41 protein-coding genes (2 of these 41 cut by a window edge) are annotated in these 57671 nt (G+C 62.9%); 18 read left to right on the top strand and 23 right to left on the bottom strand.

The features are described from left to right. From clpA to recN, 3 genes are all read right to left on the bottom strand, one after another. Positions 1-1512, bottom strand: the 5' portion of a protein-coding gene (gene clpA / locus ACV4UY_RS02750) for an ATP-dependent Clp protease ATP-binding subunit ClpA (RefSeq protein ID WP_491606130.1). Its footprint begins 777 nt before the window's first position; only the first 1512 of its 2289 coding nucleotides appear in the window; it begins with the start codon at positions 1510-1512; the stop codon falls past the left edge of the window. Positions 1513-1539: 27 nt separating this feature from the next. Then, positions 1540-1854: an ATP-dependent Clp protease adapter ClpS gene (clpS, locus tag ACV4UY_RS02745; protein ID WP_420904841.1), complete on the bottom strand. Its 315-nt coding sequence runs from the start codon at positions 1852-1854 to the stop codon at positions 1540-1542. A 202-nt stretch (positions 1855-2056) separates the two neighbouring features. Further along, positions 2057-3745, bottom strand: coding sequence for a DNA repair protein RecN (gene recN / locus ACV4UY_RS02740; protein ID WP_491606129.1), 1689 nt, complete (start codon positions 3743-3745; stop codon positions 2057-2059). 221 nt (positions 3746-3966) lie between these two features. Between recN and ACV4UY_RS02735 the strand changes: the two genes are divergently transcribed. The 10 genes from ACV4UY_RS02735 to ACV4UY_RS02690 all read left to right on the top strand — a co-directional run bounded on the left by ACV4UY_RS02735 (position 3967) and on the right by ACV4UY_RS02690 (position 16851). Further along, a complete protein-coding gene (locus ACV4UY_RS02735; protein ID WP_491606128.1) occupies positions 3967-4689 on the top strand; it encodes an ABC transporter ATP-binding protein in 723 nt (240 codons plus the stop codon). A 123-nt stretch (positions 4690-4812) separates the two neighbouring features. Further along, positions 4813-5601 (top strand): TOBE domain-containing protein, encoded by a 789-nt coding sequence (locus ACV4UY_RS02730; protein ID WP_491606127.1) that lies wholly within the window; start codon positions 4813-4815, stop codon positions 5599-5601. Between the two features lie 17 nt (positions 5602-5618). Beyond that, entirely contained in the window at positions 5619-6359 is a 741-nt protein-coding gene (gene modA, locus ACV4UY_RS02725) for a molybdate ABC transporter substrate-binding protein (RefSeq protein WP_491606126.1), read from the top strand. 13 nt (positions 6360-6372) lie between these two features. Further along, positions 6373-7053 carry a molybdate ABC transporter permease subunit gene (gene modB, locus ACV4UY_RS02720; protein WP_491606125.1) on the top strand — a complete coding sequence of 227 codons (681 nt, stop codon included), beginning with the start codon at positions 6373-6375 and terminating at the stop codon, positions 7051-7053. Further along, entirely contained in the window at positions 7050-8132 is a 1083-nt protein-coding gene (gene modC, locus ACV4UY_RS02715) for a molybdenum ABC transporter ATP-binding protein (protein WP_491606124.1), read from the top strand. Before modB ends, modC begins: the two co-directional genes overlap by 4 nt. Positions 8133-8597: 465 nt before the next feature. Next, positions 8598-10649, top strand: a complete 2052-nt coding sequence (locus tag ACV4UY_RS02710; protein WP_491606123.1) for a secretin GspD/PilQ domain-containing protein — start codon at positions 8598-8600, stop codon at positions 10647-10649. Positions 10650-10687: 38 nt separating this feature from the next. Then, positions 10688-13063: a PEGA domain-containing protein gene (locus ACV4UY_RS02705; RefSeq protein WP_491606122.1), complete on the top strand. Its 2376-nt coding sequence runs from the start codon at positions 10688-10690 to the stop codon at positions 13061-13063. Between the two features lie 3 nt (positions 13064-13066). After that, positions 13067-15028, top strand: coding sequence for a GspE/PulE family protein (locus ACV4UY_RS02700; protein ID WP_491606121.1), 1962 nt, complete (start codon positions 13067-13069; stop codon positions 15026-15028). Positions 15029-15033: 5 nt separating this feature from the next. Further along, positions 15034-16257, top strand: coding sequence for a type II secretion system F family protein (locus ACV4UY_RS02695; protein ID WP_491606120.1), 1224 nt, complete (start codon positions 15034-15036; stop codon positions 16255-16257). Between the two features lie 6 nt (positions 16258-16263). Beyond that, positions 16264-16851, top strand: a complete 588-nt coding sequence (locus ACV4UY_RS02690) for a hypothetical protein (RefSeq protein ID WP_491606119.1) — start codon at positions 16264-16266, stop codon at positions 16849-16851. A gap of 34 nt (positions 16852-16885) precedes the next feature. Here ACV4UY_RS02690 and ACV4UY_RS02685 read toward each other — a convergent pair whose 3' ends face one another. Further along, positions 16886-17395 (bottom strand): CCDC90 family protein, encoded by a 510-nt coding sequence (locus ACV4UY_RS02685; RefSeq protein ID WP_491606118.1) that lies wholly within the window; start codon positions 17393-17395, stop codon positions 16886-16888. Between the two features lie 199 nt (positions 17396-17594). Between ACV4UY_RS02685 and ACV4UY_RS02680 the strand changes: the two genes are divergently transcribed. The 7 genes from ACV4UY_RS02680 (at position 17595) to ACV4UY_RS02650 (ending at position 22289) form a co-directional block, all read left to right on the top strand. Next, complete coding sequence (locus tag ACV4UY_RS02680) at positions 17595-17999, top strand: type II secretion system protein (RefSeq protein WP_491606117.1); 405 nt, start codon at positions 17595-17597, stop codon at positions 17997-17999. A 163-nt stretch (positions 18000-18162) separates the two neighbouring features. Beyond that, positions 18163-18597 carry a prepilin-type N-terminal cleavage/methylation domain-containing protein gene (locus ACV4UY_RS02675; RefSeq protein ID WP_491606116.1) on the top strand — a complete coding sequence of 145 codons (435 nt, stop codon included), beginning with the start codon at positions 18163-18165 and terminating at the stop codon, positions 18595-18597. Positions 18598-18738: 141 nt separating this feature from the next. Beyond that, positions 18739-19206: a prepilin-type N-terminal cleavage/methylation domain-containing protein gene (locus ACV4UY_RS02670; RefSeq protein ID WP_491606115.1), complete on the top strand. Its 468-nt coding sequence runs from the start codon at positions 18739-18741 to the stop codon at positions 19204-19206. A gap of 26 nt (positions 19207-19232) precedes the next feature. Beyond that, the gene (locus ACV4UY_RS02665; RefSeq protein WP_491606114.1) at positions 19233-19679 is read left to right on the top strand and encodes a type II secretion system protein; all 447 of its coding nucleotides are present in this window, start codon (positions 19233-19235) and stop codon (positions 19677-19679) included. Positions 19680-19770: 91 nt separating this feature from the next. After that, positions 19771-20322, top strand: coding sequence for a prepilin-type N-terminal cleavage/methylation domain-containing protein (locus ACV4UY_RS02660; RefSeq protein ID WP_491606113.1), 552 nt, complete (start codon positions 19771-19773; stop codon positions 20320-20322). 2 nt (positions 20323-20324) lie between these two features. Beyond that, a complete protein-coding gene (locus ACV4UY_RS02655; RefSeq protein ID WP_491606112.1) occupies positions 20325-21659 on the top strand; it encodes a hypothetical protein in 1335 nt (444 codons plus the stop codon). Positions 21660-22001: 342 nt separating this feature from the next. After that, a complete protein-coding gene (locus ACV4UY_RS02650) occupies positions 22002-22289 on the top strand; it encodes a cysteine-rich small domain-containing protein (protein ID WP_491606111.1) in 288 nt (95 codons plus the stop codon). Here the strand turns inward: ACV4UY_RS02650 and ACV4UY_RS02645 are convergent. The 19 genes from ACV4UY_RS02645 to ilvD form a co-directional block, all read right to left on the bottom strand. Beyond that, entirely contained in the window at positions 22258-25377 is a 3120-nt protein-coding gene (locus ACV4UY_RS02645) for an efflux RND transporter permease subunit (RefSeq protein WP_491606110.1), read from the bottom strand. The two genes, ACV4UY_RS02650 and ACV4UY_RS02645, sit on opposite strands and share 32 nt — an antisense overlap. Before the next feature lie 106 nt (positions 25378-25483). Beyond that, positions 25484-26689, bottom strand: a complete 1206-nt coding sequence (locus ACV4UY_RS02640) for an efflux RND transporter periplasmic adaptor subunit (RefSeq protein ID WP_491606109.1) — start codon at positions 26687-26689, stop codon at positions 25484-25486. A gap of 29 nt (positions 26690-26718) precedes the next feature. Beyond that, the gene (locus ACV4UY_RS02635) at positions 26719-27984 is read right to left on the bottom strand and encodes a TolC family protein (RefSeq protein ID WP_491606108.1); all 1266 of its coding nucleotides are present in this window, start codon (positions 27982-27984) and stop codon (positions 26719-26721) included. Further along, positions 27981-29861 carry a GAF domain-containing protein gene (locus tag ACV4UY_RS02630; protein WP_491606107.1) on the bottom strand — a complete coding sequence of 627 codons (1881 nt, stop codon included), beginning with the start codon at positions 29859-29861 and terminating at the stop codon, positions 27981-27983. The genes ACV4UY_RS02635 and ACV4UY_RS02630 overlap by 4 nt, the downstream gene beginning before the upstream one ends. A gap of 3 nt (positions 29862-29864) precedes the next feature. Next, positions 29865-33884 carry a response regulator gene (locus tag ACV4UY_RS02625; protein ID WP_491606106.1) on the bottom strand — a complete coding sequence of 1340 codons (4020 nt, stop codon included), beginning with the start codon at positions 33882-33884 and terminating at the stop codon, positions 29865-29867. Between the two features lie 5 nt (positions 33885-33889). Beyond that, the gene (locus tag ACV4UY_RS02620) at positions 33890-36040 is read right to left on the bottom strand and encodes a PAS domain-containing protein (RefSeq protein ID WP_491606144.1); all 2151 of its coding nucleotides are present in this window, start codon (positions 36038-36040) and stop codon (positions 33890-33892) included. 2 nt (positions 36041-36042) lie between these two features. After that, on the bottom strand, positions 36043-37098 hold the full coding sequence (locus ACV4UY_RS02615) for an HD domain-containing phosphohydrolase (protein ID WP_491606105.1): 1056 nt from the start codon (positions 37096-37098) through the stop codon (positions 36043-36045). 21 nt (positions 37099-37119) lie between these two features. After that, positions 37120-42828, bottom strand: a complete 5709-nt coding sequence (locus ACV4UY_RS02610) for a PAS domain S-box protein (protein WP_491606104.1) — start codon at positions 42826-42828, stop codon at positions 37120-37122. A 50-nt stretch (positions 42829-42878) separates the two neighbouring features. Beyond that, positions 42879-44066, bottom strand: a complete 1188-nt coding sequence (locus ACV4UY_RS02605) for a BaiN/RdsA family NAD(P)/FAD-dependent oxidoreductase (protein ID WP_491606103.1) — start codon at positions 44064-44066, stop codon at positions 42879-42881. Then, positions 44063-44467, bottom strand: coding sequence for a hypothetical protein (locus ACV4UY_RS02600; RefSeq protein WP_491606102.1), 405 nt, complete (start codon positions 44465-44467; stop codon positions 44063-44065). The genes ACV4UY_RS02605 and ACV4UY_RS02600 overlap by 4 nt, the downstream gene beginning before the upstream one ends. After that, positions 44464-44979: a chemotaxis protein CheW gene (locus ACV4UY_RS02595; protein ID WP_491606101.1), complete on the bottom strand. Its 516-nt coding sequence runs from the start codon at positions 44977-44979 to the stop codon at positions 44464-44466. The genes ACV4UY_RS02600 and ACV4UY_RS02595 overlap by 4 nt, the downstream gene beginning before the upstream one ends. A 138-nt stretch (positions 44980-45117) precedes the next feature. Beyond that, on the bottom strand, positions 45118-46794 hold the full coding sequence (locus ACV4UY_RS02590; protein WP_491606100.1) for a GGDEF domain-containing response regulator: 1677 nt from the start codon (positions 46792-46794) through the stop codon (positions 45118-45120). A gap of 43 nt (positions 46795-46837) precedes the next feature. After that, the gene (locus ACV4UY_RS02585) at positions 46838-47206 is read right to left on the bottom strand and encodes a response regulator (RefSeq protein ID WP_491606099.1); all 369 of its coding nucleotides are present in this window, start codon (positions 47204-47206) and stop codon (positions 46838-46840) included. A 15-nt stretch (positions 47207-47221) separates the two neighbouring features. After that, positions 47222-49507: a hybrid sensor histidine kinase/response regulator gene (locus ACV4UY_RS02580; protein ID WP_491606098.1), complete on the bottom strand. Its 2286-nt coding sequence runs from the start codon at positions 49505-49507 to the stop codon at positions 47222-47224. After that, positions 49497-51071 carry a CheR family methyltransferase gene (locus tag ACV4UY_RS02575; RefSeq protein ID WP_491606097.1) on the bottom strand — a complete coding sequence of 525 codons (1575 nt, stop codon included), beginning with the start codon at positions 51069-51071 and terminating at the stop codon, positions 49497-49499. The genes ACV4UY_RS02580 and ACV4UY_RS02575 overlap by 11 nt, the downstream gene beginning before the upstream one ends. Continuing rightward, positions 51068-52117, bottom strand: coding sequence for a chemotaxis-specific protein-glutamate methyltransferase CheB (gene cheB, locus ACV4UY_RS02570; protein ID WP_491606096.1), 1050 nt, complete (start codon positions 52115-52117; stop codon positions 51068-51070). Before cheB ends, ACV4UY_RS02575 begins: the two co-directional genes overlap by 4 nt. A gap of 33 nt (positions 52118-52150) precedes the next feature. Then, positions 52151-54067, bottom strand: coding sequence for a methyl-accepting chemotaxis protein (locus ACV4UY_RS02565; RefSeq protein WP_491606095.1), 1917 nt, complete (start codon positions 54065-54067; stop codon positions 52151-52153). 90 nt (positions 54068-54157) lie between these two features. Continuing rightward, positions 54158-55108: an Rpn family recombination-promoting nuclease/putative transposase gene (locus ACV4UY_RS02560; protein WP_491606094.1), complete on the bottom strand. Its 951-nt coding sequence runs from the start codon at positions 55106-55108 to the stop codon at positions 54158-54160. Beyond that, a complete protein-coding gene (gene ilvD / locus ACV4UY_RS02555) occupies positions 55105-56955 on the bottom strand; it encodes a dihydroxy-acid dehydratase (RefSeq protein WP_491606093.1) in 1851 nt (616 codons plus the stop codon). Before ilvD ends, ACV4UY_RS02560 begins: the two co-directional genes overlap by 4 nt. A gap of 150 nt (positions 56956-57105) precedes the next feature. On the opposite strand from ilvD, the gene ACV4UY_RS02550 reads away from it, so the two are divergent. After that, a protein-coding gene (locus ACV4UY_RS02550) for an L-threonylcarbamoyladenylate synthase (RefSeq protein ID WP_491606092.1) crosses the window boundary here: on the top strand, positions 57106-57671 show its 5' portion. It continues 55 nt past the right edge of the window; 566 of the gene's 621 nt are visible here — the first part of the coding sequence; its start codon is at positions 57106-57108; its stop codon lies beyond the right edge, outside the window.

Below are 57671 nucleotides of genomic sequence, written 5' to 3'. Positions count from 1 at the left end.
GCCGGTGGGACCGGCCAGAAGGAAAGCGCCGATCGGCTTCAAGGGGTTGCCCAATCCGGCGCGGGAGAGCTTGATGGCCTGACTCACCTGGGTGACCGCCTTGTCCTGACCGAACAGACTCAACAGAATGTTGGTCTCCAGGTTCTTCAACAACTCCCGGTCGTCGTGGGAGACGGTGCGGGGTGGGATGCGGGCGATACGGGCGACCACATCCTCGATCTCGCGCACGCCGATCACCTTCTTGCGCCTGGTGGCGGGGGTGATGCGTGCGGCGGCGCCCGCTTCGTCGAGCACGTCGATGGCCGAATCCGGATGTTTGCGATCGTGGATGTGGCGGTGGGACAACTCCGCAGCCACCCGGATTGCCGGCGCGGAGTAGCGGATGCCGTGGTGGGATTCGTAGCGGGTTTTGAGCCCTTTAAGGATCAGAATCGTCTCTTCCAGGGAGGGTTCGGCCAGATCGATCTTCTGGAACCGACGCGCCAGGGCCTTGTCCTTCTCGAAGACCCCCCGGAACTCCTCGTGGGTGGTGGAGCCGATGCAGCGCAGTTCACCATTGGCCAGCAAGGGTTTCAGCAGATTGGAGGCGTCCATGGTGCTGCCACTGGTGGCGCCGGCTCCGATCACCGTGTGGATCTCGTCGATGAACAGGATCGCGCCCTGGGTTTCGCTCAGTCGTTTCAACACCGCCTTCAAACGCGCCTCGAAGTCGCCGCGGAATTTGGTGCCGGCCACCAGCGATCCCATGTCCAGCGAAAAGATCACGCTGTCGGCGAGCAGTTCCGGGGCGTCGCCCCGCGCGATGCGCAACGCCAGTCCCTCGGCCAGATGGGTCTTGCCCACCCCGGCGTCGCCGACATACAGGGGATTGTTCTTGCGACGCCGGCTCAGGATCTGGAAGGTCCGGGTCAACTCCGCCTCGCGACCGATCAGGGGGTCGATCTTTCCGTCCCGGGCCAGCTGGGTCAAATTGGTGGCATAAAGCGCCAACGGGTCATCCTTGGCCGGGCCCGGATCGGCTGGTTTTTCCTGGGTGCGCGCCTCCTCGGCGTCCTCCTCCTCGCCGTCGTCCGCCCCCTTGCCCTCCATGCCGTGGGCGATGGCCGCCTGCACGTCGAGCCGGCTGATGTTCTGCCGGTTGAGAAAATGGACCGCGTGGGACTGCTGCTCGCTGAAGATGGCCACCAGCACATAGGCGCCGGTCACCATGTCGCGTCCCGAGGATTGCACCTGATAGACCGCGCGCTGGATTACCCGTTGAAAACCGACCGTCGGGGTGATCTCCAGGGTGTCGGCGTCGTCCGGGATGGTGGGAACATGCACTTGCAGGTGGCTCTCCAGGTCGTGGGAGAGTTGACGCAGATTGCAACCAACCTGCAAGAGGATTTCGGTCACCTCGGGATTTTCCGTCAGGGCGAGCAGCAGATGCTCCACCGTGGCGTATTGATGCCGACGCTGCTTGGCGGCGCGAATGGCGCGATTCAAGGAGAGTTCCAGATGCTTGCTGATCATGAAGGATCCCATATGATCAAACGTGGGTTAATTTTTTTCCATCCGGCATTTCAGGGGGTGCTGGTGCATGCGGGCATGTCGGTTGACCTGCATGACCTTGGTTTCGGCGATGTCGCGGGTGAACAGACCGCATACACCGAAACCCTTGTGATGCACGTTGAGCATCACCTCCGTGGCCTCGTCGAGGTTCTTGTCGAAAAAGCGCATCAGGGTATCCACCACGAACTCCATGGGGGTGAAGTCATCGTTGAGGAGGATCACCTTGAAGAGCGGCGGCTCCTCCAGCCCTTGATTGTCGCGCGTGTGCAGCAGGGTATCGGCGTTGAATTCGGACTCACTCATGAGTCTCATGCTCCGGGTGTCGATCAGATGCTCACAATCCACTGGGAAGAACCAGACTCCCCGGTTCTGAAGATCGGTTTAATCATTCCGCAGTTTAGCGGAATCATCTCCGCGCGGCCAACGAAAAAAGGGGAACCTCCCGCCCGAACCAAGAAATAGGTGCGAGCGATCCGCCCAACCCGGTCATGGAGCGGGTCGCGCCTCACCCGTGGCCCGCTCCGCGCAGCAGGGTCAGGGCATTTTCGCGTGCTGCCGGGGTGATCTCCTCGCCGGCCAACATGCGCGCCACCTCCTCGACCCGTGCCGCATCGTCCAGAGGACGCACCTCGACCCGCGCTCGTCCCTGCCGGGTGCTCTTGATCACCTTGAAGTGACGCGCGCCCCAGGCCGCCACCTGCGGGGAGTGGGTCACCGCCAGGGTCTGGCGTCGGGTGGCGACCTCGGCCAGCTTGGCGCCGATCGCCGCCGCAGTGCGACCGCCAACCCCCACATCCACCTCGTCGAAGATCAGGGTGGGAATGGTCACCGCCTCGGCCAGCGTGGTCTTGAGCGCCAGCATGATGCGGGCGATCTCGCCGCCCGAGGCCACCTGTCGCAACGGTTTCAACGGCTCGCCGGGATTGGCGCTGATCTGGAACTCCGCATCCTCGGCACCGGTGGCGCGGGGCTCGCCGCCGGCGGGACGCAATTCGACGGCGAATCGGGCCTGCATTCCCAAGGGGCGCAGATGGCCCTCGGTCTCTTTTGTCAATTTTTGCGCGGCTTTCGCGCGGGATGCGCTCAAAGCGCGCGCCGCCTGGTCATACGCGCGTCGGGTCTCCTCGAGGGCGGCGACCAGCCGTTGTTCGTCGTGGTCGAGCCGGTCCAGGCCATCGAGTTCGGCGCGCAGGGTCTCGACCAACTCCGGCAACTCGTCCGGCGTGCGGCGATGCTTGCGCGCCAGATTGCGCAGCAGGGAGAGCCGCTCCTCGATTTCGATCAACTCGCTCGGATCGCTCTCCAGGGCATCGGCGTAGTGGCGGATCCGATCCGCCAGATCCTCCAGTTCGTACTGCAAGGAACGCAAGGGTTCGGACAGGGCCTCCAGAGCCGGATCCAGACGGGCGCCTCCCTCGATTTCGCCCGCGGCATACGAAATCAGTCGCGCCGCGCCCTCTCCCTCGCCCTGGGCATCGCCGGTCAGAAGTTCCAGCGCCGCCGAGGTCGCCTCCCCCAGCTTGACCACATGGGCCAGTCGGGAACGACGCTGCTCGAGCCGGGTCCATTCGCCCTCGCCGGGGGCCGCCGACTCCAGTTCGTCGAGTTGATGCCCCAGATATGCCCGGCGTTGTTCGGCATCACGGGCGCGCCGCCGCACCTCCTCCAGGGTGTCCCGACGCGCGCGCCAGGCGTGCGCCAGTTCGCCGACCCGAGCCAACTCGGTGTCGTGACGGGCGAAACCATCCAGAATGGTCAGATGGGTCGCGGCGTGGAGCAGGGATTGATGGTCATGCTGACCGTGGATGTCCACGAGTCCGTCGCCCAGTTGCGCCAGAACCGCCACCGGCACCGGAATTTCGTTGATGAACGCCTTGCCGCGACCGTTGGCCGACAAGGTGCGGCGCAAAAACAGCTCTCCTCCGTCCTCGTCCCCGACGAGCGCCTGCTCGCGGAGCCAGTCGCGGGCCGGATGGGCTTGCGGCAGGACAAAATGGGCCGTGACCATGGCACGCTCGGCATCGGCGCGGATCAGGGCGTTGTCGGCGCGCGCGCCCAACGTCAGGGCCAGGGCGTCGATGACGATCGATTTGCCGGCGCCGGTCTCGCCGGTCAGAATGGTCAGACCGGAGTCGAATTCGATCTCCAGCCGTTCGATGAGCGCGATATTCTCGATGATCAGTTGCCGCAACATGGTTGAATCACTCTTGAGATGGTTTCCCACCGGGGTCACAGGTCATCTACCATACTCCACCGATTGCAGAGCGCAAGGAAGTTGTCGGGTGGAAGCGTGGTTCGAAGGCGGGCAGGGCCGGGAAACTTGGCGATCGCCTTGCCGCATGGTACGATCCTTTTGGAGAAGGATGGCGCGGAGTGTCCGCGACCCATGACGCGGGTGATCGGACGAATTCGAACATGAAAAGAGATACCCCGGGTGCCGGGAGCGTTGCCGACGCTCCCCTGGTCAGCCTGACAGGAGTCGAAAAGAGCTATGTCGAGGAGGGGGCCGGCCTGGTGCCGATCCTCACCGGTCTGAACGCCGATTTCCAACGCGGGACGCTCACCGCGCTGGTCGGGCGCAGCGGTTCGGGCAAGACCACCCTGCTCAACCTCATCGCCGGGCTGGATCGTCCGGATCGCGGACGGATCTTCATCGGCAACGAGGAGTCCACCGCCTTCGATGACGAAACCAGCACCCGGTTTCGCCGCCGGCATATCGGGTTCGTGTTTCAATTCTTCAACCTGGTCCCCTCGTTGACGGTGCTGGAGAATGTCCGCTTTCCCCTGGCGTTGAACGGGACCGATGACGCCGAGGGGACGCGGCGCGCCCTGGAACTGTTGGAGCGGGTGGGTCTGGAACGGCGCGCGGCGGCCTTTCCGGACCGGCTTTCCGGCGGGGAGCGACAACGGGCGGCCATCGCACGGGCATTGATCCACCGTCCGATGCTGGTGTGCGCCGACGAACCGACCGGCAATCTCGACCACAAGACCGCCCGCGGGATCATGACCCTGATGACCGCCATGGTGCGCGAGGAGGGAACCACGCTGATCATGGTGACCCACAGCCTCGACTTCGCCGCCCAGGCGGACCGGGTGTTGTTTCTGGAGGAGGGACGGCTGGTGGAAGATGCGCGATGAGGGGAAATCGCCTGGTGTCGGACCGGGACGTGATCGCGTGTGCATGACACCCTTTCGGGACACCCCACGCGATGTTGGGTTGACATCCGTTTATCCGGCGTTATATACATAAAGGTGATAACGATGAGCGAGAAATCGGTGGGCTCCCCTTTTTCAACGGGACGGCGGTTCGACCGGCTCCAGTTGCTCGGTCGGATCGACACCCTCGGTTCGATGCAGGCCGCGGCCAAGGCGATGGGAATCTCCTACAAATCGGCCTGGGAGGCGGTGGAGACTCTGAACAATCTCTCCGAAACGCCGCTGGTGGAACGCAGCATCGGAGGGGCCTCGGGTGGTGGAACCCGGTTGACGGATCGGGGCCGACAGGTGCTCGCCTTCATGCGTGACATGGACGGAGATTTTCAGGCCTTCATCGCGGCCATGGAGGGAGGCGGGAGGGCATTCAATCGTTTTTTTCAGGCCTATCAACGGATGCGGAGGTTTGAGATGCGAACAAGTGCGCGCAATCAATATTTGGGTCGCGTCGTCCAGGTGACGCGCGGGGCGGTGAATGCCGAGGTGGTGTTGGATATCGGTGGTGGAGACGCGCTGGTGGCGATCATCACCAACACCAGCGTGGAGAATCTGGCCTTGGAACCGGGCGTCGAAGCGCATGCCCTGGTGAAGGCCCCGTGGGTGATCGTGACCACGGATGAAAATTTCCGAAGCAGCGCGCGCAATCGTTTGTGCGGGGTGGTGACGCGCTGCGTGGAGGGGGCGGTGAACGGGGAGGTGATCATCGATCTTCCCGGTGGCAAATCGGTGGCGGCGATCATCACCAACGACAGCATCCGCCAGTTGGGGCTCCAGGTGGGCGCGCGCGCCTGCGCGTTGATCAAGGCCTCGCACATCATTCTGGCGGTCACGCCATGAACCAGGGAGTCGCACGCATGACGATCGCACGGGTTGCATGGTTGTGGGTTCTTTTGATCTCCAACGCCACGGCGGATGAGATACAGGTGGCGGTGGCGGCCAACTTCAGCGCGCCGGCGCAGAAAATCGTCGAAACCTTCACCGCCGCGACCGGTCACAAGGTGGCCCTGTCCGCGGGATCGACCGGCAAGCTGTATGCCCAGATCAAAAATGGCGCCCCATTCGACGTGCTGCTTTCCGCCGACGCCCAAACTCCGGCCAGACTCGAAACCGAAGGGGTCGGGGTCTCCGGAAGCCGGTTCGTCTATGCGACCGGGCGGTTGGTGCTTTGGTCCAGGCGGGCGGGATGGGTGGATGACCAGGGCGAGGTGCTGGGCAAGGGTGCGTTCGAGCATCTGGCGATCGCGGATCCCAAACTGGCCCCCTATGGTGCCGCGGCCATGGAGGTTCTGGAAAAACGGAGCCTGGTCGAGCGGTTGCGTCCCAAATTCGTTCAAGGCGAAAACATCGCCCAGACCCATCAGTTCGTGACCTCCGGCAGTGCCGAGTTGGGCTTCCTGGCACTCTCCCAGGTGATGCGCGAAGGAAAGATCTCCGAGGGTTCCGCCTGGATCGTGCCCGCCGGTTTGCACCGACCCATCCTTCAGGAGGCCGTATTGCTGGAAAAGGGACGGGACAATCCCGCCGCCCATGCCTGGCTGGACCATCTGCGCGCTCCAGCCACCAGGGCGATGATCGCCACCTTCGGCTACGAATGAGCGAGTTGACGCGGTGACCTGGCTCGACCCCTCCGACTGGCAGGCGCTCTGGTTGACCGCCAAGCTGGCCACGGTCACCACGCTGCTGCTGCTCGCGCTCGGCACCCCCCTGGCCTGGTGGCTGGCACGCACCCGCTCGGCGTGGAAAGGGCCGATTTCGGCCCTGGTCGCCATGCCGATCATCCTCCCCCCCACGGTGTTGGGGTTCTATCTGCTGATTTTCATGGGGCCGGACGGCTGGTTGGGCCGTCTGACCCATGCCCTTGGCTGGGGCATTCTGCCTTTCAGTTTCGGCGGACTGGTGGTCGCCTCGGTGATCTACTCCCTGCCGTTCGTGATCCAGCCGCTTCACAACGCCTTTCAGGCCATCGGATCCGGTCCGCTCGAGGCTGCCGCCACCCTGCGCGCCTCGCCGCTGGATGCCTTCCTGACCGTGGCGATCCCGCAGGCACGGCCAGGCTTCGTCACCGCCATCGTGCTCGGCTTTGCCCACACCGTCGGCGAATTCGGCGTGGTGTTGATGATCGGTGGCAACATTCCCAACGCCACCCAGGTGGTTTCGGTGCGCATCTATGCCCACGTCGAGGCCATGGAGTACGCTCATGCCCATACCCTGGCGGGTGGTTTGGTGCTCTTCTCCTTTCTGGTTCTGCTGGTTTTGAATGGGGTGCACCGTTCGGGACAACGCGGATGAACGACACGATCCAGGTGGCCTGTCGGCTGGTGCGGCGCGATTTCACCCTGGAGGTGGATCTGGCCTGGCCCGATCGGGGAGTGACCGCGCTCTTCGGCCCGTCGGGATCGGGAAAAAGCACCCTGTTGCGCATTCTCGCCGGTCTGGAGCGTCCGTCGGGTGGTCGCGTCGCGATGCGCGGAACTCCCTGGCAGGACGACGCGCAGGGACTCTTCCGTCCACCCCATCGCCGTCCGATCGGCTACGTGTTCCAGGATTCCGCCCTTTTTTCGCATCTGAATGTCCAGGATAATCTGCTTTACGGTCTGAAACGGGTTCCCGAGCCGCTCAGGCGCGTGCCTCTGGATCGGGCCATCGAACTGCTGGGCATCGACGGGTTGTTGGAACGACGGGTGACCACCCTGTCGGGCGGGGAACGGCAAAGGGTGGCCATCGCCCGTGCCCTGGCGGTCTCGCCGGAGCTGCTGCTGCTCGACGAACCCCTGGCCGCGCTCGACATGGCGCGCAAGCGGGAGATCCTGCCGTTTCTCGAGCGGCTGCACCGGGAGTTGACCATGCCGATGGTCTACGTCAGTCACGCACCGGACGAGGTGGCCCGTCTGGCCGATCATCTGGTGGTGTTGGAGGCGGGGCGGGTGGTGGCCGAGGGGCCGTTGGGCGCCACCCTGGCGCGACTCGATCCGCCGGTGCGACTCGGCGAGGAGAGCGGCGTGGTGTTGGAGACGGTGATCGGCGCCCGTGACGAACCTTGGCAGCTCTGCCGCGCCGACTTTCCGGGCGGGTCATTGTGGATTCGCGATCACGGTCTGGCGATCGGCCAGCGGGCACGGGTGCGCGTTCTGGCCCGGGATGTCAGCCTGGCCCTCGAACACCATGCCCACACCAGCATCCAGAACATCCTGCCCGGCGTGGTGAGCGTCCTGGCCGGGGATCGACACCCGGCCAACGCGCTGGCCCGCGTCCTGGTCGGCGAGACCCCGCTCGTGGCACGCATCACCCGCCGTTCGGCGGCCCATCTGGAACTCACCCCCGGCAAGCCGGTCTGGGTGCAGGTCAAGTCCGTGGCCGTGATCGAATAACGGTTCCCCACTCCTGAAAGCCCGGCGTGGGCGGGTGCGGGAGTGGGCCCCATGCACACCCCCTCCCGCACGTTCTATAAAAACGGCACATTCCGGAAGCGTTCGCATCCGCTCCACCCTTCATCTTGTTGATCGCTCAACTCCTTTCCAAACATGCCGCCTGTCCGCCCATCCCGGCGGATCGCCGGGGGAAACGGTCGTTTGTTTTTCTTTATTCGGTTGGAATCATTCTTGCATTAAACCGGATTGCGCTCTCCATCCATAACCTGGATACCTGTGCGCCTGTTGGTGATCAAGATTTCAACCCGGATGACTCGAGGCCGTGAATTTCGATTTCAAGAGGTCATATCGGTGCTTCAAGCAGCGCGCCGTGTCGTCAATATATTGGCGAGAGATCGTGATGTCCGTCGCGTCGCACCCGTTTGCCGATCGGAGAAGATGCCAGTGACCGGGTGGCGTTCGCGCATGGCTGGCTTGATCCTGGGCGGGTTGGGATGGCTGTGCGTGGCCTGCACGCCCCAGTCCACCGCGGTCGATGCCGCCGGTCAGGAACCGGGACGCGAGGAGTCGGTGAAAAAGGAGTTCCAGAGCGCCATCGACAGCATGATGGAAGAGGTGGAAGGGGTCTCGCGCAAACGTGACGGCGGGGCGGACGGGAGCGGACGGGAAGAGGTTCCCTTCACGGTGTTCAAGGAGTTGCTCGAGGAGGATCCCCCCGCGAACGCCAAACCCGCCGCCACGCCCGCCGAACCGCCCATGCCGCGACTGGATGTCAACGTGAGCGGGGTGGAGGCGCGGGAGTTCTTCATGAGCCTGGTTCAGAACTCGCCGGGCATCAACATGGTGGTTCATCCGGATGTCAAGGGGGCGATCACCCTGGAGTTGAAGCGGGTCATGGTGGACGAGGTGGTCGAAGTGGCCTGCGAGATGTACCAGTACGACTGCCATTCGTTCGCCGAGGATCGCTCCGGATCGATTCGTGGCTTCAAGATCTTTCCGTGGCGTCTGGTGACCAAGACCTATCGGGTCGATTTCCTGCCGGTGAGGCGCGGCGGACGGACGGATACCCAGGTCTCGTCGGGTACGGGCAAGGAGTCCACCAACACCCAATCGACCACCAACTCCGAGAATCGCAGGGTAACCAACCAATCCAGCGAAACCCAGAACACCGGCACCTCGGTGGAGACCGATTACCGGTCGGATTTCTGGCAGGATCTGGAAAGCACCATCCATGCGATCTTGAAGATGGATCTGGCCATCGACTCGATCAACGAGACGATCAACAACAAGGGCGAGGTCTCCCAGACGATCATGCGCAAGCGCGATTCGGTCACGGTGACAACGCCGGTGGCGGGCCAGGATGGCGCCGACAAGGGCGAAAAGAAGGGGCAGCAGACCACCTCCATGCCGATCAATGCGGGTCAGGATCTCAAAAGCGTGATCTTGAACCGTCAGGCCGGTCTGGTGACGGTACGGGCCTTCCCCAAGGAGTTGGCCGAGATCGATGCCTTTTTGAACGATCTGCGCACACGCAGTCAACGGCAGGTGATTCTGGAAGCCAAGATCCTCGAGGTGGAGCTGAACGATGGTTTCCAGTTCGGCATCGACTGGCTGGCGATCAACAAGGGGTTGGGCAGCGACCGGTTCGCGCCGTTGGCCTCGGAGCCCTACAACGCCCAGACCTTCGTCAGCAGCCAGAAGCAGCAGATGATTACCGGCACCAGCGACGATCCGAAGGTATTGGACCTGAATCCGCTTTTCACCAAGGGGTTCGTCGGCTCCCAGGCCGGTGCCGGAACGCCGTTCAGTCTGGCCTTCCGGATGCATGACTTCACCACGTTTTTGGGACTCTTGGAGAAGCAGGGCAAGGTGCAGGTGTTGTCGAGCCCGCGCATCGCCACGATCAACAACCAGAAGGCGGTGATCAAGGTGGGCGAGGATGGTTACTTCATCACCGGCATGGATACCCCGAGCGGGGCGGGTGAAACGGCCTCCTATGTGGATCCGACGCCGGTTTTCACCTCGATGTTCAACGGCATCGCCCTGGATGTGACCCCCCAGGTCGGCGAGAACGACATGGTGACCCTGCATGTGCATCCCATGGTGCGCAGCGTGCAGGACAAGGAGAAGAATTTCAAGATCAAGGATAAGTATCACTCGATCCCCATGGCCTGGAGCAGCACCCGCGAGACCGACAGCGTGATCCGGGTGGAAAGTGGCGAGTTGGCGGTGATCGGTGGGTTGTTGAAGAAGGAGCAGCGCTACGATGTGGACAAACTGCCGCTGCTTGGGGATCTGCCGGGCGTGGGAGCGTTGTTCCAGAAGGCGCGCGAGAGTTGGTACAAAAGCGAGATGGTGATTCTGATCCGTCCGCTGGTGATCGATGCGCGGCATGACTGGAAAAAAGAGCGCAACCGCGCGGTGGAGCGGATCGGTGGCATGCAGCGCGACCCGCGCAGTTGGCAGCCTTGGGAGATGAATGGGTCTTCGCAGCGGATGAGGAGTCTGGAACCGTGAGCCTGATGACGAAGATGTTTGGAAAAGCGACGAAGCCCGTGCTGGAGCCGTCCGTCACGATCGGCGAGGAGTCGGTGCGCGCCCTGGAAGCGCCCGCCGCCGCTGGAAGGGAGCGTCCGGGATCCTGGCGCTCCTGGGCCGGTTGGGGGATCGCCGCAGTGGTGGTGATCACCGCCGGACCGCTGATTCTGGATCGGATCGATGTCAAGGGGAACGCAACCCCGGTGACGATGATCGGCGATTCGCCGGTCGGGACGAGCCAGACCCAATCCGGGGCCTTGGGCACCATCCACGCGGTGAGCGAACCGGCTGGAGCCGGCGTGTTGCTGGATGGGCGCTTCGTGGGCGTGACCCCGTTGCGCTTTCAGTGGGGCGCGGGTTCGGTCACCCTGACGTTGAAAAAGAACGGTTTCCAGGATCTCAACGCACCGCTCGAGGTGGCGGTGGCCAAGGAGGTGGATTTCCGCGTCTCGCTGCAACCCGAGACCCTGCCGATGGCCGGAGTCAAGCGGGACACCCCGCCGGAGGGCGCGGAACCGGTCGCGACGAATGGACCCGTCAGGCTCGCGGGTGGCGAAGACGGGAGTTTGCGACTGGCCAACGTGATCACCCATCCGCCTGAAAACAAGGGCCACGCCAGCAGCAAACCGACGGATAAAAACCTGGCCAGGTCCGGTGCCGAGAAGCCCTCCACGGAGAAGACCGGCACGGAGAAGGCCGGCGTCGAGAAAACCAAGGAGGAGAATTCCAGACCGAACAGAAGTTCCCGCACGCGCAAGCCGGAGATTCCCACCGAGGCCGACATGGCCGGGGTGACGGCCCAGGATGTGCGCGAGATCTCCAAGGATCCGGAACTGGCGGCCTTGTTGCGCAAGCCCGATGCCTCGGCCTCGGACAATCTGAATTTTTCGTATGCGATTCAGCTGGCCGCCTTCGTGGATCGGGACAGCGCGATCCGCAACGCCGCCTTGTGGCGCAAGCGCGGCTACGATGCCTATGTGTTGGAGCTGTATGGGGTCAAGGATCCGTCCAAGATGTGGCAGAGCGTGCGGGTGGGTCGATTCACCGATCTGCCCCAGGCGCGGCAGGCGCTGGAGGCGTTGAAGCGGTACGAGAAGGATCAGGAGAAGGTCAAGGAGTTCTATGTGGCCCGCTCCGATGCCTTCACCGGTCCCGAGGTGGCGACCACCACGCGAAACGCCAAGGTGACGCCATCCGCCGTCAAGGGAACCGACTCCTCAAACGTGGACGCTTCGCAGGGTGCCGGCGACAAGAGATCCCCGGCGGTTTCCGGTGACGGCAAGAACGCAGCCGGAAACCCCGCGCCGACCTCCCTGGCGAGCACCGATGCAAAAACGCCCAACCGGGAGCACGCATCGACCTGGCCCGAGCCTGTCATGGAGACGGCCAGCGTCGTTCCGGGACCGCTTCCCGCCGTGCCGCCTGGACCGCGCAACTCCGAACCGGTCGGCACGGCGGTCGATGGCGCGCCGGTCAAGCCGTCCGAGTCGGCTCTGGTCGAAACCAAACCGGTCCAGAGCAAACCGGTCGAGACTGCCCAGCCTGAAAAGAAGCGGAGCGAAAAACCGGTTGTGGCGCAAGCCGACAAGCCGGTCGCCAAGGGAGTCAAACCGGAGTCCAGATCCGCGCCGGGAGGCATCACGGTGGCCGATCCGGGCTTGACGCCGACCGGGCAGCCCGATCCGGTCACCAAGGAGGTGGTCGCCTCGATGGCCGGCGGGAGCGAGCCGGACAAGGACCATCTGTTGAATGCCCGCAAGGAGGTGGCGCTGCATCCTCCGGAACCGGCCATGACCGGAACGGCCAGGGATGTGATGGCCGAATCGTCCCGTCCCGCCCCGGCTCGTCCGTCCGAAAAACGCAAGGGCGAGGGTGGGGCGAAAACCGATGGGGCCAGGATCGCCGCCGATCAGTCCGCCTGGGTGGAACGCACCTATCAGCAATCGGTGGTCAAGAAGGAGGCCGGTGATCGCGAGGGCGAAGAGGGGTTGTTGCAGCAGGTGATCAAGGCCGATCCCGGCCACAAGGCGGCGGTGCGACGAATGGCGCGCATCATGGTGGAGAGCAACCGGGCCGACAAGGCCCTGGATCTGTTGCGTCAGGCCGCCGGAGGACGGGGCGATACGTCGTTGGCCGACGAGGATCCCAATCTGGCCGCCTTCCTGGCCGCCCTCTATCAGCGCCGCGAAGAACATTGGCAGGCGATAGACCTGTACGAAGCGCTTTTGAAGAAGTATCCTAACAAAGGACTCTGGCAGATGGGCATGGCCATCTCGCTCGAGAAGGTGGATGAGAACGCCGAGGCGATGCGGGCCTACAAAAAATCCCTGGCCAGCGGCGATCTGAATCTCAAATTGCAGAACTTCGTGCGCAAGAGGATTGAAAAACTGTAGCAAATGGCCTTGCCTCCGCCCAACAAACCCCGCCTCGGCGATGTCCTGGTCGAATCCGGACTGATTTCCGCCGAGCAGTTGCGGCTCTCCCTGGCCCATCAGGAGAAGACCGGGGCCAAGTTGGGCGAGGCGTTGGTCCATCTCGGCTTCGTGACCGAGCAGGCGTTGCAGAATTTTCTGAACCGGCAACGCCAGAAACTGCGCATCGGCGACAAACTCGTCGAGGCCAAGATCATCAGCTCCGAACAACTCCAGGCCGCCCTGGCCGAACAAAAACGCTCCGGAAAAAAACTCGGCCAAAGCCTCGCCCAACTGGGCATCTTAAGCGAACTCCAGTTCGCCGAGTTCCTGGCCAATCAGCTGCACATCCCGTTCGTGGATCTGAAAAAATTCCCGTTCGTCACCGAAGTGGTCCAACTGCTGCCGGAGGCCACCGCGCGTCGTTTCCGCGCCGTGGTGCTCACCCGCGATGCCCAGGGAACCCGGGTGGGCATGGCCGACCCGACGGATATCTTCGTCTTCGACGAACTGACCCGTCTGCTGGGTCAATCCCCGCATCTGGCCCTGGTGAGCGAGAGTCAGCTGCTGCGCGCCCTGGATCTGCTGTATCGCGGCGAAGGAAAAATCCACGAACAGGCCGCCGCCCTGGAAGAGGAGGTCGGACGGAGCGAATTCGACCTCGAGGGGATCGTCCAGGCCGAGATGGCGATCGATGCCCCGGTGGTCAAGATTCTGCAATCGCTCTTCGAAGATGCGATGCGCATGAACGCCTCGGACATCCACATCGAACCCGATGCCGAGGTGTTGCGCATCCGCCAGCGCATCGACGGGGTGTTGCAGGAGCAGATCGTCAACGAAAAACGGATCGCCCCCGCTCTGGTCTCCAAACTCAAGCTGATGGCCGGTCTGGAAATCGCCGAAAAACGCCTTCCCCAGGATGGACGCTTCAACATCTCGGTGAAGGGCAAGAGCGTGGATGTGCGTCTCTCCACGCTGCCGATCCAGGATGGCGAATCGGTGGTGATGCGTCTTCTGGACCAATCCGCGGACAATCTCAATCTGGAGATGGTCGGCATGGAACCGAAAATGCTCGAACGGTTCCGCTATCTGCTCAGCCGGCCCCATGGCCTGATCCTGGTCACCGGACCCACCGGAAGCGGCAAGACCACCACCCTCTACGGCGCGTTGAACGCCTTGAACTCCCCTGGCAAAAAGATCATCACCGTCGAGGATCCGGTGGAGTATCGCCTGCCGCGCATCAATCAGGTGCAGGTGCGCACCCGCATCGGTCTGACCTTCGCCAAGGTGCTGCGCACCGTGCTGCGTCAGGATCCGGATATCGTGCTGGTGGGCGAAATGCGCGATCAGGAGACCGCCGAGATCGCCATTCGCGCCGCCCTGACCGGCCATCTGGTCCTCTCCACGCTGCACACCAACAGCGCGGTCGCCACCGCGATCCGTCTGGTCGAGATGGGGGTGGAGGGGTATGCCGTGGCCTCGGCCTTGAAATGCATCCTGGCGCAACGGCTGGTGCGACGCATCTGTCAGGACTGCGTTGAAAGCGTGGAAGCGGATGCCGGGGAGACGATCCTGCTGCGCGGTCTGCTCGGCGAGCGTGCCAACGGGGCGCGTATCCGTCGTGGCCGGGGATGTCCGCAATGCAACCAGAGCGGTTACCGGGGACGTATCGCGGTGGTGGAGTTGCTGGAGATGCGCGGCAATCTGGCCGAGGCGCTGCGTTCGAACGATACCACCGGCTTCATGCGTCTGGCCGAGGCTCAACCCGGTTTCCAGCCCCTGCACAAAGTGGCCCTGGAGTATGCCCTGCGCGGCATCATCACCCTGGAGGAGGTGATGCGCCTGGTCACCGATGTCGAGGACGAAGAAGATTCCTACGTTGCGGAGTCGGACGGAATGGCGGGCGTGGAGAGTACCCCGGCGGCCCGTACCGACAAGGAGCGCTGATTCTCATGCCCGAATTCCGTTTCGTGGGTCGCATCGAAGGCAAATCCGTGGATGGGGTGATCAACGCCGCCAACCACGAAGCGGTGATCGAACAACTGTTCAACCGCCGCATCGAGCCGTTGGAGATTCATGAGGTCCAAACCTCGAGCGCGTCGCTCGAGTTGGAAATCATGGTGGAGTGGCCCAGCGAGGATGACAAGATCCTTTTCGCCCGGCAGATGTACACCCTGGCCAAATCCGGCGTGTCGCTGGTGCGCTCCTTTCAGGGGTTGGTGGAGAGCACCCACAACAAAAAACTCAAGCAGGCCATGGTCAAGATCATCGAGGAGCTGCAATCCGGCAAGGAGCTTTCCGTGGCCATGAACGAGCACCCGAAAATCTTCGACAAGCTCTTCACCCGCATCATCCGCATGGGCGAGGAGACCGGACGCATGGAGGAGTCGTTTCTCCAGCTCTATCAATACATGGAGGTGGACAAAAACACCCGGCGCATGATCAAGACCGCGTTGCGCTATCCCACCTTCGTGGTCACGGCGATCGTTCTGGCCATGTTCGCGGTCAACTACTACGTGATCCCCAACTTTGCCAGCATGTTCTCCAAGATGGGCGCGGATCTGCCCTTGGCCACCCGGATCCTGCTCGCCACATCCGCCTTCGTGCAACAGTATGCGCTGTGGATTCTCGTGGGGATCGCCTCGTCGGTCTACTCGTTTCTGCTTTACATCAAGACCACGGATGGACGGCTGTGGTGGGACGGGCAGCGCCTGAAACTCCCCATCGTCGGCTCGATCATCAACCGGGCCACCCTGGCCCGTTACGCACGGGCCTTTTCGATGGGCTCCCGCGCCGGATTGCCGGTGATCCAGATCCTGGCCGCGGTCGAGGACGCGGTGGACAACGCCTTCATGGCACAAAGAATCGCCGGCATGCGCGAGGGGATCGAACGGGGCGAGAGCCTGACCCAGGCATCCTACAACAGCGGATTGTTCACGCCCCTGGTGTTGCAGATGGTGTCCGTGGGCGAGGAGACCGGCGGGGTGGGGGAGATGATGACCGAGGTGGCCGACTTCTACGAACGCGAGGTGGAATACGAGGTGAAGGGGTTGAGTTCCGCCATCGAGCCGATCCTGTTGACCGTGATCGGCGCCATGGTGCTGGTTCTGGCGTTGGGCATCTTCATGCCGATGTGGGACATGAGTTCCGCGGCCATGAACAAGGCGCGACACTAGATTTCGATGGGCCTCAGCTCCCTCTTGTTGGCGCTGCTGCTCCTGTTGGCCGGGATCGGCTCCCTGGCCGGGCTGGTGCTGGGCGCCTGGCTGTTCTTGAATCCCGACGCCAACACCACCCTGGAGCGTCCGGCGGCAGAGGCCTTGAAAACGCTCTCCAGACCGGTGCGGATCGAGCGGTTCGTCTATCGCAACCACCGCTGGTTCGGTGCCGGCATCGTGTTGGGTTCGTTCGCCACCCTGGTGGCCATGGGGGCTTACGGACGCCGCTTGGCGCTGCTCGCCGGATCCATCCAGAATTCGGGCGGGTTCCAGGCCTGGTTGTGGGAAAGTCTGTTGCTGTTCGTGGCGTTGGGGAATTTTTTCACCCTGGTCGCCGGGGTGCTGATTCTGATCCGTCCCAGCGGACTCAAGGGGTTTGAGGCTTGGGCCAACCAACCGGTGGATCTGGCCCGTTGGCGCGCCCGTTGGCGCGGGTATTTCCTGAATCTGATGCGGGCCAAACCCCGACTCATGGCCGGTGCGCTGGCCCTTGGGGGTGCGGTGTCGTTGGGGTTGTTGCTGCGGTTCTGGTGGCGCGCCGGGGCTGGTTGAGCGGCAGACGAACGCTTTCGTCGCGGCAGACCGATTATTTCGCCGGTGCCGGAACCACCATCTGCACCGCCGGAACCGGGGGAACGTACTGCACCGGCAGGGGGTAGAGACGCAGGATTCCCAGCGCGGCCAGAAACATCGCGCCGAGTTTGATCACCATGCGCAGTTCTTGTTGCTTCATCTCCTGGCGCAGCGACCCTTCCAGGTTGACGATATCCTTGCGCAACGTCGCCTCGGTGTTGACGATGCGCATTTCCAATTCCTTGATTTTGTACTCCAGTTCCTGGCGGGTGGCCAAGCCGTCGAACCGTCCCTTGATCTGTTGTTCGTTGCGATCGGCGATGGTTTCCAGCCGGTCTTCGGTCTGACGATCCCGTTTGGCGGCCAATTCGTCGATGCGGGCATCGACCTGTTGGTCCAGGCGGCTGATCACCGTGGTCAACAGGCGGACATGTCCCTTGGCCTGCTCCTCGGGAACCCCGCAGGTTTTGAGTTGCTCGATGAACTCCAGGGTATCGAAAGCGATGGCGTGGGCGTTGGACATGAACGTCTCCTTCATTCAGGTGGCCGTGTGGTCAGACTAACAGATCCCCAGTTCGATTTCCAGCATTCTGGGAGCACCCCTGAATGGAAAAATCTGCAAAATTGACACATTTCACAAAAGCCTATGCATTTTGTCACAAGAAATGCTATGCTGGTGAACGAACGTTATTTCAGTCTGTTTTCGGTATCAGGGGGTCTCCATGGGTCATGTCTCGAACCTTCAGGGAGCAGCGCGTCGGGCGAGCGGCTTCACCCTGATCGAGATGATTATCGTTCTTGTCCTGATCGGCATCCTCGCGGCCATGATCGCGCCAGAACTGGTCGATCTCAACCAGGAAGCCGAAAAGGCCTCCGCGGACGGGGTGTATGCGGCGGCGCAATCGGCCACGGGCATCAATTTCGCGGCGGTGCGCGCGGGTCGGACGGGGGCCGCGCGGATCATCGACGGGGCCACCCTGATCCAGGCCATGGAGAGCCGGCCACTGGGTTGGAACGATTCTGGCAATACCCTGAGTTTCCAGGGAAAATCCGGTATGCTCTATGCCATCGCCGTGACCGGCGGCGAGAGCGAAACCAACAAGGCCACACTCTCAAAAAACTGGTGAAAATCCCGCAATGGGTGTATCTTTGTTCACAATCGGTTTCCTGCATGAAAAGTCCAACCATTCCGCCGCGGCGGGGTGGATTTTTGAAGCAGGAGACCTCATCGGGCTTTTGGGTTGCGACCCGGGCCAAACCTCAGCAAGAAAAAACAAGGAGTACCCAACCATGAACACCCTCCAACAACACACCGAAGAACAACAACCAGAAGAGGTCCGTCCACGGCGAATCCGTCAGGCGGGCTTCACCCTGATCGAGTTGATCATGGTGATCGTCATTCTGGGCATTCTGGCGGCGGTGGCCGTGCCCAAGTTCACGGATCTCAGCACCGAGGCCGAGGCGGCGGCGGCCAATGGCGTGTTGTCGGCGATCAACTCCGCGACCGCCACCAACTTCGCGGCGGTCAAGGCCGGCAAGGCGGATGCGGTCGCCATCACCAGCGGTCCAACACTGCTCGCAACTCTTGACGGTGGACTTCCCGCCGGATGGACCCAGAACGGATTGGTCCTCTCCCACACCGGCAAGGATGGCAAAACCTACACCATCACCGTCTCTGCGGAGACCGCGACCGGACGGGCGACGGCGGCCTTGACCGTGCAATAACCTGCCGGATGGACGAGGGTGAACGGTCGGCGCACGTTTGGTTCGAAAGGAGATGCACACATGTCCGAGGACCGATCACCCTTGTCGAGGTTCAGCCCGCTCCGTGGTCCGGGCAACCGGCCTGATCGGCAAGCAACCGCCATGCCGTGGCACCCCCGTCGGGGGGTCCACGGCATGGATCGGCAGCGCGGGATCACCCTGATCGAACTGATCATCGTGATGGTCATCATGGGGATTCTGGCCATCGTCACGGGCGCGAAGTGGCAGGGCGACCTGACCTTGAGGTCCAAGGCGGACCTGTTGATGAACGACATCCGCCGCGCCCAGGCCGAGTCCATGACGAGTCTGAAGAACCTCACCTACACCATCCAGAACGTCGGATCCGACTCCTATCGGATCGAGGATAATCTGGGGGTTCTCCTGGATGGACCAGCGACGAAACTGGATCGGGTGACCATCCAACCTTTCCGCATCTCCTTCAACGGTCGGGGCGCACCCGTGGCCAACAACGCGGAGGTGACCTTCAACCAGGATGTACGTTTGAGCATGGATGGAGAGGAAGTGACCATCCGCGTCATCGGCTACACCGGTGCCGTCATTCGGTTGTGATGATCGTGGCAAAGGAGCGATCGACCATGCGCGGACCTCGAAAATCAGCCGGTTTCACTTTGTTCGAGCTGATCCTGTTCATCGTGATCACCGGAATCACCGCAACAGGGCTCATTCCGCTCTACAACAACGTGCTCTCCAACCTGCATGTCATGAATGAAGGGATGCAGGCGAGTTACCTGGGCTGGGAGATGGTTGAAACCTTGAAGTCGGTCAATGGCTACCAACCTCCAGTTGGCTTTGGCAATCTCATCGAAGCCAATTTCCCGCCGGAGTATGGGATCGATGTCGGCGGACAGTTGCGCTTCGATCGCTTCGTGCAGATCGAGGGCATGATTCCAGGACAAATGCCAACGCCTTGCACCGGTCAGGAGTACAATGGCGAAGCATTCAAATGCATCACGGTAAGTGTCAGGAAAACGGGTACGAGTGACAATTTGTTCTCGTACACCATTTACAGTTCAGATCTTTAAGATCCTGAACAGACTGGCACGATGCGGGATTCCTTCATCACCCAGGCGTGAAACTCCCGCAAGGCGTTTCACGGAAACAGGAGTTCCAGCGATGTCGAATCATGACGGCAAACTCGGCAGAAGGTGCCAACGATCAACAGGGTTCACCCTGATCGAAATGGTCATCACGATCGTGATCTTGAGCATCGTGACCGGGACGAGTCTTGTTGCCTTGACTTCTGCCTTCAATGCCATGGCGACCGCGCAAGCCATCGCTCCGCTGTCGCTTGGCGGACAGATCGTGATGGAACGCATCCTCAAGGAGTTGCGAAACACCCAATGCAACCAGGTCACCCGACTGGACAATGGCAAGGCGTTGCAATTGATCGACAACAACGGTCGCACGGTCAAGTTCCATCAGATCAATACGACCACCCCTTCCATCTACATGACCTACAACAACGACAACGTGAATTGGCTGCTGGGCGCGAATGTCCAGGCAGACAGTCTGCGTTTTGTCGTGCCTACCTGTGACGGCACGGGACAACCCGCGCCGCAAAAACCCGGCCTGGTGACCGTCTCCTTCACGGTGTTTCAACGCTTTCCGGATAATGAGACGGTCACTCTACCTTTTCGAAGTTCAGTTTATGTAAGGAGTTCCTGATCATGAACGCGCACGCGGGACAAAGGGGTGCGCTTGTTGTCATTGCCATGGTGATGTTGGCGGGCGTGGCCGCCGTGGGTGCTTCCCTGTCCAAGATGCAGGTGAGCGGCACGGAGGTCGCGGCAAAGTATACCAGTGGCAACAAGTCGTTCAACATCGCCGAATCTGCCTTGCAGATCGGTCTCAAGCAGTTCAAGGATGCGGAGTGCGACCCCGGTCAGGTGGCCGGGGCCGTGCCGGAAGGAGACGATGGTTCCACGGTGATCACGCAAACCCTGGGCGAAGGCAAGAGTTTCAAATTGATCTTCTGTCCCATGGACGGCACCTGTTTCGATGATGACATGATGCCAACGGACGAGGATGTCACCCAGGCCGAGAACGAAAAAGACGATCCGGAAGGGACCCATCACCCCTATTGGCACAAATACAAGGGCAAGTATTTTCTGAAGTACTGGTATTTAAAATCCCACATGGGCCATAAATACCGCCATCACCACTGGCTCCATGCGGACAAGCGGGAGCACTGGCGAAAGGTGCAGTGGCATCGCAAGCACTGTCACGGCCCGCTGCATCGTCATCACAACAACTGGGATTCCAGGTGCATGACGGGTGGAGAGTACAGCGCCGAAGAGGATTCGGCCAACTACTGGATGGTGACCGCCCAGGACACCTCGACGGGCGAAAAATCGCGCACCCTCACCCAGGTGGTGACCTGCGAATCGGGGCCCGAGAACACCGGCAACCTGTTCAAAGGGGATAACTACAACGACTGGGATCGCAAGTATATGATCGATTCCCAGGCCAATGGGATCGTGACCTTTGGCACCAATTCGAGCGGTTGGAATCCCAACACACAGATCGAGAAGTTGGCCAACCGAACATTGACCCTGCCGAACACCAACGGACAACCGGTGTGGTTCCATGCCACCTTCAACCTGCCGGTCTATTCGGACAGCAGGTTCAGCCTGGTTATCGGCGTGGACGAAGGGTATTATCGCACCCGTCAAATCTACTGCGGGGACAACAGCGAAGGTTCAAGCCAGGTGGAGTTGAACAACACGAACAACACCATCATTTGCCGGCACTATGTGAACAACAACTGGACATCCACCTCCACCTCCATGAAATGCAACGGCACCGTGGATTCGGATTGCAAGTTGTCCGAGGGCAAGCTGCATTTCAAGCTGGGAACGTTCGATACCGCCCAGATCTACAGGATGGTGGTGAACGGCAAGCGGTTCAAACTGGTGGATGCCTATCTGGGCGTCGAGGATGGTGGCACCGCGGCGACCGCCAAGCCGGAGATGAAGGTCGGCAAGTGGGTGGAGAACCTGTAGGCAGTCTGGTTGACCCTGGAGCGTTCGTTTGAGGGTTTCAGGGGGATGACAAGCAAAAAAACGTGGCATCCCAACGGGGGGCGAAGCACCACGGCTTCGGCCCCCGTTTCTGTTTTGAGCGCCGGGTTGGCCTGATCATCACCAACGCGCCTGACACCAAGACGGCGCGCGGCGTTTTTTTTTCGCAAAAGGCGCGAAAAAACGCTTTCGTCAAGAGCGCGCCAAAGGCAAAATCAAAGGAAAAATCCTGGAAACGCCGTTTCCAAATCTCTGCCGGGGACCTTCGGTCCCCGGACCTCTGCGACAGTTTACGGCACCATGCCAACTTTGGAATGAACCACCATGACCACGCCTTCACCCTCTTCTCCACCCCATCCCATCCCCAACAGCCACCGCTATTTCGAAAACCGTTCGTGCGAGTATTTTCCCTGCCACGACCTGCCCGAAGGCAAACATTTGAACTGCCTCTTCTGCTTCTGTCCGCTCTACACCTTCGAAAACTGTCCCGGAACCCCCATCTGGCTCGAGTCCGGCATCAAGGATTGCTCGCACTGCACCACCACCGCCACCGAAGACGCCTACGAGGTGGTCATGGATTTCATCTTCTCCCGGCCAGGCGAATACCTTTGACCAACGCGTAAATCGCCGGAATCACCACCAGCGTCAGAATGGTCGAAGAAACCATGCCGCCCACCATCGGGGCGGCAATGCGCCGCATCACCTCCGAACCGGTGCCGCTGCTCCACAAAATCGGCACCAAACCCGCCATGATCGCCACCACGGTCATCATCTTCGGTCGCACCCGCTCCACCGCACCTTCCATGATCGCGGCATAAAGATCGTCCCGCGTCACCGGAACGCCTTCCTTGATCCGCTCGGCGCGGATCGCCTCCCAGGCATGCTCCAGATAGATCAACATCACCACCCCGGTCTCCGCCGCCACTCCGGCGAGCGCGATGAACCCCACCGCCACCGCCACGCTCCAGTTGAACCCCAGCGCATCCATCAGCCAGATGCCGCCCACCAGCGAGAACGGCAACGACAGCATCACGATCAGCGTTTCGGCGATCTTGCCGAAGTTGATGTACAACAAGACAAAGATAATGAAAATGGTGAGTGGCACCACGATCCGCAACCGCTCCTTGGCCCGCTCCATGTACTCGAACTGGCCGCTCCACTGCAAGAAAGTGCCCGGCGGAAGCTGCACCGCCTCCCGCACCGCCTTTTGCGCATCGGCCACATAGCCGCCGATGTCCCGCTCGCGAATGTCGATGTAGATGTAGACCGCCGGCAGGGCGTTCTCGGTACGGATGGTGGCCGGTCCTTTCTCCAGACGTATGGCGGCCAACTGTCCCAACGGCACCGAGGCGCCGTTTTCCGCCCGCAACAACACCCTCTGGGCTATGGCGTTCGGATCGGAACGAAAATCGCGCGGATAGCGCACGTTGACCGTAAACCGTTCGCGACCCTCCACCGTGGTGGTGACCGCCTCGCCGCCCAACGCGGTGAGGATGGTTTCTTGCAAATCGCCGATGGTCAGACCATAGCGGGAGATGGCGTCCCGATCCGGATCGATGGTCAGATAATAGCCGCCGATCACCCGTTCGGCATAGGCGCTGGTGGTGCCCGGCACCTCACGCACCACCGCTTCGATCTGCTGGGCGATCGGTTCGATCTCTTCCAGGCTCTTGCCGAACACCTTGATGCCGATCGGGGTGCGGATGCCGGTGGAGAGCATGTCGATGCGCGCTTTCAACGGTTGGGTCCAGGCGTTGCTGATGCCGGGCATGCGCAACGCCTCGTCCATCTCCTGGATCAATTTGTCCAGGGTCATGCCCGATCGCCATTCGGACTCGGGTTTCAGGGTGATCACGGTTTCGAACATTTCGGTGGGGGCCGGATCCGTGGCCGTGGCCGCGCGTCCCGCCTTGCCGAGCACCGAGGCGACCTCCGGAAACCCTTTGATGATCTTGTCCTGGGTTTGGATCAGCTCTTCGGCCTTGGTCATCGACAGGCCGGGCAGGGTGGTGGGCATGTAGAGGATCGAGCCTTCGTTCAAGGCCGGCATGAACTCCGCGCCGATTCGTTTGGCCGGTTCCACGGTGGCCACCAGGGTGACCACGGCCATGAGGATAAAGGTGAGTTTGAAACGCAGCACCAGGCGGATCACCGGGCGATAGAGCCAGATCATCAGGCGGTTCAGGGGATTTTTTTGTTCCGGCATGATCTTGCCGCGCACGAACAGCAGCATCAGCACCGGCACCAGGGTCACGGAAAGGAACGCCGCTCCGGCCATGGCGAATGTCTTGGTGTAGGCGAGGGGTTTGAACAGTCTTCCTTCCTGATCTTCCAGGGTGAAGACCGGCAGGAACGACACGGTGATCACCAGCAGGCTAAAGAACAACGCCGGCCCCACCTCGACCGCGGCTTTCATCAGCACCTCGGCGCGCGGGGTGTCGGGCGGGGCGCGTTCCAGGTGTTTGTGGGCGTTTTCGATCATCACGATGGCGGCATCGACCATGGCGCCCACGGCGATGGCGATGCCGCCCAGACTCATGATGTTGGAGGTCATGCCCAACGCGTTCATGAGCAGGACGGCGATCAGCACCCCGACCGGCAGCATGAGAATGGCCACCAAGGCGCTCGGAATGTGCAACAGAAAGATCACGCACACCGCAGCCACGATCAGGCTCTCTTCGATCAGGGTGATTTTGAGGGTTTCCACGGCCCGCAAAATCAGCTCCGACCGGTCATACACCGCCTCGATGCGCACATCTTCCCCGAGGCTTCCGGCCATTTCGGCGATCTTGGCCTTGGCGTTGCGGATCACCGCCAGGGCGTTTTGTCCGAAGCGTTGCATGACGATGCCGCTCACCGCCTCGCCTTCGCCATTGAGTTCCGCCAGTCCGCGTCGTTCGTCGGGTCCGAGTTCCACGCGGGCCACGTCGCGCAGGCGTATGGGGGTGCCGCGTTCCTCTTTCAAGACGATTTTTTCGATATCCTCGATGCCGCGCAGATACCCCTTGCCGCGCACGATGTATTCGGTTTCGGCCATCTCCACCACCCGTCCGCCGACATCGCGGTTGCTCATGGCGATGGCGCGGGTGACGGTGGAGAGGGGGATCTTGAACCCTTCCAACAGTTGTGGATCCACGATCACCTGGTACTGTTGCACGTAGCCGCCGACGCTGGCCACTTCGGCCACCCCTTCGGCCTTGGCGAGATGATAGCGCAGATACCAGTCTTGCAGGGTACGGAGTTCGGCCAGGGATTTCTCCTTGGCCAGCACCACGTATTGATAGACCCAGCCGACGCCGGTGGCGTCCGGTCCCAAGGTGGGGGTGACGCCGGTGGGCAGGCGGCGTGCGGCGAAGTTGAGGTATTCGAGCACGCGACTGCGTGCCCAATAGATATCGGTGCCGTCTTCGAAGATCACATAAACGAACGAGGTCCCGAAGAACGAAAATCCGCGCACCAGTTTGGAGCGTGGCACCGAGAGCATGGCGGTGGTCAGGGGGTAGGTGACCTGATCTTCGACCACTTGCGGGGCCTGGCCGGGGTAGTCGGTATAGAGGATCACCTGCACGTCCGAGAGATCGGGGATGGCGTCGAGCGGGGTGCGGGTGAGGGCGGTGATGCCGGCGGCGGTCACGAACAGGGTGGCGAGCAGGACCAGGAGGAGGTTGCGGCCAGACCAGTGGATGAGTGCGGCGATCATGCGGGCCTCGGGGTGGTGAGGGTGGAAAGGGTTCGGTAAACCCGTTGCGGGGGACCGGGGCCGAAGGTCCCCGGTCCCCCGCAACGGGGTCACTCTTGGCGCGGCATCAGTGCGAAAAATGGCCCAACGCCGCCCTCAGATTCGCTTCGGCATCGATGAGAAAATTGGCGCGCACCACCACCTTCTCCGCCTCCATCAACCCTTCGAGAATCTCCACATACCCACCACCCTTGGCTCCGGCACGCACCGCACGCGGCTCATACAACCCCTCGCCACGCTCCACCAGCACCACCTGACGCGCCCCACTGTCCAACAACGCCGAATCCGGCACCGAAATCGATCCCTCGCCCAACATGACCTGCAATCGCAACGTGGCCTGCAACGCCGGTCGCAACTGCCCGTCCGGATTGGCCAACTCCACCCGTACCTTGGCGGTGCGCGTCTCCGGAGAGAGCATCGGTTGAATGAAGGCGATCCTGCCGGTAAAACTCTTGCCAGGCTGGGCGTTCAAAATCACCTCCACCTCCTGCCCCTCCCGCACAAACGGAAGATCCTGCTCGAACACGTCCGCCAACACCCACACCACCGACAGATCGGCAATGCGATACAACATCTCGCCAGGCATGAAACGCATCCCCTGCACGGCACTCTTCTCGATCACCACCCCGGAAACCGGCGACGGAATGGTCACGGTGCGGGTGGCAACCCGCTGCGCGACCAACTGCCGAATCCGACTCGCGGGCAAATCCCAGTTGCCAAGCCGGGCCAAGGCGCCCTCGGCCAGATCGTCGGCAGTGCGCCGGGTTTCGACATCCGCCTGCTTCAACGCCTCGCTGGCACGCAACGCCGCCAGATACTCCTGCTGGGCCTGCAACACCACCGGGGCATAGACCTCCATGAGCGGTTGACCGCTCTTGACCTTCTGACCGGTGACATCGGCATGCAACTTCTCGATCCACCCCTCATACTTCAGCGTGACCACCCGCAAGCGGCGCTCGTCCACGCTCACCGCGCCCACGGCACGAACCTCGCGACTCAAGGAACGCTTCACGGCGACCTCGGTCTTGACGCCCAGCTTCTGCACCTTGTCCAGATTGATGCGAACCGCGCCCGATCCGGCATCCCCGGCCATCTCATCCTCGTAGACCGGGATGTAGTCCATGCCCATCGAATCTTTCTTGGGGGTGGGCGAGATGTCCGGCTGGCCCATTGGATTGCGATAATAAAGGATTTTTCGCTCGGCATCGCCCGCTTCGACCAAAGATGGCGGGGCCAGCATCGCAGACAACACCACCCACCAGACCATCTTCATGAACGGCATTCGTCCGGATCCGGCCCTGTTCATAAATCTCCTCCCACCAACCGTTCGATTTCGGCCAAACGAACCTGCTGATCGAATTGCGCCTTGAGCCGTTCGATCTGGAATTTTTTCAACCGCTGCACCGCGTCCAACACCATGCTTGCCTCGGTGATGCCGGTCTCGTACCCCTTCAGGGAGGAGCGCACCGCCACCCGCGCCTGGGGCAACAACACCTCGTCGGCGGTCTTTTCCACCTGCCTGGCCTCCTCGAGGCTCAACAATGCCTCGCGCAGACCTGACTCGAGTTGCAAGCGGGCCGCGTTCCAACGCTCCCGCGCTGCTCCCGTTTTCGCCTCGGCTTCCCTCTCCCCAGCCCGACGCCAACCGGTCACCACGGGCAGATTGAGGTTCACCATGGCCTCGAAACCGTCCTTCATCCCCTCGTCCTTGCGATCCACCAGACCAAAACCCAGTTCGAGATCCGGCAGCCAGTTCTTGCCGGCCAGTCGCTTCTCACCCTGAGCACCCTCCAGACGGGCCTGACTCATCTTCAAACCCGGATTGAACTCCATTGCCCGCTCCAAAAGCGGGAGGAATCGCAACGCCTCCTCCGCAGGGATCGGACGCATTTGAGGATGCTCGACCAAAGGGGCGTCTGGAGAGCGGTTCACCAACGCATTCAACCGGGCGCGAATCCGATGACGCTCCTTCTCCATGCGCGCCAACTCCGCGCTCATCGCCCCACGTTCCGCCTCGGCGGAAGTGGCCTCGGACTGACCGCCCATCCCCTGGGCATACCGCACCCTCGCCAATTCCACCAACGCGCGCATCACCTGAATCAACTCCGAGGTGGCATCCATGGAGAGATGAACCCGGTGATAGTCGGCATAGGCGCTCTTGATGCGCATCACCACCTCGGCCACCCGCTCCTGCAACTGCCCCTCGGCCTCCCGATGACCGGCCTCGGCGATCTCCCGTTTCGTTTGACGCTTGCCCCAGCCCGGAACTTCTTGAATCAGGGTGTATTTGTAAATGGCCGTGCGGCTCGGCCAGCCGGCATCGTTCCGGGAGATGTCGTCGAAGGTGAGCTGAAATTTCGGATCCGGCCAACCGTCCGATCCATCCACCCGCGCCCTGGCGGCATCACGCTCCAGGGATGCGGCGGCCAACTCCGGATTCATGCGCCGGGCCAGCTCCAACAGTTCGCCGACCGATGCCCCCACCGGGGTCACCGCATCCGCCCAAACGGTCTCCAATGCGCCAATCAGCATCGTCACCGCGCATAATGCGATCGAAACAGCTCTCATGGCATCCAATCTTCCCCAAGGTTTCGAATCAGAATCCCCTTGCACGCCCCCCAATCCGGATGATCGGGGACCGAAAAAGTCTCCAGATGCGCCGGGACCAGCACTCCGGCGCGATTTTTCACGTCATGGGTGCCGATCGGCTCGCCTGCCCATCCCCCTGGAATGAGATCGGTCAACGAGACGGACCCGTCCCCCGGATGTTCGACACCCCAATGGAGGTGGGCCGGACGATTGGCCATCCGGATCCGTTCCTCCCCATCGACCACCACCACCGCATCGGGAATGCCGTCAATAAGCTCCAACAGCCAGGACTTGAAACGACGCGCTCCGGTCAGGGTCTCCTCGGTGCGCCGGGCGATCAACAGAATCTCCAGGTTGACCGCCAACTGCTGGGTCATCTCCAGGATTTCACGCAGATGCGCCCCGAACATGGCATCCAGGGAGGCCAGTTCCAGCACCCCGAGCAGCCGTTCGCCACGCAGGACCGGCAGGATCAGCAACGAGCGCGGCGACACCGAACCAAGCCCGGACTGGATCTTCCAGAATCCCTCCTCGGGGAGATTGAAGGCCATCGGTTGATGGTCGATCGCGCACTGCCCCAACCACCCCTCGCCGGGACGAATCGATTCGGGAGCCTGATCATCGCCAAACCGACCCACCCGCGTCAAACCGGCCTCGGCGCCTTCTCCCTCCAGAATATACAGGGTGGCCTGATGCACGGGAAAGAATTGACTCAACTGACCGAACCAGCTGCGGCTCAGGCTTTCCAGATCCCGGGCTTGCTGCAAGGTGACGGCGAATTCGGCATGTCGGCTCCTGGTGCGCGCCTCGACCACCAGTTTCTCCGCGGCTTCGTGGGTCTTGGCCATCGCCTCCCGCTTGGCACGCGACTCGCGCATGGCGCGCAACCCCATGAACAGCAAGGCAAACACCCCGAATCCGGCCAGAAAGATCACCAGCAGCCTCTCTTCCAAGGGCGTGGCGCTCTCCAGATCGCCGAGCAGCACCAACGACCAATCGCCGGCGGGATCGTTCCAACGCACCGGCGCCATCGCGCGGGCATGGCGCCTCTCGCCGATGATCATCTCCTCCCGATAGACATCGAATGGCAGGGAGTGGGGGACATTGCCTTTTTCGTAACTCTTGCCAAACTGGTTGAGTTTGGCGATCTCCTCCAACTGGCGCGGGGTGGGATCCCCGTTGAGCCGGAAAAGCCAATCCTTTTCGGTGGTCGCGAAGACCACCCCTTGCGGGGAGAGCAACAGGGAGAGGGTGCCCGGCACGGCAATCTTCTGATCCAGATAGTCTCCCAACAGCTTGATCACCACCACGCCGATGATCGTCCCTTGCCGGGTGGTGCCGGTATAAATGGCATCCGCGACATAAAGGCCACGTTCGAGCGTCTTGGAACCGACCGCGGCATAGACGTTCTCCTTGCCGGCCATGGCCTGCTGCCAATAGGGTCGGAACTTGATGTTCTTGCCCACGCTCGATTCGTGATCGCTCTCGTGGACCACGATCTTGCCCTCGTTGTTCATCACGTACACCCCGTCGGCATCGAGCATCAGCCGCGCCACCTGCATGCGCGCCAGCCCCTCGGGGTCGTTTTGCGAACGTTTGCCGGTCACCAACTCCTTGAGAACCGGTTCGTTGAGCCCCAGCAGGGAGGTCACGCCCATGGCCTGTCCCCGCATGGTCTCGAGTTCCAGACCGATCGCCTCGCGTTGCGTCTTGCCATCGAGCTGGTTGCGGTAATCCCGTTCCATCACCGACCGGAACAGATTGCCAGCCAACATGCCGCTCGCCACCGCCACGAGCAGAATCAGCAGGATGGCGATCCGTCCGTGATTCAACAACCAGTGGGAGAGGACACGCATGGCCTAGACCTCCACCTGGCAGGCGGCGAGAGACTCCTGGAGCGCGGCCAGCGCATCCTCGAATTCGTAGGCCCGCAATGCCTTGTCGATGCGACCCCAGTTCGCGCCGCAGGCGGATTGAAACAACGAGGCATCCCCGCTCCAGATCTCCTCGGCCTCGCTGCCGAAGTCGGCCAGCACTCTGGCCAGTTTCCGACCCACGATCGCGAGTCGCTCCCGATCGATCGCCGCGGCAACCGGCTGGATCGGCGACGACTCCTCGGGCAGGGCACGTCGAAGACCCGCGATCACGGTACGCAGAGGCGGCTCGATCGCCTCGAGAAGCGCTTCGATGGCCTCCCGTTCGGCGTGATTGCGAATCGCCGATTCGATCCCGCCAGACTGCTCCTGCAAGCCGCTCGCGCCGATGTTCCCCGAGGAACCCTTGAGGGTATGGGCCTCCCGTTCGGCGGTGATCCAGTCGTCGGCGTCCAGCGAGGCGCGAATCCGGGCGAGCACATCGGCCTGTCCGGCCAGATACTTGCGCAGCATGGATAGATAGAGGGGCTTCTTGCCCACCACCCGTTTGAGTCCGAGGTTGACATCCAGCCCGTCGATGTCACGCGGGAGGCCGTCCGCCCCTGCGGGCTGGAGCGGCGGAGCGACGGAGACCGGCTCGGTCGAAAGCGGAGCGGGGATCGGTTGTGGCGTCACGACGGGAGCCGCGACCACCTGGCGCGGAGGAATCCACTTGAGCAGCGCGCGCCACAAGAGGTCCGGATCGATCGGCTTGGCGACGTGATCGTTCATCCCCGCCGCCGAGCAGCGTTCCCGATCCTGTTGCATGGCGTTGGCGGTCATGGCCAGAATCGGCAGCCCGGCGAGATCGGGAATCTTGCGAATCTCCATGGTCGCGGTCACCCCATCCATCACCGGCATCTGCATATCCATCAACACGACATCGTAGCGATGCCGTTGCACCATCTCGACCGCGATCCGGCCATTGTCCGCCAACTCCACCACAAAACCGGCATCCTCCAGGATCCCCTTGGCCACCTCCTGGTTGAGATCGTTGTCCTCCACCACCAGAATCCGCGCTCCGGCAATCGTGGCCAGATCGTTGGCCGCATCGCTCGGCTCACCGGCATGCCGCTCCGCATCCTCGGGGTCGTTCCGCTCCCCGCCCAGAAGTCGCATCACGCAATCCAGCAGCATCGATGCATTGACCGGCTTGATCAACACCTCGCCGATGCCGGCCTCCTCGGCATCCTTCAACACCTCCTCGCGTCCATAGGCGGTGACCAGCGAAAGACGCGGCATGCGCCGCAAGACCAATTCCTGAATCCGTTCCGCCGTCTCGGCGCCGTTCAACACCGGCATGCGCCAATCCAGAAACACGATCTCGAACGGCGTGCCGCGTCCATCCGCCACCCGGATGGCGTCGATCGCCTGATAGCCCCCTTCCACCCCCTCGACCACGAAGCCCATCCCACCCAACAGATCCATCAACACCACGCGGGCGTTGTCGTTGTCGTCCACCACCAGCACGCGCCGTCCGCGCAGGTCCGGACGGGGCACCAGCAACCGCTCGGATTTCTGCCCCTTGCCGAGTCGGGCCGTGAACCAGAAGGTCGATCCCACCCCCACCTGGGACTCCACCCCCACTTCGCCCCCCATCAGCGCGGCCAGATTCCGGGAGATGGCCAGTCCCAGACCGGTGCCGCCGAATTTGCGCGTGGTCGAGGCATCCGCCTGACTGAAACTCTGGAACAGCCGTCCCATCTGCTCCTGGGTGAGGCCGATGCCGGTGTCGCGCACGCCAAAGCGCATCAGAACATCCCTGGAACGCTCTTCCAGCTTGCGCACCACGATGGTGATCTCGCCGCGGTCGGTGAATTTGACCGCGTTGTTGCAGTAGTTGATCAGAATCTGTCCCAGACGCAACGGATCGCCGATCAGGGCGTCCGGGACATCCTGGGCCACGTCGAAAATCAGCTCCAACCCTTTGGAACTGCTCTTCTCGCCGATCAGATTGGTGACGTTATCGAGCACCCTGGTCAGTTCGAAGGGGGTCTGCTCGATGGAGAGCTTCCCGGCCTCGATCTTGGAGAAATCGAGAATATCGTTGATGATCCCCAACAGATGCTGGCCGGACTGCCAGATTTTTTGAATCTGATCGCGCTGCCGGGTGGTCAAATCGGTTTTCAGCACCAGGTGCGACATGCCGATGATCGCGTTCATCGGCGTGCGGATCTCATGGCTCATGTTGGCCAGAAAATCGCTTTTGGTGCGTGCCGCGTCGTCGGCCAGCCGCTTGGCCTCCTGCAAGACCCGTTCGACCTCCTTCTGCTGGCTGATGTCCCGCAGGGAGAGACAGATGTTGACGCCGCGATCGTCATCGACCGCCAGACGCGAAATGCCGACCTGCACCGGGAACGGACCATCGTCCCGACGCCTGCCGGCCCGTTCGCCGTCCTCCGCGCCACGCCAGAAGGGTTGGGCCTTGGGATCCTCCTCGGGACCGAGCGGCAGGAGCGTCTCCACCCCCAGACCGTCCAACGCGCCTCGGGCATAGCCGAACATCGCCTCGGCACGGGCATTGGCCAGGATGATCCGACCCTGGCCATCGACCACCAGCAATCCATCCGGGGCCGATTCCACGATCCCCTTGAACCACCGTTCCGTGGCCGCGATCACCCGTTGCTGGGCTTCGAGCTTTTCGGCCTGGGTCAGCAGTTGCGTGGTCTGCTCCTGGGTGGCCTGCAACAGACGCTGGGTGCGCGCGGTGCGCTCCAGGATCTCCAGATTCATCGCCACGATCGGCAACAGCGCTTCGAGCAGAGCCTGTTCCCGCTCGTCGAACCCCTGGAAATTGGCCAGCTCCACCACGCCCATCAACCGATCGGCGCTCAACACCGGCAACAGCATGATCATCCTGGGTGGGGTTTCGGTCAGCGAACCGCCCACGCGGATGTAATCGACCGGCGGGTCGTGAATGATCAGAGGGGTCCGTTCCAGCGCGCACTGTCCCACCAGGCTTTCGCCGATCGCAAAGACCCGCGACAACTCCTTGCGCTCCCGGAAGGCGTGACTGGCCAACAGACGCAGATGTCTGGACTCCTCGTCGTGGATGTAGAACACCCCGTGTCCGATTCTCAAGATCGGCGCGAGCTGAGACAAGAATCGCCGCGCCAGGACCGTGAAGTTTCCGGATCCCTGCAACTCCGCCGAAATGCGTGCCTGGTGCCCCTTGATCCACTGTTCATTGGCGATCTGACGCGCCATGACGCTGTAGGCGCCCAGCGAATTGGCCAACTCCCGCACCTCGGTGGCCGCCGCCCCGAAATGAACCGATGGGGCGTGTCCGCCGGAGAGCATCGCCTGCACCAGTTCGTTCAGCCGTGCCAGGGGCAGGATGATCGAGCGCCGATAGTAGATCCCCAACACGCCGATGATCAGCACCAGGTTCGTCACCCCCAGCCCGAGACAGAGCTGCCAGACGATGCTGATCTGGTCATCGATGCGATAGAGGGTCCTGTACAGACGAGACCCGACCCGATCCCGGAACTGTTCGATGGGGGCGTGGACATTGTGGAGAACCCGCTGATAGGTGTCGTCGAACACCTGTTTCATCGCGGCATCCTTTTGACCCTGATTCATCAGGGTGAAGGCCTTGGACTCCAGATCGATCAGCTGATCCGAATGGCTTTTGGCCTGGGCGACCCAGCTGATCTCCTCGGTGGAGAGCTTCATGGCCATCAGGGCGGCCTCGGCCTTTTCGCGGGTCCGGTTATGCCGCACCTCGCGCCAATACTCCTCCTCTTCGCGGGTATCCCCGGTGGCGGTGAACACCCGGACGTGCATGGTCATCTTTTTGGAAGCCACGATCAACGCATCGGCCTGATGCAAGGCCGACTCCCGCAACAAAGCGATCCGATCGCGCTCCTTGGAGAGATCCCACAGGTAGACCAGACTGGCGGTGTTCAACAAGGCGATCACCAGGTAGATGCCGATCATCATCCGATTGGCCAGTTGAATGCGCATGCCGCTCACCCCACCGACCCGGATTCGGAGTCGCCGGACCGCGCCTGACCGGGCGCGGTGGTTTCGCTCTCCTCGAAGGTCACCACCGCGCCGATGATCCGCCCATCCCGTTCGATCGCGGTGCAGGCGTAATCGACCAGCAACGGGGTCCGGTCGCGACGTCGGCAGCGCACCTCCTGCCGGGTACGCGGGCGACCATCGCGCAGGGTCCGATCGATCGGCGTCTCGCCGGAGGCTGGATGCTCCTCGGCGCCGGCATGGAACAGATCGACGATCGCCAGGCCGATCGCCGAATCTTCGGGCATGGCGAACATGGCCAGGGCCGACCGGTTGATGAAGATGATCCGACCGGTGGCATCCACCCCCAGGATGCCTCCTTCGACCGCGCCCAGAATCTGCCGGCTCCACTCCTCGGCGGCGGTGGCCTGGGCCAGCAGTTCCGCGGTGCGCTCGGCGCGCAACAGGATGTCCAGACTCATGGCCACCGTGGGTTGCAACTCACCCAGCAGGGCATGATCCTCGTCGGTCAGGGGGCGGAACAGGGCCAGTTCCAGCACCGCGAAGAGCCGACCGGCGTGCATCACCGGTTGCAGCAGGATGGTGCCCGGCACGCTGTCCCCGAGCCCGGAGCGGATGTGGAAATAGCTTTTGCCCGGCCTGTCGAGGGTGAACGAACGTCGTTCCAGAGCGCACTGCCTCAGCAGCGCGCCAACGGGACGGGCCGTCTCCTCCGGCGTATCGCCGATCCCCGCGTAACGGGCCAGGGGAACGAGTCGTTGTTCCGTTTCGTTCCAGAGGCAGATGAGTCCGAGTCCCAGATTCAGGGGCGAGGCCAGCGACGACAGAAGCGTCTGGCCCAGCTCCAGGGGGGTGTGTGCCTGTTGCAGACGGGCGGCGATCTCGCCGACCAGAACGCTCCGGGCGGTCAATTGCCGCTGACGGGCATGGTTGGACTCAAGCTCCGCGAAGGCCCGCAGAAGCGGTTTGCGGACGCGACTCACCAGAGCGCGCGCAGCCAGCATGGCGCTCAGGGCCATGGCGCCCATCACCCCCAGCAGAACCGACAACAGATGGCCCGAGATCACCCGACTCTCGCTTTCCGGGGCAAAGGTCGCCACCCGGAATTTCTGTTGATGCACCATGAAGGGGTGCAGGCCGACCAGCCAGGCATCTTCCTGTCCGACGATCTCGGGAGGGATCCGGAAGGTTTCGCGATCGTCGCTGTTCGCGGCCAGCCGCAGGGCCTCGGCCAGGACCGGCAGACCGATCTTTCCGGATTCGCGCAGCACGGACTGAAGCACGATGTCGCGATTCGCGAAACGCTCCTCGCCCGGCAGACCCAGCACCTTGCCGTCCGAGGCCAGCAGGGCCACATATCCCTGCTTGCCGAAGCGCATCCGGGTGGTCATGCGCGACATGTCGTTGAGCAGCACGTCGAAGGCCACCACGAAACGCTGCCCGCTGGCCCGATCCGACCAGCTGGTGGAAGCGGTGATGCCGGGTTCCCTGGTGGTGGCGAAGATGTAGGGCTCGGTCCAGTGGATTTGATCTTCCGGGGTGGCCAGGGCGCCGGCGAACCAGGGACGTTTGCGCATGTCGTAATCCTGTTCGCGCCACTCCTCTCCGGCGGGGGTGCGGGAATTTTGCCAGGTGAGCCACTGGTGACGCCTGGGGTTCCTGTTCAGATCGGAGAGCCGATTCTTCCATCCTTCCGGATTCTTGAGCAGCATGGTCTCCCGTGCCCCATCGCTGGCCAGATGAAAGCTGCTGATCAGTCCGTGATTCTGGATGATCGGGATGAGCAGACCATTGAGGCCGGGTGTGTCATCCAGGCTGATCCGGCCATCCCTGGCCAGATCGCGAACCGACAGCAGCAGGGCATCGATCTGCTCGGCCATGGCCGCGAACTCCCGGGTCACCCGATCCGCAACGACCTGTTGATGCAAAAAGGCGTTGGTTTCGGCGAGCGGACGGGCCTGAAGCCAGTAGAACGGCACGATCCCCCCAAGGGCGGCGATCAACACGAGCATGGGGACCGATCTGCCGAGTCGCGCCAACAGGGCGGGGATGAAACCGGCATCAAAATGCGACGTTTGCCCCACCCCGCCAGACTCGGAGGGGAGGGGGTCAACCGATGCGGGGATGGGGGATGGCATGGTCACGGGGCGACATCCGCATGAGGTGTGTCGGCGAATCGCGCCCGGATGGCGAGGATATCCGGGAGCAGTGACCGGAACAAAGGCGCCAGACGGGGATCGAAATGGATGCCGGCCTGGGATTCGATGTAGTAGAGCGCATCCTCGATCTCCCAGGCCGGCTTGTAGGGACGCTCCGCGGTCAAGGCATCGAAAACGTCGGCAATCGCCACGATCCGGCCCACCAGGGGGATCGACTCCCCCTCGAGTCCCTCGGGATAGCCGCTGCCATCCCACTTTTCGTGATGGGTCAGGGCCAGGATGCGCGCGGTCTTGAGCAGGTCGTCGTCGTGTTCCCCGATGATCGCGCCCCCCATCTCCGGGTGACGTTTCATGATCGCCCACTCGTCGCCTTCGAGTCGGCCCTTTTTGAGCAACACATGGTCCGGAATGCCGATTTTGCCGATGTCGTGGAGTTGGGCGGCGTTGAAGAGCAGGTCGGCGCTCTCCTCGCCCATGCCGGCGGCCCGTCCGAGCAGACGGGCGAAGTGGCTCATGCGCATGACATGATGGCCGGTTTCGTTGTCCTTGAACTCCGCCGCCCGACCCAGACGCATGATGATCTCCCGGCGGGTGCGTTCCAGATCGGCGGTCCGCTCGGCCACCAGCCGTTCCAACTCGAGCGTCTGATCCCGCAACGCCAGATGGGTCTTGATCCGCGCCAGCACGATCGTGGGTCGGATCGGCTTGGTCAGATAATCGACCGCGCCCAGCTCCAGCCCGATCCGTTCGTCCTCCAGTTCGTCGAGGGCCGTGACGAAGATCACCGGAATCCGGCGGGTATCCGGGTTCTCCTTGAGACGACGGCACACCTCGTAACCATCCATGCCCGGCATCATGATATCCAGGAGGATCAAATCGGGCGGATTGGGAGAAGCGGCGATGCGCAAGGCGATCGCTCCCTGGGTGGCGACGCGGGTGCGGTACGGGGGGGTGAGCATCTCGGTCAACACGGTGATGTTGTCCGGGATGTCGTCCACCAGCAGGATGGTCCGCGGCAGAGGGGCGTGCGTGGACATTGGGCTATCTTGGTAGAGGGATCACAACTTGATTTGGCAATTCTGGGCGATTTCCCGCAATTTGTCCAGAGCATCCTCGAACTCGTATTGATCGATCAATCGCTTGAGACGATCCGCCTCCGGATGCATGCCCATGGCTCCCAATTTTTCGGAGATTCCCAACACCTTGCCGCTGGCCGTTGAGTCGTACTCTCCGAGCAGGACGGCCAATTCGCCCATTCCGGTGGCCAACTCCTCCCGATCCACCGTGACCGGCGCGGACGCCAAAGTGGGTGACGGAGGAGAAGGAGGGGGGTGGTTTTCTCCCATCGCCGCATCGATGGCGCGCACAAGGCGGGTCAACTCCGTATCCAGGGCGACGCGCGCCTCGGCGAACCCCTCCAGCTCCCCGCCTTTTTTCAGAATCTCCTCGACCACGCGGCTCCTCTCGACCAGATCGGTGGCGCCGATATTGGCGGCCAACCCCTTGAGCGTATGGGTTTCGCGAATGGCGGTGATCAACTCCCGATCCTTGACCGCAGCATCCAGACGGGTGACAAACGAGGTTTGCGTTTCACGGAATCGGACGATCATCTTGCGCAACAGGTTGTGACTGCCTCCCATGCGCTTGAGAGCCTGGGCGGTATCCACGCCGGGCAGATGGGGAACCGTGGGCGGGGCGGGCGGCGGGGCGGGCGGCGGGGTGGGCGCGAGCGCCGGGGGGTCGATCGGGGACGTGCCTTGCCGTTCGCTCCGGATCCAGCGCGCCAGGGTGACGAAGAGTTGCGACACATCCAGCGGCTTGGCGATGTGGTCGTTCATGCCGCACGCCAGGCACTTCTCGCGATCCTCGACCATGGCGTTGGCGGTCATGGCCAGAATCGGCAGATCCGCGAATCTGGGATTGGCGCGGATCCGGCGCGTGGCCTCGTACCCATCCATCACCGGCATCTGGCAATCCATCAACACCCCGTCGAAGGACCCCTGGTCGAGCCGGGTCAGGGCCTCGGCGCCGTTGACCGCCACCTCGACACGGATTCCGGCCAGTTGCAGCAACTCCAGGGCCAACTCCCGATTGATCGGATGGTCCTCCACCAACAACAGATGCCTGCCCATCAGGGCGGAGCGGGCCGCTTCCGGAATCTCCTCGCCGGGTTGGGAGTCGGCGCGCTCCGCCCGACAGGTCACATGCCGAAGCCCGAATCGGGCGGTGAAATGGAAGGTGCTGCCCACACCCGGCTCGCTCTCCACGCCGATTTCGCCATCCATGAGTTCCACCAGCCGTCTGCTGATGCTCAATCCCAGTCCGGTGCCGCCGTATCGGCGCGAGGTGGAGCCATCCCCCTGGGAAAAGGCCTCGAACAGCCTGCCGATCTGCTCCTGGCTCAAGCCGATGCCGGTATCGGTGATCGCGAACCGCAACCGCACATGGTCATCCTCGTCGGCGATACGGCTCACGGCCACCAGCACCCGACCCTTTTCGGTGAACTTGATGGCATTGTTGACCAGATTGGTCAACACCTGTCCCAACCGCATCCCATCGCCGATCAGAGCATCCGGCACCGTGGAGGGAATCCGGAACACCAGGTCCAACCCCTTGTCGCGGGCCTTGAGCAGCGAGATGTCGTTGACATGATCCAGCACCACCTTGAGCGAGAAGTCGGCCTGCTCCACGTTCATCTTGCCGGCCTCGATCTTGGAGAAGTCGAGAATGTCGTTGATGATCCCCAACAGATTCTTGGCCGCGCCCTCCACCTTCTGGATGTGGTTGCGCTGCTTGTCGCTCAACTCGGTGCGCAACACCAGATGGGTCATGCCGATGATGGCGTTCATCGGGGTGCGGATCTCATGGCTCATGTTGGCCAGAAAGTCGCTCTTGGCCTTGGCCGCCGCCTGGGCCTTGCCCATGGCCACGGTCAACTCGCGGGTACGCTCATCGACCAGCTCTTCCAGATGCTCCTTGTAGGCCTCCAGTTCCACCCGCGACCGCTCCGCATCCTCGGCCAGACTCAAGGCCGCCAGCCGCTGCTGGAACAGCTCGTCGGTGGACGGCTCCGCGGATTCCGGCGGATCATCCTGTTCCGGGGATTGAAACACCGGCTCCCGTCCGCGCTCCTTGGCCATGGCGTTGACCAGATGTTTCAACTCGATGATGCGCCGTTCGCGACCCAGGGCCAGCCGGTTGAACCGCTCCACATCCGCCATCCGATCCCGCAACGCCAGATTCTCGCGCAGTTTCTCCTCGACCTGCTTGCGTTCGGTGATGTCGCGGCTGATCCCCAGAATCCCCAACAGTTGTCCATGTTCGTTCCAGAACGGGGTGCGCACCTCCTCCAGAAGAACCCGGCTCCCATCCGGATAGACCACCCACGCCTCGTCGGTCTGGGGCTTGAGATCCGCCAGGGTGGCCTGCTCCCTGGCACGGAACCGGTCGGCGATCTCGGGTTCGAGCAGTTCGTGGTCCGTGCGTTCGATGATCCGATCCACCGGTTGACCGACCCGCGCCGCGAAGGCCTCGTTGCAATCCAGATAGACCCCTTCCGGATTCTTGTACCAGATCGGATCCGGGATCGCGTTGATCAGCGCCCGCATGGTGGCGCGCTGCCGTTCGATCTCCAGGGTGGTGAGCATGGTGTCGGTGATGTCCTGGGTCACGCCGTACATGTCGGTGGGCTCCCCCGACGGCCCGCGCACCAGATGACCGATGGTGTGCAACCAGGCCACGCGGCCATCGCTCGGACGCTTGTAGGCGTAAACCGCGTCGAAACGGGGCACGCGTCCGGCCAAGGCATCCTGGAAGTTGCTCCAGGTGGTCTCCGCGGCCATCTGGTTGCCGGCCTGGACGTTGGCGAACCACTCCTCGACCCAGCGGTAACGCCACCCCTCGCGCGGCGGATCGCCGCAGATGCGCGCGGTCCGCTCCGAGGCGTTGTAGTGACCCAACACATCGAGGGGCAACGGCAGATGCCAGTGACCGGCCTTGGTCAGATCGAGCGCGTTTTCGCTCAGGTAGTTGGCCAGGGCCAGCTTCTCCTCGGCCCGCTTGCGTTCGGTGATATCCTCCTTGACCGCCACGAAATGGGTGATCCGGTCGTTTTCGTCCCGGATCGGCGAGATCGATGCCTGTTCCACGAACAGCTCGCCGTTCTTCTTGCGGTTGAAGATCTCGCCCCGCCAGATCTTCCCGGAGTGGATCGTGGACCAGAGCTGACGGTAGTACGTCTGGTCCTGGATGCCGGCGTTGAGGATGTTCGGCGACCGCCCGATGGCCTCCTGGGCGGAAAATCCGCTGACACGGGTGAACTGGGGATTGACGTATTCGATGATCCCGGTCGGATTGGTGATGATCACGCTCACCGGACTGTTCTCCACCGCGTTGGACAGGGTGAGCAGCCTTTTTTGCTCCTGCATGCGCGCCGAGATGTCGCGAAACACCGTCACCCCGCCGATCAGCACCGCCTCGCGCCACATGGGCACGGCGGTGTATTCGACGAAAAAACCGGAGCCATCCTTGCGCCAGAACATCTCGCCATCGACGTGACAGGTCTCCCCCTCCCGATAGGAGCGGGCCAGACGGCACTCCTCGGCGGGATAGACCGTGCCGTCGATACGGGTGTGGTGGATGGTTTCGTGGAGCGGAGCCTTGGCCAGCTCCTCTTCGGTGAATCCCAGCATGGCCAGGGCGGCGGGGTTGACGAAGGTGATCCGACCCGACAGATCCATGCCGATGATGCCATCGGTCACCGAGGTGAGCAGCAACCGGCTGCGCGCCTCGGACTCGGTGAGGGCATCCTCCATGGCCCGGCGTTGGGTGATGTCCTGAATCGTCCCCACCACCCGCGTCGGCGATCCCCACCGGTCATCCTTGTCCATCACCGCGCCACGGGCCAGCAGGAGCCGTTCCCCGCCATCCTGGGTCATGGCGCGGAACTCCACCTCGTAACGGGTGGTTTCACCGTTCAGGACGGCGCGATCCATCTCCCGCACCCTGGGCCGGTCATCGGGATGGATGTTGGCGATCCACTCATCCCTGGAGATCACCCCGGCGGGCGGAAACCCGAGCATTTTCTCTCCGCGGCTGTTGACGCGCATGATCCGGGTGCGTGGATCCAGATCCCACACCCCGAGTTCGCCGCCGGCCAGGGCGGCGTTCAGGCTCGCCTCGATCTCGCGCCGCTGACGCACCTCCCGTTTCAGGCGTCGGTTCCAGAAAATGAAGGTGAGAAACAGCAGGACGATCCCGCCGATAGCCGGCCTGGCCCAGGCCAGAATGGTCGAGAGGTCGGTGCCGATTTCGATCCGGATGTTGAGCCAGGCGTTCTGGATGGCGTTGCGTTCGCGATCGCTCATCGCGGCCAGGGCCTTGTTGAGAATCGCCGCCAGTTCCGGTCGATCCTCGGCCACGCCAAACCGCACCTCCCTGGTCAACTGGGTGTGCGCGGCCACCTTGAGATTGTTCAGGTCGCCCTTCTGAATCTCGTGCATGCTTTCGAAAAGATCCCCGACAAAGGCGTGGGCCTCTTCGTCGGAGACCTGTCGCAATCCCTCCGGCAGGGTCTCCGTGGTCTCCAGCCGGATGGCGGGATGCTCCTTGAGCAGCTCCTCGTGGGCGCGAGAGCCGTTCACCACCCGTGTCCGCCGGTGGTGCAACCCCTCCAGTCTGCCGAGGAAGGGGGCATCCTGACGGGTGATGATCACCTGGGGAATGGCGAGCAGTGGATCGGTGACATGGAGTCCGGGGGGGATTTTCGACTGGCGGTCGATGAGCAGGGTAAGATCCGCGCCGGGGATTTTTCCAGGATCCGCGACCATCTCGAAGACGATGCCGAGCCGCTCGCCGATGGTTTTCAAGGTATCGATGGCGATCCCCTGGAGCCGACCCTGTTCATCGGGATAGGCGATCGGCGGCCAGGGGGCGGGAATCGCCACCTTGTGGGGACCGGGATGGTTGGCCAGCCAGTTCTTCTCCCCCTCGGTCAACAGGATGCTCTCCTGGGAGAGGGTCTCCACCTTGAGCTTGTGTTTGGCGTAGATCTCCGCCACCCGACCGGAGATGGCCATGGATTGCAGGGTGGCGCTCAGGCCGTTGGCGAGTTCGGCGTTCCGGGAGAACTTCGAAAAGCCGTAATAGTTGTCCAAGACTTGAGAATGCCGAAAAAAGGCATAGCCAAAGCCGGAAAAACCGAAGCCGGTCATGGCGCTCTCCAGCGCCCCCTGATCGAGAACCGCGAGGGTATCGACCCGTCCTTCGATCAGATCCCGGGCCAGGGCGTAATCGCTGCCGTCGGAGGCCACCTTCCGCAAGGAGGCGTCGCCATCGAAACGGGCAAAATAGGCGGTATCCTTCTTGATGCCGATCCGTTTGCCGGACAGATCCTCGTAATCGGTGATGCTCGCCTCGCGGCCCTTGGGGACCATGAAGAGGATGTCCTTGCGCTGCGAGCTGACCGGTCCCAGGAACTGGACATACGGTTCCCGATCCGGGGTGCGGATCACGCGCGGCACCACATCCACGGTCCCTTTTTTCAGCCGTTCCAGGCTCTCCGGGAAAGGGATGGCGTGCCATTCGACCTGCCAGCCGGAGCGGGCGGCAGCCTCGTCGAGCAGATCCTTCAAGGGACCGCTTAAAAACGCCCCATCGACGATCATCTCCGGCGGTCGATGGCGCAGATCGGCATGCAAGGTGCGATCTTCGTCGGCCAGACTCGTGGAGACGGGGAGGAACGATCCGATCAGGAGCCAGACCAGCATCAGCCAACCCGATCCGCCCGGGATCCCATACCCCGTTCCGCGCCTGGGATTCATGCCGCGCGCCCCGCCGCGTGCCCCGAGGACCAGGCCCATTGCAGATTGTACCCCCCGAGCCATCCGGTCACATCCAACACCTCGCCGACGAAAAAGAGTCCCGGCACCATGCGACACCCCATGGTTACGGGATCGATGGCGCGGGTATCCACGCCGCCGACCGTCACCTCGGCCCGCTCGAAACCGCCGGTGCCGACCGGCACGATGCGCCAATGATGGAATGTGTCGGCCAGATCCCGCAACACCTTGTCGCCGACTCCGGCCAACGGAACCTCCACCTCTGGCATCTCCATTTTCCGACATGCCAGTCGTTTAGGCAAGAAGCGTGACAATATGGTACGCGGAAACACCCTGGATTCGGTCCGTTTGGCCTCCAGAAGCCGTGCGGCCAGGTCGATTCCGGGGGCCAGATCGATATCGAGGGGTTCTCCGGGCAACCAATGGGAGGAGATCTGCAAAATGGCCGGACCGCTCAAGCCCCGATGGGTGAAAAGCAGATCATCGTCGAAGCGTGCCCGCGGGCTTGCGATCGAGACGGGCAGGGAGATGCCGCTCCAGTCGCGACAGGCCTCGAGCCATGGACCGTTGAAGGTCAGGGGACACAAACCGGGTCTCAAGGGGGTGATCTTGAGGCCGAATTGACGGGCGATGGCATGACCGAGACCGGTGGCGCCGAGCTTGGGCATGGATCGTCCGCCCAGAGCCACCACCAGGGCGGCACCCCTCTCCGCGCCCTTGGCCGTGGTGACCACGAACCGTTCATCCACCCGTTCCACCTGGCGGATCTCGGTACCGGGGGCGATGGCCACCCGCGCGCGACGGCACTCCTCGAGAAGCACCGCGACGATGGTTTCGGCGGAGCCGTCGCAAAAGAGCTGGCCGGGAGCCTTCTCCCGATACGCGATTCGGTGCCGGGCGAGCAGGGCCAGAAAATCGCGCGGGGTATAGGCGTTCAGGGCGGCGCGCGGAAAATCGGGATCGATTCCCAGGTAGCGTTCCGGTCGGCTCTCCAGATGGGTGAAGTTGCAGCGTCCGCCACCCGAGACGCGGATCTTCTCGCCCGCTCGGCGGGCGTGGTCGAGAACCAGCACGCGGCGTCCGCGTTTTCCGGCTGTCGCGGCGCACATCAACCCCGAGGCGCCGGCGCCGAGGACGATCAGATCCCACTGGGATTGGTCGGTCACCGGGAGGACGATTCGATCCGCTCCGCATCGATCAACAGGATCGGCGCGGGGTTCGGATCGCCTTCGGGCAACAGCAGGGCCAGGGCGCGCGGGCCGGAGATGGCCAGACGCGCGGCCAGAAGGGGGGGCAGGGGGTGGATGTCGCCTCGTGAGAGGGCGTGCAGGGTGACCGGTCCGCCCACTCGCCAGGTAACGACCGCACCGCCGCGCACCACCTCCAGAAGTCGGTGGTCGGCGGTTGCATCCGGACGATCGAGACCCAGGAGGGGTTCGATGGGGGTGACCTCCGACTCGGATCCGGGAACGACGGGACGGCAGGCGCGCACCTGACCCGCCGGCAGGGCCATGGGATGACCACCCGCCAGAAAGAGCACCACATCCAGGATGCTGGCCTCGTTCATCCGAGTCCACGCGCGTAGGCGGCGAGCAGCAAAACCAGATCGAGCAGGGTCACCGCCCGCCCGTCGTGGTGGGTCACGCCGATGGCCAACCCCCGCCACGCCTCGGGCAGGGTGACGGGCAGCGGCTGGATGGCGCTTTGCGGCAGATCGAGCAGATCCACCACCCGATCGACGCGAATGCCGCTGGTGATCCCCTCGCCACGACCGATGAGGATCGTCGAGGCGCGTCCCGGTTCATCCCTCCCGTCCGGCAAGTGCAACAGCGCGTGGGGACGTATCACGGTTTCGATATCCCCGCGCACGTTGATCACCCCTTCCATGCTGGGCGGACATCCGGGCACGAAGAAGACCCGCGCACGGGCGAGAATCTCGCGCACCCGCTCCCCCTGAAACCCGAAACGCTCTCCGGCCAGCTCGAAGATCACCCACTTGCGCGTCTCCTCGTCCACGGAGACGATGGCCTCACGGGAGGGGCGGGGTTGGGCGAGAATCTCATCCAGGGTGGGTTGCATGCGAAAAACGACTCCCATTCGTCACCATTCAGAACCCCTGCGTTCAAGAACAAGGAAAAACCTCGGAGGCTCTGCCTCCGCACTCAAGCCGGGGGTCTTCGGTCTCCGGACCCCCGCGACAGTTGGGGTCATCGTCGGTCAATCCACCTCCACACGGTTGCGACCGTGGTGCTTGGCCAGATACAACGCCCGATCCGCCGCCTCGCGCAGGGTCTCCAGACAACCGTGTTGGGTGAGGCTGGCGATGCCGGCGGAGAAGGTGCACGAAAAACTCCCCTGGGCCGATTGAAAGACCAGCTTGCCGAAATCAAGCCGCAGATCATCGATCAAACGTGCCGCCCGTTCCAACGAGACATCCTGAAGGATGACCGCGAACTCCTCGCCGCCGTACCGTCCCACCACGTCGGAATTGCGCAACCGTTGCTGAAGAACCCTCGAAAGGGCCATGATCACCTGATCGCCCATCGGATGACCATGGGTGTCGTTGACCGATTTGAAATGGTCGATGTCGATCATCGAGAAACAGAGCGTGGCATCGTTGCGCTGGGCGCTGGCGATGGCGTTGTCCAAGAGTTGCGAGGTGGTGGTGTGGTTGAACAGTCCGGTCAGGCTGTCGCGGGTCATCAGGGAGCGCAACGTGCGCATCCGTTCGGCGCGCACCGCCACGGCGGTGATCAGATCCGCGGGCTGGACCGGCTTGGTCAAGAAACCTTCCGCGCCGATGCGCATGGCCGAATCCTGCTTCTTGCGATCGGTCTCGCCGGACAGAAAAACGATCGGCAACCCGACGTAATCGGGAATCTGCCGGATCAACCGCGCCAGGTCGCGACCGTTGCAGGCCGGCATGTACATGTCCATCAGCACCAGATCGGAACGAAACTCGCGCAACTCCTCCAGGATGCGCCCCGGATCGTGCAGACAGCGGGTCACCATCCCCGCCCCCTCGAGAATCAGGGCGTGATACGCGCCGATCTCCGGTTCGTCATCGACCACCAGAATCCGGAACGGATCGGCCTGGCGGGGCGTGGTCAGCTCATCCAGGGAGGAGACCAGCTCCAAGGTGCGCGCCGGCTTGAGAAAATAGGCATCCCCGCCAGCGCGCACCGCATCCAGACGCGCGAAGAAATCGGTGCGGGAGGAGAGGAAAATGGTCGGAATTTCCCGTCCGATCTCCTGTTGCAGCGCAGCCACCACTTCGGTGCCGGCATCGTGTCCGGAAGGGAACATGATGTCCATGATCACCGCGTCGGGCGGATGGTTCATGACCGCGTTCCGAAGGGAACGGGTATCGGCGAAGGTCACGGCCTTGAAACCGAAACAGCGCAGCTGCATGGAGAGCTGATCGAGCATCAACTTGTCGTCATCGCAGACGTAAACCACCCGTCCGCGCCGCTCCAGACCATCCTCGTCGCTCTCGCCCGCCACGGGACATGGACACTCCGACGCGGGAGGCAAGGTCTGTCGCTGGTTGTTGCCGATCTCCTCGGCCATGGAGGAGAGGAGGTTCAGATACTCCTCGAGTTGTTCCAGCCACGCCTCGGGAGAAATCGCATCCTCCCCGGCATCGTGACGCATGATCCACGCCTCGCCCTGGGCGGCGACCACACCCAACTCCTTGAGACCAAACGAACGTCCGGTGCCCTTGATGCCATGAAAGAAGCGATGCAGCTCCTCGCGCGCGCCGGGATCATCCGGGCGCCTCTTCAGGGTTGCCACGCTCCCCCGCGCCTGGGCGATCCGCTCCGGCAACTGATCGATGAACCCAGCCCGCAGCCGGTTGATCCGCTCTTGCACCGATGACAGTCCCGTTCCCATCGAATCATCCAACTTTTCCAGGTTGTTTTCCAAGCGTTTGCCGCTAAAGATCGCGGCGGCGCGCCCGCACCTCGTCGATCACCCTGGAGAGACTCTCCTCCAGGGTGAAATCCTTGGTAATGCACCCATCCAGACGCGGTTCCCTGGTCAGGGGACCTTCCGGATCATCCCCGGTGAGCAGGATGAAGGGGCGATCGTCCCCGCGCTCCCGCAACTCCCGAAACAGATCGATCCCGGAGAGCAGAGGCATATTCATGTCGCTGATGATCATCGCGAAATCACCACCCGTGTCAAGCGCCCGCAAGGCATCCAGACCATTTTCCACCCATTCCACCTCGTGCCCCAACCCTTCGAGCACCGCCAGGGACATCTCCCCGGCCACCGGATCGTCATCCACCACCAGAATGCGCATGTCTCGACTCCTCCCTCATCCCCCGTGACCACGCCACCCCAACAGGGTGCGCAGGGTATCCACCAGATTGCCTTGACTGAAATCCCCCTTGACGATATAGGCATCCGCGCCGGCGCGCATGCCCCTCTGCTTGTCCTCCTCCCGGTCGCGGGAGGTCAGGATGATGATCGGCTTGTCCCGATAGCGATCCTCACGCCGCAACCGCTCGGTGAGCGAAAAACCATCCATGCCCGGCATCTCCACGTCGGTCAGCACCGCGTCGAACTCCTCGGCCAACGCATGCCGCAAACCGTCCAGACCATCCTCGGCCAGGGTGACCCGAAAACCACACGCCTCAAGCATGTCCTTTTCGATCTCACGGGTGTTCAGAGAGTCGTCCACCACCAGAACCCGGTCGTGTCCCGGCTCGCGACGCTCCGGGATCGTCGCCACATGGCCACCCCGCAAACGTCTCGCCCGCTCCAGCAGACCAGGGGCATGCAACACGCTCACCAGGGCGTTCTCACCCGTGACCACCAGTCCCGACACCAACGGCACCATCCGAAGCAGCTCCGGCATGGGGTGGATCACCATGTCGTGCTCATCCACCAGGTCATCGACCTCCAGGGCGAGCTTTTCATCCCGGATCGCCAGCACCACGACCAGCATCCCGAACCGCTCCTCCGCATGGGTACGGGGCGCCGAACCGGGACTGACGGCTCCCGGCGCGTCGAGCAGTTCGCTCAACCGGAGCAACGGCACGAACTCATTGCCCAGGATCACCATGTCGCGATCGCCCAGGGAGATCACCGCCGAGCGGGACAGACGCCGGATCGCACCCACATGCCGGGCCGTGAAGCCGTAATGGGCTCCGTTCACCTCCACCAGCAGCACCCGCATCATCGCCAGCGAAAACGGCACCCGCAATCGCAATGTGGTGCCCACCTCCGCCACGGTATCGATTTCGATGGCCCCGCGCAGCTCCTCGAGCACGGTCTGGCGCACCACGTCCATGCCCACCCCGCGCCCGGAAAGATCGGTCACGAAAGTGGTGGTGGAAAAACCGGGCAGAAAGATCAGATCCAGCGTTTCTCGCTCGGTGAGCGCCGCCAGTCTCTCCTCGTTCACCAACCCCATGCGCAGCGCCTTGGCCCGGACCCGCTCCAGAGAGATCCCGGCACCGTCGTCCTGAATCTCGATCACCACCTGTCCCGATTCCTGACGCGCCGATAACGTCAACCGTCCCTGGGCCGGCTTGCCGGCGGCCAGCCGGATATCTGGGGTCTCCAGACCGTGATCGATGGCGTTGCGGATCACATGGATCAACGGATCGGAGAGCTTGTCGATGATGCGTCGGTCCAGCTCGATCTCCGCGCCGCGGGTCTGACAGATCGCCTGCTTGCCCACCGAACGGGCCAGATCCCGCGCCAACTGTTGGGCGGGCTCGAAGATCACCGCCAACGGCAACATGCGCATCATCAGGGTTTTGTCGTGCAGCTCGGTCATCAGCGACTCCTGATCCAGCACATCCTCGCGCAACCGTCCCGCGAACAGGTGCAACGGAACCGTCACGGACCCCTCCAGGCCGCTGGTGGCCAGCTGTCGATCCAGGGTGGCGATCTCCACCAGCCTCTGGCGCATGCGGGCGTGACTGGAGAGCAGCTCCCCCATGAGCTTGATCAACTCGTCGAGTTTCTCCAGACGCACGCGCACGGTCTCGACGTTTTTCAAACGCGACTCCTCGCGCGCTCCCTCCGGTTTGGATGGCGTCCGGTCCCGCGTGACGACGGGGGAGGGGGGCGGCGGGGGCGGCGTTGAGCGGACATCCGACTCGGGCGGGGTCGGGGCGTCGGAACGCTCCGGCACGCCCGCCGAAACGCCCGGTGCCGGGTTGGTCTGGGCGGGGACGCTTTCCGGCGTCACGGACGGGGACTCCTCGGCGGCCAGACGGATCAGGGTGGCCAACAACCCCGGATCGGATGGAGCCAGCCGCGCCCCATCCGGGGTTTCAGCCAGAATGTCCACCTGAGCGGAGAGCGCATCCAGCGCCTGGCGCAGACATTCGCCCGACTCGGCCTGGAAACGTACCCGGCCTTCGCGCAGACTGGCGAAAAAATCCTCGACCCGATGGGCGGTTTCGGTGATCGGATCCAGCTTGAGCATGCGCGCCGAGCCCTTGATCGTATGCGCGGAACGGAACATGGCATGCACCACGCCGGCATCCCCCGACTCGAGGGATGCCACCCCTTCGCCCAGCTGCCGGAGATGTTCCCGCGCCTCTTCCACGAAGCGGGTGATGAACTTTTTCAGGTCAAGGGCCATGGGTCGCCATGACTCCGGCAGAAGAACCGACCGCGCGCATCTTCTCCAGCTGATGGGCGCTCAGGAATCGCACCTCGGCCAATGGCAGTCCCGGCGGCACATGGTTCAACCCGGTTTCTCCTCCCCCCTCGGAAAGCAGTTGCAACACCACCCGATAGCCGTGCCGCGCCCGTTCGAATTCGTGGCCGAAACGGTGCAGTTCGGCCAGATGATAATGGGCCGGCCAGCAGTGATGGGCCCGATAGACCGCCTGCTTGAACCAGGAAATCGCCTCATGGCTCTTTTTTTGCCATTTCGCGGCCACGCCCAGCAGCAGAAGGGCATCGATGGAGTCCGGATTCATCGTCAACGCCATGCGGGCCACGCTTTCGGCCTGCGCGAATTCACGACGTTCGATCAGAAGATAGGCCCGGAGCAACGACGCACCGACATGGCCCGGATCGCTGGCGAGCAGTTCATCGAGCCGTGCGCGGGCCTCGTCATGACATTTTTCGTCCACCAGACGACGCGCCTGGTCGAAACGCCCGTCGGACGCATCGAATCGGGCCGCATGGCGCGCGGCATCCAGAGAGGGGGAGGCCTCCACCGGCAACGGGGACGAAATCGCCGCATGGCGCGCGGCATCCAGAGAGGGGAAGGCCTCCACCGGCAACGGGGACGAAATCGTCGGATCGCGCCCGACCGTCGGGTGGGGCGCCACGATCGGGAACGACGGGGACGACGCCACCAGGGGCACGGGCGGACGCGCCTCCTCGGGGAGTGCGGCGTTGATGAAATAGAACTGACCCTCCTCCTCCACGAGGCGCAGAACGCCCAGATCGTTGGCCAGCGTCTCCGAGGCCGCGACGATCAGCACCCCCTCCTCGTTCAGCATCGAGGCGATGCGCCGCAACACTTCCAGACGCGTCGCCGGATCGAAGTAGATGGAGACGTTGCGGAACAGGAGAATGTCGATCCCCTTGAACCGGGTCGGAATCGGCTCGGTGACCACGTTGAACTGGTGAAAGGTGACCGCCTGCTTGATCCGTTCATGCAGACAGTGGGATTTGTCCTGACTGGTGAAGAAACGTTCACGCCAGTACCGCTCCACGCCGCGAAAGGAGAAATCCGAATAACAGCCACGGCGCGCCTTGGCCAGAATCGTGTCGTCGATGTCGCATCCCGCGAAGGTGAAGCGCGCGCCAATCTCCTCGCCATGGTGTTCGTTCAAGGCCATGACCAGCGAATAGATCTCCTCGCCCGACGAACACCCCACGCTCAGGATGCGCACCGGCGCAAGCCGGAGACGCCTGGACAACAAACGTGGCGCGATCCGTTCCACCAGAAACCGGATCTGCTCGGGTTCGCGAAAAAAAAAGGTTTCGTTGATGGTCAACCGATTGACCAGCTCCCGAAACTCCTGATCGCTGGCGCGCAGACGATCCAGATAAAGGCGCGGAGAAAGATTCAAGGCGCCCAGCCGCTCATGAAGCACGCGGACCAGATTGGCTTCGTTGCTCGTCTCGAAAACCAGACCGCAGCCGTTCTTGATCAGGGTCTTGAAGGGGGCGAGATCGAGGGTCATCGTCCGATCTCCGCGAACGCCAGGTCGGTCTGGGTCAGGCGGACCATTTCCGGGGCGATCAGATCCAACGGCACGATCCGTTGCACCGCGCCGGCAAGAATGGCCACCTGATTCATGCCGTAGATCAGGGAGGTGCCTTCATCCTGGGCGAGGGTGACGCCTCCCTTGCGGTGGATGCTCAGCATTCCCGCCGCGCCATCGCTGCCCATGCCGGTCAGGATGATCCCCACGGCACGCGATCCGAACACCTCGGCGGTGGAAGCGAGCAACCGGTCGCAACTCGGTCGGTAGATGTCCGAATCGACCCGTTTCAGCAGGGCCAGACGACGTTGCGGAGTGACCGTGAGGTGCATCTCCGAAGGGGAGATGTGGACCACGCCGGCCCGCGGGGAGTCCCCGTCCTCGGCCAGACGCACCGGCAGCCGGGTCACCGTGGCCAGCCACTCCACCAGTCCGCCCGCGAAGCCGTCGGAGATGTGTTGGGCGATGAGCACCGGACAGGCAAAATCGCTCGGCAACGCGGTGAGAATCCTGGCCAGTGCCTGGGGGCCGCCGGTGGAGGAGGCGATGGCGAACAAACGCGGATAGATGAACGGATGGCAGGCATCGTGGGACAACGGCACCACCGGAGGCCTGGGAGAGAGGTTTTTCGGCTTCAGGCGCGTCACCACCGACACCCCGGCCAACAGACGAACCTTATCCACGAACAGCGTGGCCGACTCGCCAACCAAACCCGGCTTTTCGATCACCTCCAGGGCTCCGAGCGTGGTGGCCTCCAGGGCCTCGCGGGCTCCGGCGGCGCTGCTCACCACCAGAATCGGCACCGCCTTGGCGCACATGATCTCCTCGATCGCCCCGAGCCCCCCCATCACCGGCATCTCCAGGTCCATGGAGACCAGATCCGGTTGCAACGCGCGCACCAACTCCACGGCCTGCCGTCCGTTGGTCGCCTCGCCCACCACCTCGATCCCGCCGGCATCTTCCAGGATCTGCCGCAGGATCTGACGGGCCATCACACTGTCATCGGCAATGACGACGCGAATCATTTTCCGTTACCTTCCCACCCGAGGTTTGTCCCGTCATCCTTCCTTGGTGAGTTTGAACTGGCGCACCATCTCCTCGAGACGCTCCGAAAGTCCCAGCATCTCCCGGCTCACGCCCGAAACACGGGTGATCGACTGGGCGGTCACCGAACTGGCGGTGACGATCTCCCGCAGCGCGATCACCACCTGATTGCTGGCGATCTTCTGTTGCTGGGTGGAAAGCGAGATCTGTTGCGCCGAATGGCTGGCATGGGTGGCCGCCTTGACGATCTCGCCGAGTCGCTCGGCGGTGTGGGTCGAGGCGGTGGTGCCGGCGGTGATGCCCACCGAACCCCGTTCGGTGTTCACCACCAGGCGGCTGATCGAATCCTGGATCTCGTTGATCTTGGTTTCGATCTCCTTGGTCGAGTCGGTCACGCTGTCGGCCAGCCGGCGGATTTCGCTGGCCACCACCGAAAAACGACGCCCCGCCTCGCCGGCGCTCGAAGCCTCGAGGGCCGCGTTGAAGGCGATCAGACGAGTCTGATCCGCCAGATTGTTGATGATCTCCATCACCTTGCCGATCTGCTTGGATTTGGCGCCCAGATCGACGATCTCCTTCAACACCATCTGCCGGTCGTCGCGGATGTCGTTCATCCGTCCCATCACCGTCTGCATCGCCTCGGACCCCTTGCGGCTGCCGTCCAGGGTCTGGTTGGCGATATCGACCACCGATTTGGCCTGCTCGGCGATCTGGGTCGAGGAGGCGGAAAGCTCCTCCATGGTGGAGGTGATCTCGGCCACCGACGAGGACATCTGACTGGTGGTGGTCGCCTGACCCGAAATCGCGTCGGCGATCTCGCGCGCGGCACGATGCACCTGTCCGGCCCTGGCATCGACCTCGGCAGCCATCTCGTGGAGTTTCAGGCGCATCTCTTCGGTGGCATGAGCCAGATCGGCGATCTCGTCGCGTCCCGTCAAGGGGATGGCCATGGTCAGATCACCCGAGGCGACCCGGTTCACCCCTTGCGTCACGGCCTGGATGCGTCCCACCAGATGCCGGGCGATGAGCATGGCCAGCAGCAGGCCGATCACGATCGAAATCGCGCCCATGCCGAACGAGGAGAGGCGTGCGTGTCGCAACGCCTCCTGATAGGCGGTGCTCTCCATGGCGATCTCCAGGACGCCGATGGATTTGCCGGAGAAATCGGCGATCTCCGCAGCCAGCACGGCATGGCTCTCGCCGTGAAGCTCCCGATGCTCCAGAATCGGTTCGCCGTTCATGACCTTTTTCAACAGATCCGCTTCCAGGAGCGGTTTGCCCCCCAACGTGGATCCCACGGTCTTGAAGCCGTCCTTGTCGAGCAGATGCATGCCGACATCCACGCCGTTGCGCTGCTTGAAGGTGTCGAAAAAGGGTTGACCGAAGGTAAGGCCGAACTCAACCGAGCCGAGATGCTTGCCGTTGTGCAAAAGCGGCACCACGCCGCGCGCGCCGAGTCCGGCTACGCCCCCCTCGAGACCCGACGAGATCTTCTGCTGTTTGTTGGTGGTCACCACCGTGTGCCGGAAGGTGGAGAGATCGTCCCCGAACTTTTCCGGTTTGTGAACCCGCAGCCAGGAGGTGGCCGGCGGGGTATGGAACTGGAACTGCTCCACCCCGTGATGCTTGGCGAGGTCCGGATATCCGGGCACGAACAGTTCGGCCAGCGCCTTGCGATCGCCGGCGGCGAACTTCTCCTGGACCAGAGGCATGCTGGCCACCAGGGCGCTCATGGTGACCGCGGAGCGGCTTTCCGCCGCGATGGCGTTGTGAGCGGCCTTGAGGTGGGCATCCAGGGCGGTCCGTTCCGACTGGCGGATCAGATCGCTCATGTTCTGGAGGTTGTCCGTGGTCAACAGAAGCCCCACCAGCACGATGGCAAAGCCCATCGCCACCATGATCTTGGCCCAGAGACGTAATTGATGCAGCATGCCTACCCTCGTTTGATGATGATTTCGAACAGGATGGCCATGAGGCGTGGCTGACGATCGCCCACGACCCGCGCCCACCCCCCTGGAGCGTCAATCGGTGAAGATCCCCTCCAGGGTCTCCACCTGAACGATCCGACGACTCCACAACGCGATCTCTCCGGCGCTGGCCGTACCCACCCGTTGGCGCGCCGTGGTCGGCACGGTTCCAAAACGGGCCTCGATCAGTTCGAGCAGCATTTCGGCCCTGCCTTCCAAACGCCCCTCCTGGCGCCCCTCCTGGCGCCCCTCCTGGCGCCCCTCCAACTTGCCGAGTCCGTAGGATGACTCCACCATGCTGGCCTGGTAGTGGAGATCGTCCTTGTAGGCGGCATAGGCCTGACGTTCGGGCTCGGGCAGGCGCATCAGGTCCAACTCCTCCTTGGCCTGACGCAACCCCCTGGCGGTGAACTCCTCGCGGATCTCCTCGTTCTTGAGAAAATAGACCCATTCGTCCAGGGTGTCGCGGGCCAGATCGTTGAAGCGGTTGACCTTGATCAGATAATACTCCGGAAAGATCTCGGCCACCGACTCCCGTTTGAACAGGGCCTTCTGTCCGTCGTTGAGGCGCAGTTCATCCCGCGTGTGCAGTCCGCGGAAGGTGGTGGTGCCGTGGTAGATGTAGTCGTCGCCCTGGCCGAGATCGAAGTAGAGGATGCTCACCGAGATCACCTTCACCACATCGGAGTAGGGGCGTCCCTCGGCCAGATGCTCGGTGATGGCGCGTGCTCCCCCGTACAGGAGGCGATGGAAATAGTCGAGTTCCCGCTCGTATTGCACCTCGATGAGCACCAGTTCGCCGCGACTGTTCCGCACCTTGAGATCCACCCGGTTGGATTTGTCGAAGCGGTCGAACTTGTTGCTTTCGCTCTCCAACACCTCCAGGATGGTGATCTCCTCCTTGAGGAGTTCGGTGAGGAACCCCTCGAGGATCACGAAGTTGGCCTTGCTGCGCAACAGCCGTTTCAAGGCCCAGTCGAAGCTGATCAGGCGCCGCCTGTTCATCCGTGTCGGGCCTCCAGCCGGGACAAATCGCGCACCGCACCCTTGGCCGCGGAGGTGGTGAGGGCGGCATAGGCGCGCAGGGCCGCCGAAACCGGGCGATCGCGCCCCTCCGGGAAGAAACGCGGAATGGCGGCGCGACGCGCGGCCAGGGTGACGTCATCGACCGCCAGACGGATCGAGCGGTTGGGGATGTCGATTTCGATGCGATCGCCCTCCTCGACCAGCGCGATGGTCCCCCCCTCGGCGGCCTCGGGGGAGACGTGACCGATGGAGAGCCCGGAGGTTCCCCCGGAGAAACGACCATCGGTGATCAGGGCGCACGCCTTGCCGAGCCCCTTGGATTTCAGGAAGCTGGTGGGATAGAGCATCTCCTGCATGCCCGGTCCGCCGCGCGGTCCCTCGTAACGAATCAGCACCACGTCGCCGGCCTGGATCCGATCGTCCAGGATCGCCTCGCAGGCCGCATCCTGACTGGCGAAGATGCGTGCCGGTCCGGAGAACTTCCAGATCGATTCGTCCACCCCGGCGGTCTTGACGATGCACCCCTCCTCGGCCAGATTGCCGAACAGCACCGCCAGTCCCCCATCCTTGGAGTAGGCGTGTTCCAGATCGCGGATGCAGCCGTTGTCGCGATCCAGATCCAGCGACGGCCAGCGCGTCTCCTGGGCGAAGGGTTCGGTAGTCGGGAGGCCGCCGGGCGCGGCCAGATGACGCCGTTTGGCCGCCTCGGTGACGCCTGGCGCGGCGATGTCCTCCCGGTCGAGGGCCTCGGCGAGGGTGGGAGCATGGACGGTGGCGCATCCCTCGTGCAGAAGTCCGGCCCGTTTGAGTTCGCCGAGAATCGCCGGGATGCCGCCGGCGCGATGCACATCCTCGATGTGGTAGCGATCGGTGGAGGGGGCCACCTTGCACAGACAGGGCACCCGGCGGGAAAGCCGGTCGATGTCGTCCATGGTGAAGGGGACCTCGCCCTCGCGGGCGGCGGCCAGCAGGTGCAGCACGGTATTGGTCGAGCCGCCCATGGCGATGTCCAGGGACATGGCGTTCTCGAAAGCCTGGAAGGTGGCGATCGAGCGCGGCAGCACCGAGGCGTCTTCCTGTTCGTAGTACCGCTGGCACAACGAGACGATCAAGCGACCGGCCTCCAGGAACAGCGTCTTGCGATCGGCATGGGTGGCCAGCAACGTACCGTTGCCGGGCAGGGCCAGTCCCAGGGACTCCATCAGGCAGTTCATGGAGTTGGCGGTGAACAATCCGGCGCACGAGCCGCAGGTGGGGCAGGCGGACCGTTCGATGGTGGTCAGATCCCCATCCGAAACCCCCGTGTCGCCGGCGGCGATCATGGAGTCGATCAGATCGAGCTTGCGGGTGGTGCCGTCGCTCAACCGGGCCTTGCCGGCCTCCATCGGACCGCCGGAGACGAACACCGCCGGGATGTTGAGCCGCATGGCGGCCATGAACATGCCGGGGGTGATCTTGTCGCAGTTGGAGATGCAGACCATGGCATCCGCCGCGTGGGCATTGACCATGTATTCGACCGAATCGGCGATGATCTCCCGGGAGGGCAGGGAGTAGAGCATGCCGCCATGGCCCATGGCGATGCCGTCATCGATGGCGATGGTGTTGAATTCGCGTGGAATGCCCCCTGCCGCGCGGATCTGCCCGGCCACCAGGTCCCCGAGATTCTTCAAATGGACATGACCCGGAACGAATTGCGTGTAGGAGTTGGCGACCGCGATGATCGGACGGCCAAACTCGGACTCGGCGATGCCGGTGGCGCGCCACAGGGCACGGGCGCCGGCCATGTTGCGTCCATGGGTGGAGATGCGGGAACGGTAGGCAGGCATGAATCTACTCCGGATGGTCTTATGAAAGGGATGCTGGAACGTGAAAGTGGATTGTCAAAGGGTCCGATGTGGTGAATAATGCCGTCAACTCACCATCGAGGGTAGAGAAAATAAACATTCAGGACTACTTTTTTATATCGGGCCGGGTCCATGGCGCAGTTCATCAACATCCATCCGAAAAATCCCCAGCCACGCCTGATCGCCCAGGTGGTCGAGGTGTTGCGCGAGGGCGGGGTGATCGTCTACCCGACCGACACCACCTATGGCCTGGGATGTGGCATCTCCAGCCGCAAGGGGGTGGAGCGGATCATGCGCATCAAGCAACTCGCCACCTCCCACCAACTCTCCATCCTGGTTTCGGACCTCTCGGACATCGCCCATTACGCCAGGGTCGATAACGCCACCTACCGGCTGTTGAAACGGTTTCTGCCCGGACCCTACACCTTCATCCTGGATGCGACCCGCGAAGTTCCCAAAAGCATCCTGCCGCGCCGCAAGACCATCGGCCTGAGAATCCCGGATCATCCCATCTGTCTGGATCTGTTGAAGAGCCTCGGGGAACCTCTGCTCTCCACCTCGATGCGGTTCGCCAACGAAACCGAAATCATGAGCGATCCCTACATCATCCACGAACGGACCGATCACCTGGTCGATCTGGTGATCGATGCCGGAATGCTGCCCGCCTCGCCCTCCACGGTGGTCGATCTCACCGGCCC

The organism is Candidatus Magnetaquiglobus sp., assembly GCF_058402785.1.
Note: the sequence above shows the minus strand (reverse complement) of the source record. Positions and strands in the feature narration are given on the sequence as shown.

Coding starts and splice junctions, on each gene's coding strand:
- ACV4UY_RS02730 (WP_491606127.1), top strand. CDS start 4,813: ATGAGCGAGAAATCGGTGGGCTCCCCTTTTTCAACGGGACGGCGGTTC.
- clpS (WP_420904841.1), bottom strand. CDS start 1,854: ATGAGTGAGTCCGAATTCAACGCCGATACCCTGCTGCACACGCGCGAC.
- ACV4UY_RS02615 (WP_491606105.1), bottom strand. CDS start 37,098: ATGTCCACGCACGCCCCTCTGCCGCGGACCATCCTGCTGGTGGACGAC.
- ACV4UY_RS02670 (WP_491606115.1), top strand. CDS start 18,739: ATGCCGTGGCACCCCCGTCGGGGGGTCCACGGCATGGATCGGCAGCGC.
- ACV4UY_RS02580 (WP_491606098.1), bottom strand. CDS start 49,507: ATGGCCCTTGACCTGAAAAAGTTCATCACCCGCTTCGTGGAAGAGGCG.
- ACV4UY_RS02585 (WP_491606099.1), bottom strand. CDS start 47,206: ATGCGCATTCTGGTGGTGGATGACGATCCGGTGGCCGGGGAGATGTCC.
- cheB (WP_491606096.1), bottom strand. CDS start 52,117: ATGATTCGCGTCGTCATTGCCGATGACAGTGTGATGGCCCGTCAGATC.
- ACV4UY_RS02600 (WP_491606102.1), bottom strand. CDS start 44,467: ATGAACGAGGCCAGCATCCTGGATGTGGTGCTCTTTCTGGCGGGTGGT.
- ACV4UY_RS02610 (WP_491606104.1), bottom strand. CDS start 42,828: ATGCTGGTCTGGCTCCTGATCGGATCGTTCCTCCCCGTCTCCACGAGT.
- ACV4UY_RS02635 (WP_491606108.1), bottom strand. CDS start 27,984: ATGAGAGCTGTTTCGATCGCATTATGCGCGGTGACGATGCTGATTGGC.
- ACV4UY_RS02735 (WP_491606128.1), top strand. CDS start 3,967: ATGAAAAGAGATACCCCGGGTGCCGGGAGCGTTGCCGACGCTCCCCTG.
- ACV4UY_RS02665 (WP_491606114.1), top strand. CDS start 19,233: ATGCGCGGACCTCGAAAATCAGCCGGTTTCACTTTGTTCGAGCTGATC.
- ACV4UY_RS02655 (WP_491606112.1), top strand. CDS start 20,325: ATGAACGCGCACGCGGGACAAAGGGGTGCGCTTGTTGTCATTGCCATG.
- ilvD (WP_491606093.1), bottom strand. CDS start 56,955: ATGCCTGCCTACCGTTCCCGCATCTCCACCCATGGACGCAACATGGCC.
- ACV4UY_RS02700 (WP_491606121.1), top strand. CDS start 13,067: ATGGCCTTGCCTCCGCCCAACAAACCCCGCCTCGGCGATGTCCTGGTC.
- ACV4UY_RS02630 (WP_491606107.1), bottom strand. CDS start 29,861: ATGCGTGTCCTCTCCCACTGGTTGTTGAATCACGGACGGATCGCCATC.
- ACV4UY_RS02595 (WP_491606101.1), bottom strand. CDS start 44,979: ATGCAACCCACCCTGGATGAGATTCTCGCCCAACCCCGCCCCTCCCGT.
- modC (WP_491606124.1), top strand. CDS start 7,050: ATGAACGACACGATCCAGGTGGCCTGTCGGCTGGTGCGGCGCGATTTC.
- recN (WP_491606129.1), bottom strand. CDS start 3,745: ATGTTGCGGCAACTGATCATCGAGAATATCGCGCTCATCGAACGGCTG.
- ACV4UY_RS02560 (WP_491606094.1), bottom strand. CDS start 55,108: ATGAACAGGCGGCGCCTGATCAGCTTCGACTGGGCCTTGAAACGGCTG.
- ACV4UY_RS02650 (WP_491606111.1), top strand. CDS start 22,002: ATGACCACGCCTTCACCCTCTTCTCCACCCCATCCCATCCCCAACAGC.
- ACV4UY_RS02685 (WP_491606118.1), bottom strand. CDS start 17,395: ATGTCCAACGCCCACGCCATCGCTTTCGATACCCTGGAGTTCATCGAG.
- ACV4UY_RS02680 (WP_491606117.1), top strand. CDS start 17,595: ATGGGTCATGTCTCGAACCTTCAGGGAGCAGCGCGTCGGGCGAGCGGC.
- ACV4UY_RS02590 (WP_491606100.1), bottom strand. CDS start 46,794: ATGGGAACGGGACTGTCATCGGTGCAAGAGCGGATCAACCGGCTGCGG.
- ACV4UY_RS02675 (WP_491606116.1), top strand. CDS start 18,163: ATGAACACCCTCCAACAACACACCGAAGAACAACAACCAGAAGAGGTC.
- ACV4UY_RS02565 (WP_491606095.1), bottom strand. CDS start 54,067: ATGCTGCATCAATTACGTCTCTGGGCCAAGATCATGGTGGCGATGGGC.
- ACV4UY_RS02710 (WP_491606123.1), top strand. CDS start 8,598: ATGGCTGGCTTGATCCTGGGCGGGTTGGGATGGCTGTGCGTGGCCTGC.
- ACV4UY_RS02690 (WP_491606119.1), top strand. CDS start 16,264: ATGGGCCTCAGCTCCCTCTTGTTGGCGCTGCTGCTCCTGTTGGCCGGG.
- ACV4UY_RS02695 (WP_491606120.1), top strand. CDS start 15,034: ATGCCCGAATTCCGTTTCGTGGGTCGCATCGAAGGCAAATCCGTGGAT.
- ACV4UY_RS02645 (WP_491606110.1), bottom strand. CDS start 25,377: ATGATCGCCGCACTCATCCACTGGTCTGGCCGCAACCTCCTCCTGGTC.
- modA (WP_491606126.1), top strand. CDS start 5,619: ATGACGATCGCACGGGTTGCATGGTTGTGGGTTCTTTTGATCTCCAAC.
- ACV4UY_RS02625 (WP_491606106.1), bottom strand. CDS start 33,884: ATGCGCATTCAACTGGCCAATCGGATGATGATCGGCATCTACCTGGTG.
- ACV4UY_RS02640 (WP_491606109.1), bottom strand. CDS start 26,689: ATGAAGATGGTCTGGTGGGTGGTGTTGTCTGCGATGCTGGCCCCGCCA.
- ACV4UY_RS02620 (WP_491606144.1), bottom strand. CDS start 36,040: ATGCCATCCCCCATCCCCGCATCGGTTGACCCCCTCCCCTCCGAGTCT.
- ACV4UY_RS02660 (WP_491606113.1), top strand. CDS start 19,771: ATGTCGAATCATGACGGCAAACTCGGCAGAAGGTGCCAACGATCAACA.
- ACV4UY_RS02575 (WP_491606097.1), bottom strand. CDS start 51,071: ATGACCCTCGATCTCGCCCCCTTCAAGACCCTGATCAAGAACGGCTGC.